Raw genomic sequence first — 56040 nt, 5'->3', positions numbered from 1 at the left:
CTGCTGCAGGCGCAGAGCTCGAAGGCGAAGATCATCGGGCTCGCCAATGCCGGCCTCGACACCACCAACTCGATCAAGCAGGCGGCCGAGTTCGGTATCGTGCGCGGCGGCCAGAAGCTTGCCGGCCTGCTGATGACGCTGTCGGAGGTGCACGGTCTCGGGCTCGAGGCGGCGCAGGGTCTCGTGCTCACCGAGGGCTTCTACTGGGATCACGACGATGCATCGCGCGCCTTCTCCGAGCGCTTCTTCAAGCGCACCAGCCGGATGCCGAGCATGATCCATGCCGGCACCTATTCGGCGACGCTGAGCTACCTCAAGGCGGTCAAGGCCGCCGGCACCAAGGACAGCGATGCGGTCGCCGCCAAGCTGAAGGAGCTCCCGGTCGATGACGCCTTCGCCAAGGGCAAGGTGCTCGCGAACGGCCGCATGGTGCACGATCTCTATCTGTTCGAGGTCAAGAAGCCCTCGGAATCGAAGAAGCCCTGGGACTATTACAAGCAGATCGCCGTGGTGCCCGGCGACAAGGCATTCTTCACCGCCAAGGAAAGCGGCTGTCCGCTGACGAAGTGATGGTGGTGTCGTCCTGGCGAAAGCCAGGACCCATTACCCCGGCTGGATGTTGTTGCATCACGCCGTGGCCATCAGATTGCCCATAACCACGCCCTGTGGTTATGGGTCCTGGCCTTCGCCAGGACGACGGCGGTGGTTGTTGCCCGATCGCGTCTTCAATGCACCAGCCGCCACACCGCGCCGCCGAGCGCGCCGGCCCACAGGATGATCGAGGCCGTCGCCTGGATCGCGAAGCCGGGGGTGCGCTTGGGCACCGCCTCGCGATAGCCGAGAAAATAGACGATGCGGCCGACGATCCAGAGCAGGCCGACGATCGCGGCCCAGGGATCGCCGACATAGACCGCGAACAGCCACAGCGACGGCAGGAAGATCACCGACCATTCCAGCGTGTTCATCTGGATGCGGTAGATGCGCTCGAAATCCGCATTGCCTGATATGGCCGGCAGCTTCACGCCGTAGCGGATGCGGGCGCGCGCGACCTGGGTGGCGAAGAAGAAGTACAATGCAACTGCAAGGCAGGTGACGATGGCCGTGTAGGGATACATGTCAGGCGTGTCCTCTGGTTTTCGTTGGCCCCATGCCATGACGGAGCAGAAGCGGCCGTTGTGACATGCCGACGATGTCCTAGTGTCCCGAATCCGAAGTTCGCATCATTTGCCGCACCTTCGGAGCGAACTTCGGATTCGATAAGGACACTAGCAAGCTTATGATTCTAGTGTGCTTTATGAATGCGAAGTTCGTGAAAGTGGCTGCCGCGAAATCGCACGAACTTCGCATTCAGCACACTAGTACCCCGTCATCTCAAGATAACCCAACCCGGCGTGGCTGCCTGTGAAGTGGATCGGGCCCTCCCAATAGGGGAAGCTGGTTCCCATCCAGGCCTTCGGATTGAGCGGCGTGGTCTCGATGGCGAGGCCGCGCGCGGGCAGGGTGATGCGCCACGATGTCGGCAGCTTGCGGCCGCCCACCTCGGCGGTTGTGACCGGCATGATGCTGTTGCTGGCGGCGGCGATCTCGGCCGAGCGGCCGTCCGGGGTGATCCAGTTCCCGAACAGGTTTTCGCGGCCGTCCTTCTGGCGCAGCCGGTACAGCATCAACTTCTCGTCGCCGGGCAGATGCAGCGAGAACCAGTCCCAGCCGGTCTGGTCGGCCGCGAGCGGCTGGCTGCTCCATTCGCGATCCATCCAGGCCATGCCGGCGACGTCGACCGGCTTGCCGTCGATTACGATGCGGCCCGCCGCCGTGTAGAACGGCTGGCTGTAATAATAGGAGGCCTGGCCGCGATCCGATTTGCGGCTGTAGCCATGGTCGCCTTGCAGCACCAATGCACGGTCGGCATCGAGGCGGAGCGCGGTTGAGAAGTCGGCGGCGGAGGCCTTGAGCTCGAGCGGCGCAACGCGCCGCGCGTCGAAGTCGTTCAGCCCGCGCATCTCCCAGGCATCGATCCAGGCGTGGAACGGCGTGACGTCGACACCGGCCTGCTCGACGCCGCCGCGCGCAAACGTCTCGCTGAAGCGATGCGTGGTGGCGCTGGTCACCGCCGCATGACCCATCCAGAGCTGCCGGTTGGCCCATCCCTCGGCCGGTCCGCCCGGCTTCATCGCCTGCCGGAACAGCGTCCATTGCGCGCCATAGGCCGCGCCGTTCGCATCGGAGAGATTCGCCGTCACGTACCACCACTCGATTCGGAACTCGGGATGCGGGCCGTGATCGGCGGGAAATGCGAACGGCTTGCCCGGCGTGACGGAGGCGAATCCCTCGGCGTTTTCGCCGAGCCCGGCAAAGCCCTGCGCAAGAGCCTTGCCGCCGAGTGCCAACGCCAGCGCGCCGCCGGCAAAGGCGCGACGCGTGATGGCGGCGCTAGCGCTCATTGACGAAGGTCCGGATCAGGGTGGCCGGCTGCATGCGGGCCAGTCTAGCAACCGGCAGCGACGCGGCACAGAGTGCTGCAGCCATCGCGACCGCAAGCAGCTCGATCAATTGCAACGGAAAGACGTGGAAGGGCAGCCGCCAGCCGAACGCCTTCACGTTCACGATCGCAAGCAGGCACCACGCCACCAGAAGGCCAAGCGGCAACGCGAACAGCGCGGTGATCAGCGCGACCGCCATGGTCTTCAGCAGTTCGAGCGCCGCGAGCCGGCGCCGCGTCAGCCCGATCGCCCATAGCGGCGCCAGTTGCGGCAGCCGCGAATTGGCGAGCGTGAGCAGGCTGGTCAGCAGCGCGATGCCGGCGACGCCGAGCGTGAAGGCGTTGAGCGCCGCCGTCACCGAGAAGGTGCGGTTGAACACCCGCCTCGATTCCCGCTTCATCGTGGCCTGGTCGGCGACGTTGCGGTCGTCGAGGCCGAACTGCTCCTGCAACGCCGTGATCAGCGGCGCGATCTGATCGGGCGCGACGCGCAGGCCAAGGCGCGTCTGCGGCGTCTGCGGGAAGCGCCGCGTCAGCGCGGCGAAATTGACCGCGATCTGGCCCTTGGGATTGCCGTAATCGGCATAGATGCCGACGATCTCGAGCGGCCAGTTGCCGCCGGGGGCGGGCACCTCGATGTGATCGCCGATCGCAAGCTTCAACCGCCGCGACAGCTGCTCGCTGACGAGGCAGGTGTCGCCCGGCCGCAGCCTGACCCAGGCATTCGCGGTGCTCTCGAGCAACGGCCAGTTGTCGCGATAGGTGGTGTGGTCGGGCAGGCCGAGCACCTCGATCGGCGCGCCGCCGAGCTGGGTGTCGGCGCGGCCGCCCGGCAGGATGGCTTGCACCTCCGGCCGGTCGCGCAGCCAGGCCTTGATCTCCGTCGCCTGCTTGTCGCTGGCGGCGCTGATATAGACGTCGGCGGCGAGGCGGCCGTCGAGCCAGACCAGGAAGGTGCGGCTGAAACTCTCCACCATGGTGCCGACGCCGACATTGACCGCGAGCGCGAGCAGCAGCGCCATCAGCGCCAGCGACAGACCGGATAGCTGCTGGCGGCTGTCGGCCCAGAACCAGATGCCGACCGGCTGCCGCGCGCTTCGCTGGCCGACTGCGAGCGCGATCTGCAGCACCATCGGCAGGATCAACGCCGCGCCGAGCATCAGCGCGGCCAGCACGGCGAAGCCCGCGATCAGGGAATCGCCGAACTGGATCAGCGCCGCGGCGACCGCAAACACCGCGACCGCCGCCGCGCTCTGGAACATCAGCCAGCGACGCTGCGCCTGCTGCCAGGCCTGCGGCTGTGCGGTTGCCAGCACCGGCATCCGGATCGCCTTGGCAAGGCTCGCGGCGGCCGCGGCGAGCGCGCCGAGAATGCTGATGGCGATGCCGGCGAACCACCAGACCGGCTTCAGCGAAAGCTGGCCGGGAATCTGCGCGCCATAGAGCCCGCGCAGCGAGGCCGCGACGTCGGGCAGCAACGCCGCCGCGATGAAATAGCCGCAGACGAGGCCGATCAGGCCGGCGACCAGCGCCAGCGACACCAGCTCGATGACAAGGACGGTGTTGAGCATCCGCGCCGACACGCCGCAGGCGCGCAGCGTCCGCAGCATCGGCAGCCGCTGCTCGAAGGCGAGGCCGATCGCGGAGTTGACGATGAACAGGCCGACGAAGAACGACAGCAAGCCGAAGGCGGTGAGGTTGAGATGGAAACTGTCAGTCAGGCGTTCGAGGTCGCTCTCCGCGCTCGGCTCGACCAGGCGGAGTTTTTCACCCGCCACGCTATCGAGCGCTGCGTGCGGAGCTTTCGATTTGCCGACCAGCAGGCGCGACACCTGGCCGGGCATTTTCAGAATGTCCTGCGCGATGCCGATATCGACCACCAGCGCGCCGGGCGCGAGCTCGGCCTGCACGCGCAGCGGCGGCAAGGTCGTGCCGTTGGCCTGCGGCCGCTCGCCTTCCTTGAGGCCGAGATCGCGCAGCGTCTCCGGCGCGACAAGCATTTCGCCGGGCGGCGTGACGAAGGCTTGCAGGCTGCCGCGTCCCACCGCCGGCGCGTTGCCGACCTCGGACGGCAGCGTCACCGGCTCGATGCCGAGCAGGCGGAAGCTGCGGCCATCGATCTGGACGCGGCCCTCCAGCATCGGCGACACCGGCCAGCCGGCGCGGCGCAGATCGACGAACAGACTTTGCGGGAAGGTCGCGCTGTCCTTGCCGACGAGGACCGCGGTGCGCGAACCGCCGAAGGTCGCGGCGGCACGGTCATAGGCGATCCGCGCCTGCTGGTTCAGCGCCTGCACGCCGCTCCACAGCGCGGTCGCCGAGATCAGCCCGATCAGCAGCGTCGCAAGCTGCATCGGATGCCGCCGCCAGTGGCTGAGCAGCACAGCGAGGATCCAGAGCGCCCTGGAGCCTCTTCCGTTCCGATTGGATCGGAACGGGGCTCCAGATTCTTGCTTTGACGCGTTTTCTTCACGCGAACCGGTATCCACTTCGCTCGAAAACGCTCCGGTCACGTAATCACCCCGGCGTGCAGGTTGACCTGTCGGTCGAGCGTCGCGGCGAGCCGCGCGCTGTGGGTGACCATCAGGAAGCCGCAGCCGGTGCGAACGACCAGATCGCGCGCGAGATGCAGCACCTCGTCGGCGGTATCCTCGTCGAGATTGCCGGTGGGCTCGTCGGCGAGCAGCAGCAGCGGCTTCGGCGCCAGCGCGCGGCCGATCGCGACGCGCTGCTGCTGGCCGCCGGACAATTGCTCGGGATAGCGCTTGAGGAAATTCTTGAGGCCGAGGCGCTCGACCAGCTCATCATGCCAGGCCGCATCGTGCCGGCCGGCAATGCGCGACTGGAAGATGAGATTGTCTGCAACCGTCAGGCTCGGGATCAGGTTGAACTGCTGGAAGACCAGGCCGAGCCGGTCGCGGCGCAGCTCGGCGCGGCCGGCATCGTTGAGCCCGGAGACGATGCTGTCGGCGAGGGCGATCTCGCCGCTGTCGGCGGCATCGAGCCCCGCGATCAGATGCAGCAGCGTGCTCTTGCCGCTGCCGGATTCGCCGGTCAGCGCCACGCTCTCGCCGGTTGCAACGGCAAGGTCGACGCCGCGCAGCACCGCGACGTCTTCACCGGCAGAGCGGTAACTCTTGGTCAGGCCGGTGACGCGAAGCACCGCGGCGGTCTGGTCAGATGAAGCGATGGCCGTGCCTCATTGCGGCTTCTGGTATTTCAGGACGAACTCGTCGATCGGCACCGGCGCCTTGAAGACGGGAATGTCCTTCGGGTCCTCCGCATGATGCAGGAAATCGCCCTCGGCGACCAGCTTGAAACCGGCGGCCTCGATCTCCTGCTTCAGGGTGCTCTCCTCGATCCGGTGCAGCGTCTTGGCGACACTGGTGCCTTCGCCTGGCTTGGCGGAATGGTCCGCGATGACGAGGTAACCGCCCGGCTTCAGCGCGGCGAACATCTTCTTGTTCATCACGGCGCGATCGACCGGCAGATACGAGATGTCGTGATAGAAAAAGAAGAAGGTGATCATGTCGAGGTCCTTGACCTCGGGCGGGATCGGGTCGTCATAGTCGCGCACCACATGGACCACGTTCTTCATCGCGGGCGCCTTGGCGCGGGTGTCGAACTTGTCCTTCACGAAGCGCTCGAGCACGGCCGCCGAATCCTGCGCGTAGACCTTGCCCGACGGGGCGACGGTGCGGGCCAACAATTCGGTGCTGTAGCCGGCGCTCGCCGCCATGTCGAGGATGGTCATGCCGGGCTTGACGTCGGCAAAGGCGAGCATCTTGGCGGGCTGGCGGCGCTGGTCGACCTGGCGATCCGCGTCGCTGCGATCGGGGGCGGCAACGATCGCGGCGTAGTCGGGGCTTGCGGTGTCGTCCGCGCGGACGGCCGTCGCAGCGAGGAGGGCGGTGGACGCGAACGCAGTGCAGGCGATCGCGCGAAGGATCAATCTGTTCATGAAATAACCCAACCTTTAGTAACCTTGGCTTTTCGTGGCTCCCGAACATAGCAGCGCCTCCATGACAGATCACCGCTTCGCGGCCACGACGACGCGATCGTGATCGGCCGTGACAGGCGCGGCGGGTCGTGCGACCCCCGGGAAAATGCGTTGTTGCGTTGCGCGGCGAGGCGTGGCTAGCATCGCCGATCGGGGCCGATTTTACGAAGCCCAAAACGAAACGACGGGGAGCCAGACATGACAACGCAGCCGACGCCCAAAGGGATGTCAACGGGGACGCCCAAAGGCGCCTGGACAATCACCTTCCTCCTGTTCCTGTTCATGGTGGTGAACTTTGCGGACAAGATCGTGGTCGGGCTCGCCGGCGTCCCGATCCGGAAGGAGATGGGTCTCACTCCGGAGCAGTTCGGCGATCTCGGCTCGTCCTTCTTCTACCTGTTTTCGATCTCTGCGATCGTGGTCGGCTTCATCGTCAACCGCGTTGATACGCGCTGGGTGCTGCTGATCCTCGCGGTGATCTGGTCGCTGGCGCAATTTCCGATGATCGGCACCGTGAGCCTCACGACGCTGATGATCTGCCGTATCATCCTCGGCGCCGGCGAGGGACCGGCCTTCTCGGTCGCCGCGCACGCGATCTACAAGTGGTTTCCGGACGAGAAGCGCACGCTGCCGACCGCGATCCTGTCGCAGGGCTCGGCGTTTGGCGTGATCCTCGCGGTGCCCGCGCTGAACTGGATCATCGTCAATCACAGCTGGCATCACGCGTTCGGCGCACTCGGCATCGTCGGCCTGCTCTGGACCGTTGCCTGGTTCGCGCTCGGCAAGGAAGGGCCGCTGGTCTCGACGACAGCCGTCGCCGCCGACGAGCCGCGGATTCCTTACCTGAAGCTGTTGACGTCGCGCACCTTCGTCGGCTGCGTGATCGCGACCTTCGGCGCCTATTGGGCGCTGTCGCTCGGGCTGACCTGGTTCACGTCCTTCATCATCGAGGGGCTCGGCTTCTCGCAGCAGCAGGCCGGCTTCGTCTCGATCCTGCCCTGGATCTTCGGCGCGACGATCGTGCTCCTCACCGGCTGGATCTCGCAGCTGATGCTGGCGCGCGGCTTCACCACCCGCGGTGCGCGTGGCGTGCTCGGCGCGGCGCCCTTGGTCCTTGGCGGCTGCATTCTCGCGACGCTGCCCTATGCGCCGCCGGGCGGGGTGATGATCGCAGCGCTGGTGATCGGCTCCGGCCTGTGCGGCTCGATCTATGTGGTGTGCCCGCCGATGCTCGGCGAGTTCACGCCGGTGTCGCAGCGCGGCGCGGTCATCGCGATCTACGGCGCGCTGTACACGATCTCCGGCATCCTGGCGCCGATGGTGATGGGCAATGTGATCCAGCATGCCGCCACGCCGATGGCAGGCTACATGACCGGCTTCACCATCAACGCCGCGATCATGGTGGGATCGGGCCTGCTCGGCCTGCTGCTGTTGTGGCCTAACACCGAGCGGGCGCGGCTGACCGGTCAGGCGCAACCGTCGGGCACGATCAAGGGCGCAATGTCGCCGACGTAAACGGGAGCGTTGCCCCTGCCCTGGGGAGGGTCGGATCACATTGCGCTTCGCTCCGTGCGCAACGACCCTCCCTCTCCAGGGGAGGGTGAAGTGGCGTCACGGTTTGTATCAATGTCGAGCGCCGGTAGCCCGGATGAAGCGGAGCGAAATCCGGGGGCACTCTGCCCGCGGATGGGGCCTATCCCGGATTGCGCTTCGCTGCATCCGGGGTACGCACCGATCGCTGCCTCTATCTCAATTCAATCCGCGCGCGCCGCGGACGAGCTTGCCCGGCCGTGCGCCGGTGGCCTTGCCGCCGCGCTGAGTCACCACGCCTGAGACGATCGTCGCGTCGTAGCCGTCGACCTGTTGCAGCAGGCGGCGGCCGCCGACGGGAAGGTCGTAATGCACCTTCGGCGGGTGCAGGTGCAGCCGGTCGTAATCGATCACGTTGACGTCGGCCTTGAAGCCCGGCGCGATCACGCCGCGATCATGCAGGCCGACCGACAGCGCGGTCTTGCGTGACTGCGCCGCGATCACGAACGGGATCGAGAGCTTGTCGCCGCGGCTGCGGTCGCGCGTCCAGTGCGTCAGGAGATAGGTCGGGAAGCTGGCGTCGCAGATGATGCCGCAATGCGCGCCGCCGTCGGACAGGCCGGGCACGGCGCTGGGCTCGCGCAGCATCTCGTGCACGGCGTCGAGATTGCCGTCGGCATAATTCAGGAACGGCACGTAGAGCATGCCGCGGCCTTCGTCGGTCAGCATCGCGTCATAGGCGAGATCTTCCGGTTGCCGGCCCTGGCGTCGCGCCTGCGGGCCGAGCGCATTCTCCGGCGGCTGTTCATAGTCCGGCGGATTGCCGAGCAGATACATCTTGTCGTAGTTCGGCCGGAAGAACAGCGGATCGTCGGTCGCGGTCGCGCTCTCGCTCAGGATCGCGGCGCGTACCTCGGGCCGGCGCAGATGCGCGAGCCGCTCGGTCAGCGGCAATTTTGCGATCTCGCGATAGCTCGGATGGGTCTGGAACGGATTGCGCGACAATTCGAGCCCGAGCAGCAGTCCGACCGGGCGAGCCGCGATCTGGGTCGTGATCGACAGGCCGCGGGCGGCGGCCTGATTGATCGTGTCCATGGTCTGCCGCCAGCGCCGTGGTGCCTTGTCGGCCTGGGCGACCGAGAACGAGATCGGACATTTTGTGTTCTCGGCGACCCGCAGCATCATCGGCAGGTCTTCGTGGACGGTGCTCTGGTCGAGCACGAATTGCAGCACGCTGCGGCCGACGCCGTGCATCGCGCCGGCGATCGCGGTCAGTTCGTCTTCGCCGGCCTTCAGGGTCGGCGTGTAGTCGCCGGTCGAGGTGCGGTGATTGAGCGTGCGCGAGGTCGAGAAACCCAACGCGCCCGCACGCACCGCGTCGCCGGCGAGCGCCGCCATCTGTTTGTTGTCCTCGGGCGTTGCCGGATCGCGGCGCGCGCCGCGCTCGCCCATCACATAGACGCGCAGCGCCGCGTGCGGCAGCTGCGCACCGATATCCATGTCGAAGCTGCGCTTCGACAGCCATTCCATGTAGTCGGGGAAGCTCTCCCACGCCCAGGGAATGCCGGCGGAGAGCACCGGCTCCGGAATGTCCTCGACGCCTTCCATCAACTGGATCAGCCTGTTGTGGTCGCTCGGCCGGCACGGCGCGAAGCCGACGCCGCAATTGCCCATGATCGCTGTGGTGACGCCGTTCTGCGAGGACGGCGTGATGTCCTGGCTCCAGGTCACCTGGCCGTCGTAATGCGTGTGGACGTCGACGAAGCCCGGCGCGACGAGCTTGCCGCGCGCGTCGATCTCTTCCTTGCCCTTTGCCGAGACTTTGCCGACTTCAGTGATCTTGCCGCCTGAGATCGCGACATCGGCTTCATAGAGGTCGCCGCCTTTGCCGTCAGCGATCGTGCCGCCGCGGATCACGAGGTCTGGGGTCGAGGTCATGGCATTTCATCCCGAGGCTGTTTTTGATTGTCCGGCATCATGGGTGACCCCTTGATGCTGTCAACCAGCGCCGATGAAGCTCTGGGATGCGCTGGCAGGTCTTCGCGCTCTGGCGTTGCCGCCCGGCGGAAATTTGTTCCACCGGGCAAGACCACCGCTGATCTATCGTGTGCCGAAGAAGGCCGTCTTCTGGGTCTCTTCGGCTTGCAGCCTGGCGCGCACGCGCATCAGATCCTTCCAGCCGATATAGCCGACCAGGCGCTGGTCCTCGCGCGAGATCACAGGCAGATGCGAGATGTTGACCTGCATCAGGCGATCGGCGAGCCGATCGAGATATTCATCGGGATAGGCGACGGTGATCTTGCTGCCCGCCAGCAATTGGCCGAGCGTCGCGGTGCGATGCTTGCCGGCGCGGCGCCAGCGCAGCACCGATGGCGGGTCGATCACGCCGAGCACGTGATGGTTGGCGTCGACGACCGGGAAGCTCGGATGACTGGTCTTCGGGTTGGTCAGGAACGCTGCCGCGCCATGCAATGTCATGGTGTCGGAGACGCTGTCGACCGCCTTGGTCATGACGTCGCGCACCCGCGTCAGCGCGAATGGATCGACGCGGTACTCGCGCACCAGATGGTGGCCGCGCCGCGCCACCTTCTCGGTCAGGATCGAGCGCCGCATCAAGAGCACCGTGACGCCATGCGCGCTGCAACAGGCTGCGATCAGCGGCAGCAGCACGTGGGTGTTGCCGGTGAGCTCGACCGCGAAGAAGGTCGCGGTCAAGGGTGACCGCATCGTGCCGCCCATCGTCGCCGCCATCGCCAGCAGCGCCCAGAAGCCGGGGCTTGCCGCCGGCAGATAACCGCTCAGCGCGGTCCCCATCGCACCGCCCATGATCAGCAGCGGCGCCAGCACGCCGCCCGAGGTGCCGGAGCCGAGCGCGACCGACCAGATCACGGCCTTCACGACGAGCAGCAGCAGCGCCGCCTTCAGCACCACGTCGCCGCGGAGCATCGACGCCAGATTGTCATAGCCGACGCCGAGCGCCTGCGGCTCGATCAAGCCGCCGAGACCCACGACCAGGCCGCCGATCAGCGGCCACCACATCCAGTGGATCGGCAATTTGAGGAAGATGTCCTCGCAGCCGTAGACGAGTTGCGTGAGCACGCCGGACAGCAATCCGGACAGGATTCCGATCAGCATCCAGGTACCGAGCTGGAGCAGCGAGATGTCGACGCTGCCGGTGAACGGAAACAGCGGCGCCGGCATGTGCAGGAAGGTGCGGCCGACGGCGGCCACCACGGCGGCGACGGTGACGGGAATGAAGCTGCGCGGCGTCCATTCGAACAGCAGCAGTTCGACCGCGAGCATGATTGCCGCAATCGGCGTTCCGAACACCGTGGTCATCCCTGCGGCGGCGCCCGCCACCAGCAGGGTCTTGCGCTCGTTGTCCGTCACCGGGAGCATCTGTGCGATCAGCGAGCCGATCGCGCCGCCCGTCATGATGATCGGGCCTTCGGCGCCGAACGGGCCGCCAGTGCCGATCGAGATCGCCGACGACAGCGGCTTCAGGATCGCGACCTTGGGGTCGAGCCGGGAGCGGCCGAGCAGAATCGCCTCGATCGCTTCCGGAATGCCGTGGCCGCGGATCTTCTCGCTGCCGAAGCGCGCCATCAGGCCGATGATCAGCGAGCCCGCGACCGGCACCAGCACGGTCCAGAGGCCGAGCGGCGAATCCTGCAGTCTTAGATCCGCGAAGCTGAATTGGCCGAAATAGGCGATGTTGGTGGCGAGCTTGATCAGCTCGAGCAATCCCGCACCGGCCAGGACGCCGGCGGCTGAGACAAACACGGCGATGGCCGAGATCACAACGACGCGCGGATCGGTCGTGAAATCGCTCAGAAGGTGGCTGGCCTTGTCGCTGATCTTGGTGCTGGTGTTGGCGGAGGCGTTCGATTTGGTGGAGATGACGCTCATTGGTGACGTAAGGCTCGGCTGAAATGGATGCCGCGTCATATCGCATTACGATATAATTACAAGCAGGCGGCCTCGAATGGCAGCGTTGAAAGCATCGAGAACGCGCGGCGCGCGTTTCTTCCCCTCTGGATGGCGGTGCAATTTCATGCAACTTCAAATCGTAAATTTGGATACAATTTGCCGCCAATGCGCGGGATTTGCCTTGTCATGGTCATGAAACCTTCATACACCCCACTCTGGGGGCGTTATCATTGGATGAGCGGCGGCCGGTCGTGACCGAGGCAAGCACTGCCATTGCAATCGGGCATGGCGATCAGGCGGAAATCGAACTCAAATTGCTGGCGCCGCAAGGTAGCCTCGAAAAACTCCGCGAGGCACCCTGCATCGTGCAGCATGCGCGCAACCGCGGCGCATTCCACCGGCTGGAGACGGTGTATTACGACACGCCGGAGCGCCTGCTGTTTCAGCATGGCATGTCGCTCCGCGTGCGGCACAGCGGCAAGCAATTCATCCAGACACTGAAACTGGCACCCAATGGCGGGCGGCCCCTGATGCGGCGCCAATGGGAGGTGCCGATCGAGGGCCTTACCCCCGATCTGACGCGATTCCCCGCCGACGAGGTCGGCGATCCCATGGCGGCGCTGAGCAACGACGCGCTGGTGCCGGTTTTCGTGACAAAGGTGCGCCGGCACGCGCGGCAGCTCGATCTGCCCGATGCGTCGGTTGAAGTTGTCTTCGACGAGGGGACGATCGAGGCCGCTGCGCGCCAGGAGGTCCTGTCGGAGATCGAGCTTGAACTGAAGAGCGGCAATGCCGGCGTTCTGTTCGATCTCGGTGCGCAATTGCTCGACGCCGCGCCGCTGCAGATTGGCACGCGCAGCAAGGCCGAACGGGGCTATGCGCTTGCGTTTGATGTCGCGCCATCGGCCGCGAAAGCCGAGTCGTCAGGGATCACCCCCGAGCTTGTGGTCGACGACGTCATCGCACTGCTGGTGGGCTCCTGCTGGCATCATCTTCTGAAAAATCACGCGGTGGCCGAACAGGGTTCGGACCCCGAAGGCGTGCACCAGATGCGGGTGGCCTTGCGGCGCTTGCGGACGATCTGCGTGCTGTTCCGGCGCGATATTCCGTCGCCGGCATTTCTGGCGCTCGACAGCGAAGCAAAATGGCTGATGCGGCAACTCGGCCAGACCCGGGATTGGGACGTGTTCGCCGAAACGACGATCGCCCGCCTGGTCAAGGCGGCTCCGGATATCGACCTGGATGGCCTGCGCCAGGCGGTCGACCAGCAGCGCAAGTCGAGCTACGGCGCCCTGCATGGCGTTCTGGCCGATCCGCGTTGCAGCCGCTTCCTGCTCTCGCTCGGGCATCTGGCGGAGCGCCGCGGCTGGCGCAACGAGATCGACAGTGAGGCGCTGGCTGTGCTGTCGCAGCCGATGCGGGTGCTCGCGGATCAGATTCTGGAACGGCTGCATCGCAAGACATTGAAGCGCGGTGCGCGCTTCCGGCGGCTCGATATCCATGCGCAGCACAATCTCAGGATCAATCTGAAGAAGTTGCGCTATGCGGCCGAGTTCTTCCTGCCGCTTTATGCCGCCCACGCACCGGCGAAGCGCTACGTGAAGCGGCTCGCCGGGCTGCAGACCAGCCTGGGGCGGGTGTGCGACATCGGGAGCACGCGCGTGCTGCTTCATTCCATCCGCCAGGACGACCAGCCGTCGCTTCATCTCGGTATCGGTGCGATGGCCGGCTGGCTGGCCCGCGATCAGATCGCGGTGGCAAAGACGCTGCGCAAGACTTGGCGGCGCTTCAAGACGACGCCGGCATTCTGGGGCCGGTGAGTCCGGCAACGGTAGTCGTCCGCCACACCTCCCATGGAGGTTGGCTCGATACGCGGCTGGCCCGCGGCGCCATCACCGCGTGGGAAGCCGGACTTGGTCGTCGGGCAAGGCTGGCTCCGTCGACGCACCGGCTCCGGCGCTGTCCAAAGCTGTTTCCTGACCAATCGGAATATGCGGCGCACTGCTTACCACGACCGGATTGTCGTCGTCGGCGTGGCTTATGAGCGTTTCAAGAAACAGGAAAAATTTCTCAGAAAGCACAATAACCTCCCCCGATTCGGAAGAGTCGAAATCAAGCTAGTGCTTCGAAGCGGCATGCGCCAGTCGTCGTGGCGCAAAACCCCGCCAATAAGCGGCGATTGCCGGCGGTTCGCGGGTCAGGGCGATCCGGGCGCGGCCGCCCTAACGGGCCTGCGCCTGGATTGCAGCTTCGGAGGCCTGCGGCTTGCGCTCGGTGACCAGCGCGAGCAGCACGGTCAGCACCATGAAGACCACCGAGGTGCCGAACACCCAGCGCGGCATGTGCTGGTCCATGATCCAGCCGAACAGCAGCGGGCTGACGATGCCGCCGAAGTTGAAGCCGGTGGAGACGATGCCGAAGGCGCGGCCGGCGGCACCGGGAGGCGCCGCGTTGCGCACCATCATGTCGCGGGACGGCGCGATCACGCCGCCGAGGAACCCGGCAAGCCCCATCGCGAGCGTCAGCGCCACCGGCGGCAGGTTCGCCATCGCAATCAGGAGCACGAGCACGGCATTGGCCGCGAAGCACCCCGCGGCGACCTGGCTGTGGCGATGGGTCCAGTCGGCGAGATAGCCGCCGGCGAGCACGCCCGCCGCGCTGGCGCCGAGGAATGCGGTCAGCGCGATGTTGGCGGTCGAGAACGACGCGCCGTAGCCGCCCATCAGCGCGACCACGCCGAAATTGTTGATGCCCGAGGTCGACAGGCTGAGCAGCGTGAAGAAGGCGGTCAGCACCATCAGCGCCGGCGTGATCACGCTGGCCTTCGGAGCGGCGTCGTCCTTGGCCTTGCCCTTGTTGGCGCCGGCGTCGGGAATGCCGAGCACGATCAGGAACAGCGCCACCAGCGGACCGATCGCGCCGGCCACGATCAGCGCGCCGAGGCCGCCGATCGATGCAACCAATGCGGCCATGATCGCCGGCGCCACCGCGCCGCCGAGGAAGCCGGCAAAGGTGTGGATCGAGAAGGCGCGGCCCATCCGCGCCTCGTCCATATGGGCCGAGAGGATCGCGTAGTCGGCCGGATGATAGACGCTGTTGGCGAGGCCGAGCAGCACGGCGCAGACGATCAGCGAGGTGTAGCTCAGATGCAGGCCGAGCCCGATCAGCGCGCAGCCGCCGACGGTCAGCCCGATCAAGAGGATCTTGCGCGCGCCGATATGGTCGGCGAGGTAGCCGATCGGCGCCTGGGTCAGGCCGGAGACCACCGCGAACACGGTCAGCGCCAGGCCGAGTTCGACATAGCCGACGCCGAGTTGCTGCTTCAGGAACGGGAACAGCATCGGCAGCACGAAGATATGGAAATGGCTGACCCAATGGGCGACCGAAATCCCCGTCAACGTGCGCAGTGCGCTGTCGGCTTTCGCTTGCTGCGGTGCAGCCAGAACGTCGACCATTCCTGAGACAACCCCGATTCCAGAAGCGTTTTCGAGCGAAGCGGGCACCGGTTCGCGTGAAGAAAACGCCCCAAATGAAAGCAACGCCCGGCAGGGCCCGCCGAAAATAGAGACTGGCCGCTAATTGTCCATGAACGCAGGCGCATGGCTGCCCCCGGCGCGGGCGTGCCGGATCGACACATGCGGCATTAAAGGCGGCGACAAAGCGTGGCGGCGCGGTGATGATCGGCCATGATCGACGCCAAAAAGCAGCTCCGGGTGCTGGTGTCGGAGGGCTCCAGCACCTCCGGCCGCGAGGCGATCACGATCCTGGGGCTGGCCGGCCATCACGTCGAAGTCTGCGATCCCTCGCGCTGGTGCCTGGCGCGCTACTCCCGCTTTGTCCGCAAGTATCACCATTGTCCGCCTTTGCGCACCGATCCGGCCGGCTTCCTCGGCTTCGTCGAGTGGCTGTTGGCGGCGCAGCATTTCGATGTGCTGCTGCCGACCCACGAACAGGGCTTCCTGTTCGCGCGCGCCGCGGCACGGCTGACGTCGCACACCGGCCTGGCGCTGCCGGATTTCGCCTCCTATCGCACGGTGCACAGCAAGGCCGGCTTCAGCCGGCTGCTCGACCAGCTCGACCTGCCGCAGCCGCCGACCCGGATCGTGCGCTCGGCCGAGGAGCTGCGCGACGGCCTGCGGTTTCCGTCGGTGGTCAAGACGTCGGTCGGCACCGCGAGCCGCGGCATCTGGTTCGTGCGCGATGCCGGCGATCTCAACCGCGCGCTGTACGATCTCGAATCCTCGGGCGATTTTGCCGGCGAGGTGCTGGCGCAGGATCTCATCACCGGCACGGTCGAGAAGGCGCAGTCGGTGTTCTGTCGCGGCACGCTCATTGGCTTCCACGCCTACCGGCAGATCGCGGCCGGTGTCGGCGGCGGCGAGGCGATCAAGGAGAGTGTGAGCCGCCCGGCGATCCGCGCCTGCCTCGAGACCATCGGCGCGCATCTCGGCTGGCATGGCGCGCTTTCGGTCGACGTCATCATGCCGTTCGACAGCGCGACGCCGCTGTTGATCGACTGCAATCCGCGGCTGGTCGAGCCCATGAACGCGTACCAGTCGAGCACCGATCTGGTCGATCTGCTGCTGCGCGTCTCGCTCGGCGAGACGCCGCCACCGGCGGCCGAGAGCCGCGCCGGGGTGCGGACGCATCTCGCGATGCAGGCGCTGCTCGGCAGTGCGTCGCGCGACGGCACGCGGCGCGACCTGATCAGGGAATGCGGCCGCATTGCCACGGGTGAAGGCCTCTATCGGGCCAGCAGCGAAGAGTTGACGCCGGTGCGGCTCGATTGGCTCAGTGCCGTGCCACTGGCGATGACGACGGTTCTGCTGCTCGCATCGCCGCAAATCGCATCATCGCTGGCGCGCGGCGGCTTTGGCGCGCATCTGCTCGATCGCGCGAGTATCAGGACGATCGAGGGTGAGGAATTCTCGCGCGATGTTTCACCACGTCGTCCTGGCGAAAGCCAGGACCCATAACCACCGCTGCAAGTTTGGTGGCACGCTGGGGCGGCACCTCGCCCGATAGCGCGCTTCAGGGGCAATGGGTCCTGGCTTTCGCCAGGACGACTTCGTGGATGGATTTCGCTTAACCCCTACAACGGCTCGTCATCATTGCCGTAGCGATCGATCTTCGGCGTGGCGATGTCGCCATCCTCGTAACAGTCGTCGTCAGCCGGCGCTGCGGGCGGCGGAGGTTTCTTCGCCTCGTCGTCGGTCTTGTCGTTGATCTTGGCGCCGCCCTTGCTCTGCTTCCCGGCCTTGGCCATGTGTTTCCCCTGCGCGGGTCAAATCCGCTCAGGGAATTCTACTCCAGTTTCCGTGCGCTCGTCATGAGGAGACGGTGCGGCGGGGTCACACCCCGCCACACCGGATCATGCTCTAGAACGTCGCGCCGGCCCTGACCATGTAGGTGCGGCCTGGCAGCGGGTAGGCGGAGAAGCGGCCATCCGTGAACGTGCTCGCGATGGCGTAGTCGTAATAGAGCGCGTTGAACAGGTTGTTGACGCTGAGCGACCAGAAGAAGCGGTCAACTTGCCCGCTCAGCTTGATGTCGGCGGTGGCGCTGCCGGGAATCCGGCTCTGGGTGTTGGCCTGGTCGTTGTCCATGATGCGCGAGCTCCAGGCGCGCACCGTGGCATCGAACACCAGATAGTTCTGCCAGATATTCCAGGTGACGCCGAGATTGCCGGTGTAGCGCGACACCAGCGGCACGTCGTTGCCGGCCCACATGCCTTCGCGGAATACGGCGCGGGTGATCGCCATGCCGCCGCGTAGGGTCACGGTGTCGCTGACCTTGAGCGAGGCGCTGGTCTCAGAGCCATAGCGGCGGGTCGGGTCGAGGTTGGTGTTGTAGAACAGCACCGGATTGAAATGGATCTCGTTCTCGAGATCCATCAGATAGACGCTGGTCTGCACCTGAAACAGGTTGGTCTTGACCCGGAAGCCGCCTTCGACGTCTTCCGAGGTCTGGGTCTTGAGCTGGAAGGTCTGCGGGATCGGCGCGAAGGTCAGCGGGTCGAACGACGGTCCCGACGCGACGCGCTCGTCGACATCGGGCGTGCGGAATGCACGCGCGGCGCGGCCGAACACCGAAAAGCTGTCGGTGAGGCGATGCTCGACGCCGACATGCAGCGCGTACTGCGTCTCGTTGCTGTCGAGCGGGGAGGCCTGCGTGTCGAACGCGAACGGCGCGTTCGGGTCGTAGCGGTCGCGCGCCGAGACGCCGGTGTTCTGAACGCGTGCGCCGTAGGAGAAGTCGGTCGTCGGCAACAGGCCCAGCGTATGTTGCCAATAGCCGGCCACGGACCGCTGCTCGATATTGTAGATATGGAAGGGATCGACGCCCTGATAGGCGCCGCGCGCCTCACGGAAGGTCGAATCGTAATAGTCGATGCCGGTCAGGATCGTCGACGGCATTCCGAGCATCACGGTCTTGACGCTGAGCCGCGGCGTCAGCGACCAGGTCTCGAGCGCGGCGTCGTTGTAGGTGGAGGAGAAGCTCGGCGTCGGCACCGTGCCGAAGAAGCCGCTCTGCGTGTCGCGCTGCCGCCAGCCTCCGTCGACGATCAGGTCGACGCCGTTCATCAATGTCTTGGTGAAACCGGCCGTGACGCTTGAGGTCTGCTGGTTGGCGTAGTCGAACGGCGTGGCGGCGCCGCGGCGGTCGGTGAGCAGCTCGTTGACGCCGATCGACGGATCGACCAGCCGTCCGCCGGGCAGGCCGAGCTTCTGGTCGCTGCCGGTGACGGTCAGGAACGCGCTGAGATCCGACGTGGTGTAGTTGATGTTGCCGATCGCGTTGCGCTGGTCGAGCGCATTGTTGACGCGGTAGCCGTCGGACTTGATGCCGTTGCCGTAGAACGAGGTGGACCACGGTCCCGAATTAAGCGCCGCGGAGACTGCGGCCGTCCGCGTGTTGAACGAGCCGGCGCCGCCCTCGGCCCTGATCGTGGCCGGCGGACCGCCGGCGCCGGTCTTGGTGACGATGTTAATTACGCCGCCCACCGCGTTGTCACCGTAGAGCACCGCACCGCTGTTGCCGCGCGTGATCTCGATGCGCTCGATCGAATCGAGCGGGATCGTGGTGAGGTCGAAGCCCGCCTTGTCCATGTCGTTGAGGCGGCGGCCGTTGAGCAGGAACAGCGTGTTGTCCGTCGCGAATGCGCCGAAGCCGCGCAGGTCGACCGAGGTCTTGGCGCCGTTCGGTCCACCATAGGGAGTTTGCAGCTGGACGCCCGGCACCTGCGCAAGGATCTCGGGCAACGAATGCACCGGCGAATGCGCGATGTCGTCGGCGGTGATCACGGCCGAGGAGGAGCCGACAATGCCGGCGAACTGGCGGCCGCCGCCGGTGCCACCAGTTCCGGTGGCCGCGCCGGTCCCCGTCGAGCTCGATCCGGCGCCGCTGACGGTGTTGCTGCTCTGCGCGGTGCCCGGTGCCGGGCGGCGCGAGGACGGCGCTTCGTCAGCGGCCGGCCTGGCGCGCGTGACGTTCTGGTCGCCCGGTTTGGTGACTTCGATCGCCGGGAGCTGATCGGGAGCGGGCGCCTGCTGCCCCCGTGCACCTGAAGCAAGGATTGCAGGCGCGATCATCGTCGACGCGAGCAGAAGCGCGCGGCGGCGATGGGGTGGGAAGGCGGACATAGGCGAGACCTCGGTAACGTCAGTGGCACGTCACCGCGAACCAGTCTCACCATCGTGCTTGCAGCATCAGGTGAAGCTCATGCCTGTACTCCCCGACCGGCATCATCGCGTGTGACCACGGCTGACGGCAGGTCTCCTGGCTCGCGGGTCGTTACCCTTCGTCGCCTTCCCAGGACCGAGATTCCCAGTGGCATCTGACGAAGGATTCACCGCATACAGTTGCGGGGGCAGCCGCGGCGTTGGGGAAGTTTCCCCGTACCGCATTCCCTTTTCATCTCATTAAAGAACCGTCATGTTCATCTAGGGTTCGGCCGGGCAGCAAAGTCAATCCGGCGGCAGCCGGGCAAATGGCCGCTCCGCCACGGTTTTTGGCGAGTGTCGCTTGTCTGCCACGGCGATCGCTGTAAGAGCATGGATTCAATGAGCGTGCAGGATTTTGCCTTGGCGGCCGAGGTCGCGGCGCGGCGCCGGTGGGGCGTCACCGCGGCGCTGCTCGCGCTCGTGGTGCTGCTGCTGGTGATCTCGCTCGGGATCGGCCCGGTGCCGCTGTCGCCGCTCGCGGTGATCGAGGCGCTGTTCGGCAGCGGCAGCGACGTGGCGCAGGTGATCGTGCGCGAGATCCGCCTGCCGCGCACCATCCTGGCGTTTGCGATCGGCGGCATTCTCGGCCTGTCCGGCGCCGCGCTGCAAGGGTTGCTGCGCAATCCGCTGGCCTCGCCGTCGCTGTTCGGTGCGCCGCAATCGGCGGCGTTCGGCGCGGTGCTGGTCATTGCGCTGGGTCTCGCCGATGTACGCTCCTATGCACTGCCGGTGGTGGCGATCATCGCCGCGTTCGGCTCGGTATTCGCGCTGCTCGCGATTGCCGGCCGCAATGCCGGGCTGTTGATCCTGATCCTCGCGGGGCTCGCGATCTCGAGCTTTGCGGGAGCGGCGACGGCGCTGGTGATGAACCTCTCCAGCAATCCGTTCGTGGTGCTGGAGATCGCGTTCTGGCTGCTCGGCTCGCTGGAGGATCGCAGCTTTCAGCACGTCGCGCTGGCGCTGCCCTTTATCATCGCTGGCGCCGCCATCCTGCTCAGCCAGGCGAGCGCGTTCCGCGCGCTGACGCTCGGCGAGGAAGCGGCGCAGAGTCTCGGCGTCGACGTCGGACGGCTGCGGCTCTACGTCATCACTGGCGTTGCGCTCGGCGTCGGCGGCGCGGTCGCCGTGACAGGCACGATCGGCTTCATCGGTCTGGTCGCGCCGCATCTGATGCGCCCGGTGATCGGTCACGATCCGGCGCGGCTCCTGGTGCCGAGCGCGCTCACCGGCTCGGCGCTGCTGCTTGCGGCCGATATCGCGGTGCGCATCATCCCCTCTACCTCGGATATCAAGGTCGGCGTGCTGACCTCGATCATCGGCGTGCCGTTCTTCCTCTATCTGATCATGCGCGAACGCCGCGCACTCGGCGGAGGCGTGGCATGACGCTGCTCTCCGCCACCGCGCTCAACGCCTCGCTCGGCAGCCGCAGGGTGCTGCACGATGTCTCGCTGGCGTTGACCGCGGGTCATCTGGTCGCGCTGGTCGGGCCGAACGGCGCCGGCAAGACCACGCTGCTGCGTGCGCTGGCCGGACTGATTCCATCCGACGGCGACATCAGGATCGGCGGCGACGCGCTGGCGTCGCTCCCGTTGCGCGAGCGCGCCAAACGCTTCGCCTATTTGCCGCAGGGCCATATGGTGCACTGGCCGCTGCCGGCGCGCGATATCGTCGCGCTCGGCCGCTATCCGCATGGCGCGACCGATCCGGCGCGGCTGTCGCAGCTGGATATGGAGGCGGTGCTGCGCGCGATGCAGGCGGTCGACGTCGAGGCGTTCAGCGATCGCCGCGTTACCGAGCTCTCCGGCGGCGAGCGCAGCCGCGTCGCGCTGGCCCGCGTGCTCGCGGTGGAAGCGCCGGTGATCCTCGCCGACGAGCCGACCGCCTCGCTCGATCCGCGCCACCAGATCGACGTGATGCAGAAGCTGCGCAACGTCGCCGACACTGGTGTGCTGGTCATCGTGGTGACGCACGATCTCGGGCTCGCGGCGCGCTTCGCCGATGATGTGCTGGTGCTTTCGGAGGGACGGCTGGCCGCGCAGGGCGCGCCGGAGCAGGCACTGTCCGAAGCAGTCCTCGCCAGTGTGTTCAGGGTCAGCGCCTATCGCGCCGAATTCCAGCGCGAGGCCGTCATTGTGCCGTGGGCGGATGTGTGATGATGCGGCGTCTCGCAGCCCTGGCAGCGGTCGCATGGATGATGTCGTGCAGCACCGCGTTCGCCGTCGGACCGCGCATCGTCTCGATGAATGTCTGCAGCGATCAGCTCGTGCTGACGCTGGCCGATCCGGACCAGATCCTCGGCCTCAGCCGCTTCTCGCGCGATGCCTGGCAATCCTGGGCCGCCGAGCAGGCGCGAAGCTATCCGCGCCTGTCCGGCGGGGCCGAGGATGTGCTGCTGCTCAAGCCCGACATCGTCGTCGTCAGCCTGTTCGACAAGCGTGCGACGCGCGATCTGCTGAAGGCCAACGGGCTGCACCTCGTCGAGTTCACGGTGCCGCGCACCCTGGACGAGGTGAGGAAGCAGATTTTGGCGATGGGCGGTGTGCTGCAGCATCCGGATCGCGCGCAGGCCGAGATCGCGCGCCTCGATGCGGCGATCGCGCGGGCGCGGGCGGTGGCGAGCACGCGTCAGTATCGCGTGCTGCCTTTGGAGCGGCGCGGCTTTGTCTCGGGCGACGGCAGCCTGGTCAGCTCGCTGCTGACGGCGACGGGCCTGACCAACGCCGCCGGCGAGCTCGGCCTCGGCGCGGGCGGGTTTGCCTCGCTCGAGGCGATCGTGAAGCTGCGGCCGGATTTCATCCTGGTGTCGGAAGCCGGCGATCGCGCCGAGGATGAGGGCCGCGCCTTCCTGCTGCATCCGGCGCTGGAGCGCTTCTATCCGGAAGGCAAGCGCATCGTGCTGCCCGAGCGGCTCACGGTGTGCGGCGGCGTGATGCTGGCGGATGCACTGGATCGGCTGACGGAAGAGTTGAAAAGGGTGACGCGTTAGGTCTCTGCGTCGTCATTGCGAGCGGAGCGAAGCAATCCATCTTTCCGCTTGCTGAGGTATGGATTGCTTCGTCGCTTCGCTCCTCGCAACGACGCTGAGGGACCTACCCCAACACCACCGGCCCGCCGGCCTTCTTCCACGCGTCGATGCCGCCTTCGATATGGGCGGTGTTGGCCAGCCCGGCCTTCTTCGCGGCGGCAACGGCCATCGCCGAGCGCTCGCCGAAGGCGCAGAAGAACACGACGCGGCGGCCGGTCGCGGCCGCGACTTCGCGCAGCATGCCGCCGGGCTGCAAGGTGGCGCAAATCCCCGGATAGGGCGCATGCAGCGCGCCGGCCAGCGTGCCGTGCTTGGCGCGCTCCGCGGTCTCGCGCAGATCGACCAAGAGGATATCGGGACGACCGAGGCTCGCGATGGCGTCGCGCGCGTTCAGCGAGAGGCCTTCCTTGGCGAGCTCGTCCTGATGCAGGCCGACATGCATGTTGGCGGGCACCACGACATCCATCAGCTTCGGATTCGGCAAATTGAGATTGTTCATCAGCTCGACATAGTCGTCGATCGATTTCACCTGCAGCCGCGGATTGTAGCGCTTCTCCTCGCCGATGGTGGAAACGGTGTCGCCCTTGTAGTCATGTGCGGGGAACACCATGGTCTCCTCCGGCAGCTTGAGCAGGCGGTTGAAGATCGAATCGTACTGCGCCCGCGCGCTGCCGTTTTGGAAATCGGTGCGGCCGGTGCCGCGGATCAACAGCGTGTCGCCGGTGAAGACACGGTCGCCCATCAAGTAGCTATATGAGTCGTCGGTGTGGCCGGGCGTGTACAGCGCCTCGAGGCAGAGGCCCTCGATCGTCACTCTATCGCCGTCGGAGACGCGCATCGACACCACGTCGGCCTTGCTCTGCTCGCCCATGATGGTGATGCACTGGGTGCGGTCGCGCAGCTCGCCGAGGCCGGTGACGTGATCGGCGTGCAGATGGGTATCGACGGCTTTCACCAAACGGAGGTCGAGTTCCTGCAGCAGCTTGCAGTAGCGGTCGGCCTTCTCCAGCACGGGATCGAGGATCAGCGCCTCGCCGCCGGCGCGGCTCGCGAGCAGATAGCTGTAGGTGCCGGACACGCTGTCGAAGAGCTGGCGAAAGATCATGACGGCTTACCTATTCTCCAGGCCGAGTCTCAGGGAGGATATTATTCCATAGATAGGGTGCATTCAAAGCAAATCCATCCCCGGGCGAATCCGGTTCTCGTCACCCCCGCGCAAAGGCTTCGCCTTTGCGCGGGGGTGACGGGGCGCGCAGCTCTATCCGCGTCATTGCGAGCGAAGCGAAGCAATCCATCGCGCGGCATACGCGGAAGCATGGATTGCTTCGTCGCTATCGCTCCTCGCAATGACGGGGTGAATAGCTTCACAAGCTCTCAGGATGACGGGTCAGGATGCATGCGAGCGATCAGGGCCGCACGTAGCTCCAGCCCCGCTGCTGCAACTTCATCGGATGCACCACGCTTGACGGTACGATGGTGGCGTCGGTGGCCGGTGTGCTGGTTGCGAAGGCGCGTTCGCGCGTCCCGTTGACTCGCAATGACGGCGGAGCCGTTACGGCCGCACCAGCGTGTAGCCGTTCTCGGTGAGAAGCAAAATCTGCGCGACGCCGACCTGCACGGGAGTGGCGGCGGCGATGTAGTCCGGCCGCTTGCCGCTGTCGCGCTCGATCGTGTCGACGGTGTTGAGGCAGATGTCGACCCGCGCGCCCTGTGCGACTAGGCTCTCGACCAGTCTGCGGTTCGGATTGTCGGGCTTGAGCAGCTCGATGCCCGGGCCGAACGCGACGATCTCGACCGCGACCTTGTCGGGATCGTAATGCTTCATCAGATTGTTGGCGACGCTGATGACGAGGCCCTGCTTCTTCGGATCGTTGTCGGAGAGCTGCAGCACGACCTTGTGCTCGGCGAACGGCTTGTCCTGCAATGGCGCGAACTGGGCGCGGGCGAGCGGCGTCGCCAGCGCGATCGCCGCAATGCAGAGCGCTGCGATGACCGCGCGCCGCGTCATCCGTGCCTCGCAATGCCCGGGTTGTCGTCGACGCCTTTCAGCGTCACGCCGGGCTCGTCGCGGTTCGGCGGCCGGCCGGAGCGCAGATGCTTGGCGACGACGTCCCAGATCGGCGCGCCGTTCTGCTGGTTGACCGAGGCCCAGCCCGCGACCTTGTAGTGCTTGCCGGCTTCGAGATGCTTGCCGTTGCCGAGCTTCAGCTCGGAAATCCGTTTGCCGACGGATTCCCCCGGCGTGCAGGTGTAGGCGAGGCCGCCGACGCGAACCATATCGCCGCCTTGCTGGTAGTAGGGATCGACGTTGAACAAATTGTCGCAGACGTCCTCCATCACGTCCTTGATCTGGCTGCCGGTCATCTTGGTGACGTAGGTCTCCGGATAGGTGATCGCGGTTTCCGACAGCACGTCTTCCATGGTCAGCGGCTGGCCGGCGAGCGTGGTGAGGCCCCAGCGGAAGCCGGGCGACAGCGCGATCTCGGCGTCGAGCTGGTTCAGCAGCGCGTCGCAGATCAGCTGGTCGACGGTGCCGGAGAAATTGCCGCGGCGGTACAGCAGGCGGTCGGCGGTGCCGAGCTTGTCGCTCCATTCGTCGGCATGCGGGTCGCGCATCTTTTCGATCAGCGCCTGCATGGCGGGATCGGGCTTCAACAGCTCGGCGAACACAGGCAGCAGCCGGTAGCGGACATTGGCGACCTTGCCCTTGGCGAGATCGAGATCGAGCACGCCGATGAACTTGCCGTTGGAGCCGGCATTGGTGACCAGCGTGACGCCGCCGGCATTGGTCACCGTGATCGGGATCGGGATCGCGTCATGGGTGTGGCCGCCGAGGATCACGTCGATGCCGGTGACGCGGCTGGCGAGCTTGAGGTCGACGTCCATGCCGTTATGCGACAGCAGGATCACCGCCTCGACCTTGTCGTTGTTGCGGTGGCCGTCGACCAGCTTTTGCAGCTCGTCGTCGCGGATGCCGAACTTCCAGTCCGGCGTGAAGCGCTTGGGGTGCGCGATCGGCACATAGGGGAAGGCCTGGCCGATGATCGCGACGCGGTGGCCGCCGATCTCCTTGATGATCGACGGCTTGAACACGCGCCCCGAGGCCGGATCGAACGCCTTGGCGTCGTTGAACGCGGCTTCCTCGGTCAGGAACACGTTCTGCGCCACGAACTCGCCCTTGAAGCGGGCGAGATTGTCGCGCAGCACCTGCTCGCCATAGGTGAATTCCCAATGCCCGGTCATCGCCTCGATGCCGAGCAGGTTGGCAGCCTCGACCATGTCGGCGCCGTTCATCGCGTTGGCGAGCCCCGACCCCTGCCAGAGGTCGCCGCCGTCGAGCAGCATCGAGCGCTTCTCGCCGACATCGGCGCGCAGCTTGTCGATCAGCGTCTTCAAATGGGCAAAGCCGCCGAGCCGGCCGAAGCGGCCGGCGGCCTTCTCGAACTCGACGCAGGTGAACGCATAGGCATCGGCGCTGTCGGGGCGGATGCCGAAGCGATCGAGGAACGCCTTGCCGACCAGATGCGGCGGCTGGCCGGCCATCGCACCGACGCCGAGATTGACGCTGGGCTCGCGGAAGAACACCGGCTTCAGCTGCGCATGGGTGTCGGTCAGGTGCAGGATGCGGGAATTGCCGAAGCGCTCGAGGTCGTAGACGCTCGCGGTATCGGCGCCGCGCGCAAAGCGCGCCGGCAGGCCGGCGGTCAGCGTTGCGGCGGCCGAAGCTCTCAGGAAATCCCGGCGGCGGATGATCATCACTCTCACGGCATTTGGTTCGAAGCCAAGCGGGCGGTGGTAGGGCTCTCTCCCCCCTTGCGGGGGAGAGTTGGAGAGAGGGGTAAGCCATGAACACCGCCCGCGCTGCTTACCCCTCTCCCTAACCCTCCCCCGCAAGGGGGGAGGGAACCCTTCCGCCCGTGCTTCCCTAACTCCTGGGGGTCAACGAATTTCCATGTCCTTCCAGCGTTCCTTTTCGCTGGTGGCCTGGAAGATCGATGCCTTTGCCAGTGCCTCGGCCTCCTTGGCCTGGACGACGGCGGTGTCGAAATCACCAGCATCACCGGCCTTTTTTGCGGCCGAAAGCGTCGAGGCGGTGGTGGTCCACTGGTTGCGCTGGGCGCCGGCTTCCTTGTTGGCGGCCTCAGCCGCGGCGTAGGCCGCCTTGTAGTCGGCTTCGGAGGCGGCAAACGCGCCCGTCGCGGTTGCGAGCAGCACGACCGCTGCCGTCAGGATTGCCGCTCTCATGGCCGCGCTCCCGGCCCTGAAATCGGCAGGCCATTGCTGACATAGGACAAATAGTATTCGAGGTTGCGGTACTCGTCGTCCTGCGGATTGAGCGGCACGCCGCGGACCTGGCTGTTACAGGTGGTGAAGCGGCGGCTGGTGGTGCCCATGCCGCTCCATTCCGAGCGGTAGATCGGCATCGCGTTGAGGATGCCGAGCGCCGGCGCCAGCACCTCTGCGCGAATCCGCTCGCCCGGGCTCTGGATGTGGCAGGTGGCGCAGGAGAAATTGAGCTGGCCGCGGCGGGTGTAGAAATACTCCTTGCCCTTCTGGTAGGCCTCCAGTGCGCGCGGATCGTTCGGGATCTTGATGTCCATCGGCTTGCCGCGCGAGGTGAAGGCCATGTAGGCGGTGAGCGCCGCCATGTCGTCCTTCACATAGGAGAACGGCGCCTCGCCGTTGGCCTCGCGGCAGCGGTTGAGCGCGAGCTCGAGCGTGACGACCTTGCCTTCCTTCTCGTCGAAGTAAGGATAGTTCTGGCGGATGCCGATGCCCTTGTTCGGGAAGCAGTCGGCGTAGGTCTTGCCGTTCTTGAACGGCGTCGAGAACATTTCCTTGCCGGCTTCGAGCGAGAACTCGTAAGGCGGAAATTGCTCCTTCTCTTCCCACTGCCTGTGCAGGTCCTCATTCATCGAATAGGGACCGTTGACGAAATCCTCGAGCTTCAGCTTGGGGAATTTGGTGGTGAAGAATTTCTGGAACGCGGCCTTGTCGGCCGCGGGATCGACGCTGTCGGCCGCACGCACCGCCGGCGCGAGCGCCAGCATGCCGAGCGCAAACGCTGCAAATGCTGCGCGAATTGCGAGGCGCCGCGTCATTGAATCTTCGCCGTGGTGGTGTCGGTCGCGCCCTTGTTGTCGACCCAGCTGACCTTCAGATCGTCGCCCTTCTTGCCGCCCTTGAAGGCGAACTTGACGTAGGGGTCCTTGGAGACGCCGCCGCCCCAGTCGGCGACGAACACCGGCTTGCCATCATACTCGAAGGTGAGTTGCTGGATGAAATGCGGCGGGATGATCTCGCCCTTGGCGTCCTTGACGAAGCCGGAATCCATCGGATGCTGGATCAGCGCCTGCACCTCGGTGGTGTCGCCGTTCGAGGTGGCGCGCACGCGAATGCTCGATGCCATCTGGTTTGTCCCTATTGTTTGCGCATGATCTTGTCGGAAAACCGGTTCCCACTTTTCCGGATCATGCGTATTCAGCCGCCGCAGCCGCCGACGGTGACCTTGATTTCCTTTTTGGCGCTGTAGAGCTTGCCGCCGGCCTCTACGATCACGATGACGTTGCTGCTCTTGGCCATCTTGATGCGGTTGGCGACGCTCGGCAGCGTGCCGGCAGGAATCTTGTACGATGCGACCAGCGAGATCGGGTTCTCGCTGACCAAAAACGAGATCGAAGTGACGTCGGCCAGCGTCGTGGTGGCGGAGATCGGCACCACAGCGCCGTTCTCGGCGATTTCAGGCGCGTCCATCTTGACCTTGTCCGAGGGCTCGGCGGTTTTGCCGTAGAGCGCCTTGATCGCGTCGGCCTCGTTCTTCTGCTTGAACGCCTCATCCGGATATTTGTCGTTGGCGGCGGCGAGCGCCTGCGGCACGTCGAGCAGAATGACGCCGAGGCCGATCAGTGCGGCGACGCCGGCGCCCTTCAGCACCAGGCGGCGTGCCCCGGAAAATTCGCTGGTCGTGATGTTCATCTAATAAAACTCCTCAAGCGGCGGTCGCGGCGTCACAGTGTTTGCAGGAAGTCCACCACCGCGCTGATTTCCTTCTCGCTCAAAATCCGGTTTCGGCCGAACGGTGGCATCACGGTCTGCGGGTTGCGCTTGGTCTCGTCCGTCACGATCGCGATCAGCTCGTCGCGGCTGTATTTCGCCTTCAGCCCGGTCAGCTCGGGGCCGATCGTGCCGGGCAGGTCGCCGCCCTTGATGACATGGCAGGTCAGGCAATTGCCCTTGCCGCGGTCGAAGGCGAGCTTCTGTCCCTCGGCGGCGGATTGGGCCTGCGCGGGCGCGGCCATGGCGGTACCCGCCAGCAGCGCCAGAATGAAGGCTGGCTTGGAGAAAGTGGCGATCAAGGAACGTTTCCCGGGCTTCAATCTCGATGATCCCATCGCAATATAAAGAGTGGAAAGCACAAAGGCCATCGGCTGGCAACTCGGAGAATAGGCGCGTTGCGACGGGGTTAATGTCTTTGCGGACAAGATCAACTCCGTCACCCTGAGGAGGCCGCAACGCGGGCGTCTCGAAGGGTCGACGGCCCGACTGTGGCCGTGCGTCCTTCGAGACGCGCTACGCGCTCCTCAGAGGGTGTGAATCTTTGTTCGGGATGAGGGTTGAGTTTTCCTACGCGGAGTGATTCCTGCAGCTGTACTATCCGAGAGGTGCAGCGATGCCTGGCGACGAACTGTTTGCCGATCTTCCGGTACAGAAAGCTGAGCGGGAGAGCGATCCGGGGCAGCCGCGGATGCGGGAACCGGTACGCGATCAGATCGAGCTTCGGGCAGTCGATCTGGAGGCGCTGGTAGCCGCCGATCATCCAGTCCGGGTGATCTGGGCTTACGTCGAGAAGCTTGATCTGGGCGAGCTTGAAGAGGCGATTAGAGCTCGAACCCACACGGCGGGACAGGCCCCGGCGAGCCCGCGGCTTTTACTGGCACTGTGGCTTTATGCGACGAGCGAGGGGGTTGGCAGCGCGCGAGCGCTGGCCAGGCTGTGTGAGAGCCACGACGTCTATCGGTGGCTCTGCGGCGGGGTGAGTGTGAACTATCACGGCCTTGCCGACTTCCGCACGGCGCATCCGGAGCTTCTGGATCGGCTGTTGAGCGAAAACATCGCCAGCCTGTCGGTGGCCGAGATCATCGACCTCGATGAGGTGGCGCAGGACGGAGTGCGGGTACGTGCCTCGGCTGGGAGCAAGTCGTTCCGCCGCCGCAGGAAGCTTCACAAGGAGTTGCGCAAGGCGCAACGATTGATCCGACAGCTGAAGGACGAAGCAGCCGACGATCCGCAAGCCAGCAGCCGGCGGATCGCTGCGGCCAACGAACGGGCCCTGCGTGAACGCGAGCAGCGCGTGGCGGCAGCGCTGAAAAAGCTGGCCGAGATCGAGGCGGAACGCGAACGGCGCAGCAAGACCAACAAGAAGGAGGTCGAGAAGCAGAAGGAGCCGCGCGCCTCCACCACCGACCCCGATGCCCGCGTCATGAAAATGGCCGATGGCGGCTTCCGCCCCGCCTACAATTGCCAGCTCTCGACCGTCGCCGGTGGCCAGATCGTGATCATCCCGGACGTCAAAACCGTCGGCTCCGACCGCGGCTTGGCCCGGCCGATGCTGGAGGAGATCAACCGCCGCCATGGCCGATGGCCGAAGCGGTTGCTGATCGACGGCGGCTTCAACAAGAATGAGGATACCGAGTGGGCGGCTGACCGCGGCATCAAGGTCTACGGGCCGCCTTCACGCAGCAAGCACCAGCGCGACCCATATGAGCCACGCGACAACGATGGGCCCGGCGTCGCCGCCTGGCGAGCCCGCATGAAGAGCCCACGTGGCAAGTCGATCTACAAGCGTCGAGCCCAGGCGGAGTGTATCAACGCTCGCTTCCGCAACTGGGGCCTGCAGCAGTTCACCGTACGCGGCCTCAAAAAGGTCCAGACGGTCCTGCGCTGGTTCGCACTCACCAACAACATCCTGGCCGGCCACCGCCTGCTCCAGGCTGCAGCTTGAAGCCTGGCCATCAAATCGTCACAGCCCAATCCCGCTTTTGCCGCAGCTGCTAACTTCAAATAGGGTCACAGCCTCTCAGGATGACGGATCTGGCAGTGCTGACGCTCCGTCGGTTCCGCATTTGCCGGGTGCAGCTGCGCTGTCTACATTCGGCTAACACAGGAGAAGCGTGGTGGCGGAGTTCGTGGTGGAGTTCGGCAAGGACGGCAGCCCGGTCGAGGCGGACGGACGGCTCGACGCGGCGGCGTTCCACCGCAATCACCAGCCGATCTGGGCGGTGCTGAAGGATTATCTCGCTGGCCAGTCCGGCGATGTGCTGGAAGCCGGCAGCGGCACCGGCCAGCATGTCGTCTGTTTCGCCGGCGAGACGCCTGACATCATCTGGTGGCCGAGCGACCTTCATGCGGCGCATCTGCGCAGCATCGAGGCCTGGAGCGCGCATGCCGCCCTTGCCAACATCCGGCCGCCGCAGCCGATCGATCTGTCCGACCCGGCCTGGTCGCCGGCGCCGCCGGATGGCAAAGGTCCGGACGAACTGCTCGCGATCTTCTGCGCCAATGTGATCCACATCGCGCCGTGGCGCGTCGCCGAGGGCCTGTTCGCCGGCGCCTCCAGGCATTTGCGCGCCGACGGCCGGCTGTTCCTCTATGGCCCGTTCAAGCGCGGCGGCAAGCACACCTCGCTCAGCAACGCGGTGTTCGACACCTCGTTGCGCGAACGCGACGCCGAATGGGGCGTGCGCGACATCGCCGATGTCGAGGCGCTTGCGGACAGCGTCGGGCTGAAGCTGGCTGGTACTTTCGAGATGCCGGCCAACAACATGATCCTGATGTTTGAGCGGAAGGATGCCGCCTAGTCGTAAGCCAGGCACCATCCGTCGCCGCGCAGCCAGCAACGATCGTCGGGAATCCCGGCATCGCGGGTGAGCCGCGTCACCTTCTGCCAGCCGCCGCGGGCGAAGGCTTCGGCCAGCGCCTTTTCGGACGCCGCGTCGCGACCGCCGTCGCAGGGAATGATCGCAACCGCTGAGATCCAGTCGGCTTGATACTCCGCACCGTTGCGCCGGATCCGGAAGACGGCGCCGGAGCGCGCCACCTGGTCCGGCGTGCCGCCCCTGAATCCCTCGTCCGACGTCAGCGGCAGGATCAGGCGGCCGCCATCGGCGAGGCCGTCGAGCCATCGCGCGGCCGGCCGGGTGCAGCCGGCATTGACATAGATCACGTCGGCGGAGGCGAACGCGACCTGTGTGCCGTCGCCCTGGACGATCTCGACATTTGCGTAATCTGCGAGGTTGGCGCGGGCGTCTGCCGCAAGGGCTGGATCGTATTCGATGCCGGTCACGCGGCCGGACGGTCCGACCAGGTGCGCGAGGATCGCCGTGTAGTAGCCGGTGCCTGTTCCAATATGCACGACGTGCTCGCCGACAGCGGGCGCGGCCTGGTGCATCAGATGCGCATGCAGCGACGGCTGGCCGTTGTTGAGACGCCGCTCGGGCCGCAACGCGACCAGATCGTTGGTGTAGAGATAGACCGGATCGGCATCGGGGGTCGGCATGTAGTCGCGAGCCCACCATCGCAGCATCAGCCACGGTCCGGGGCCGACGAAATCCTCGCGCGGGATCGCGGCAAATGCCTCCGTCAGCCGCGCGTCGACGACATTGGCGGCGGCCAGGATCTGCTTGGCATAGGCCGCGCGGACGATGCGGAGTTCGGCTTGCGGGTCCATTGCCGCGCACTCCTGTCTGTTGTGTGATTTGACACACCTGAGTGTGTGAAATAGCATATCCGAACGACGGAGGCCAGAATGAAGAGACGGCTTTATCCGGCCGTGCTGGAGCGCGGTCCGCGCGGCGCGTTCGGGGCGTGGTTTCCGGACTTTCCCGGCTGCGTCGCCGCGGGGCGATCGCAGGAAGACGCGATCGAGCGCGCCGAGCACACGCTGGCGCAGACCGTCGATGGCTGGGTCGAGCAGGGCAGGCCACTGCCGGAGCCGACCCCGATCGAGCGCATCGTGGCGCCGAAGGGCTCGGACGTCGCCGCCTTCTTCATGGTCGGCGTCGATCCGCCCGACCCATCCGAGCGCGTCAACGTTTATCTGCCGAAGAGCCTCATCGCACGGATCGACAAGCATGCCGCCGGCCTCGGCATGAGCCGGTCGAGCTTCTTCGGTTTCGCCGCGACGCTTGCGCTTGAATGGCGGGTTCACAAGCCGCACCTCGTGGGGCCGCGCTCCAAGGTGCACAAGACCGGCGCGCTGCGCGCCGAGAAGCGTCCGGCCAAGAAGCCTGTGCGGTAGTGACGTGCGATGGAATACTCGTGGCGTCGTCCTGGCGAAAGCCAGGACGACGCCGGAGTGTGAGTATTCGACGAGGCCCACCATCGTGCGCCTCCCGCATGGCCTTCGTCCGTTTGCGCCGGTTGATCGGCCTGCACCCGCTCTCCATAGTGCCGACGATTGGAGGCTCCCGCCGGGGCTTCAGGCGGGAAGGCCGATGATCGACGTGACAGCTGGAGACGAAACGAGCGGCGACGCGCGGGCGCGCAGCAATGTGTGGCGGCTTGCGGCGGCGCAGGCGCTGACCGGCGCCAATTCGGCCGTCATCTTCGCCACCGGCTCGATCGTCGGCGCGACGCTGGCGCCCGACATCTCGCTCGCGACGGTGCCGCTCTCGATGTATGTGCTCGGGCTTGCCGCCGGCACGCTGCCGACCGGCGCGATCTCGCGCGCCTATGGAAGGCGCACAGCCTTCATCGTCGGCACCTTCTGCGGCACGCTGACCGGCGCGCTCGGCGCCTGGGCGATCCTGCATTCGTCGTTCTGGCTGTTCTGCGGCGCGACCTTCCTCGGCGGGCTCTACGGCGCCGTCGCGCAGTCCTATCGCTTCGCGGCGGCCGATGGCGCCAGCGTCGCGTTCCGGCCCAAGGCGGTGTCCTGGGTGATGGCCGGCGGCGTGTTCGCCGGCGTGCTCGGGCCGCAGCTCGTGCAATGGACCATGGACATCTGGCCGCCCTATCTGTTCGCGTTCTCCTTCGTGATGCAGGCGCTGGTCGCGCTGGTGGCGATGGCCGTGCTGTCGGGCGTCGACGCGCCAAAACCTGCGGCGGCGGACCTGCATGGCGGCCGCCCCTTGCTCGAGATCGCAAAACAGCCGCGCTTCATCGCCGCCGCGCTGTGCGGCGTGATCGCCTATCCGATGATGAACCTGGTGATGACCTCGGCGCCGCTCGCGATGAAGATGTGCGGGCTGTCGGTCAGCGATTCCAATTTCGGCATCCAGTGGCACATCGTGGCGATGTACGGCCCGAGCTTCTTCACCGGCTCGCTGATCGCGCGGTTCGGCGCGCCCGTGATCGTTGCGCTCGGGCTGGCGCTGGAGGCGGTGGCGGCGCTGATCGGCCTGTCGGGGATCACGGCGCCGCACTTCTGGGCGACGCTGTTCGTGCTCGGGGTGGGCTGGAATTTTGCCTTCGTCGGCGCCTCCGCGTTGGTGCTGGAAACGCACCGGCCGCAGGAACGCAACAAGGTGCAGGCGTTCAACGATTTCCTGGTGTTCGGCATGATGGCGATCGGCTCGTTCTCGTCGGGCCAGCTGCTCGCGCATTACGGCTGGAATGCCGTCAACATGGTGGTGTTCCCGCCGGTGCTGCTCGGGCTTGCCGTGCTCTCGTTCGCGTCATTCGCCAAGCGGCGCGTGAAATTGCGCGCGGTGGAAGAAATCCCGGATCCCAGCATCTAAGCTTTGTCTTAAGCATGATCTTTTCGGAAGACCGCTTCGCACTTTTCCGGATCATGTTGCTGCTGCCATGTGCTGACACTTCGATCCGTTTCGAAATGATCGGCTTGCACGGCTTCCCACATCATGAGAACGGATTAAGCCCGGTCATGACGATGTCGGAAGCAAGAGCAAGAAATGGACGCATCCTCACCCACGCTGCTTGACGAATCCTCGCTTGGTTACGAGGGCTGGCGCATCGTCGTCGTCTGCTTCCTGCTTGCGACCTTCGGCTGGGGGCTGGGCTTCTACGGACAGAGCGTCTATGTCGCCGAGTTGCAGCGCCTGCACGGCTGGCCGGCATCGCTGATCTCGTCGGGTACGACCTTCTTCTATCTGTTCGGCGCCGCGCTGGTCGCCTTCGTCAGCGAGGCGATCAAGGCGTTCGGTGCGCGCCTCTGCCTGATCGCAGGCTGCTTCGCGATGGCGGTCGCGGCGGTTGCGATCGGCGAGGTGCGCGAGCCGTGGCAGCTCTATCTTGCCGACGCGCTGCTGGCGTTCGGCTGGGCCGGCACCAGCCTCGGCATCATCACCAACACGCTCGGCCTGTGGTTCGACAAGAAGCGCGGCATGGCGATCAGCCTGGCGCTGAACGGCGCGAGCTTTGGCGGCATCGTCGGCGTGCCGCTATTGGTGGCGGGGATCGGCACCTTCGGCTTCTCCGGCGCGATGATCGCCGCCGCTATCCTGCTTGTCGTGGTGATGGTGCCGGTGATCCTGATCTTCGTCGGGCGGCCGCCGGCGCATCTGCACGCGGTCACTTCAGCGGCGGCCGACGCGCCGTCGGCCACCCAGGTGCGCGCCCGCGCGCTGCGCGACATCCGCTTCCTCTCGGTGTCGATTGCGTTCGCGCTGGTGCTGTTCGCCCAGGTCGGCTTCATCGTGCATCTGATCGCCTATCTCGACCAGGTGATCGGCCGCGAGCGCGCCACGGTGGCGATGGCGCTGCTGACCGCGATGGCCGTGGTCGGCCGCGTCTCCTTCTCCTTCGTGATCGACCAGCTCAACCAGCGCCTGGCATCGGCGCTGTCCTTTGTCAGCCAGGCGATCGCGCTCGCCCTCATCATCAATGTGCACAATGACGTGGTGCAGATCGCGGCCTGCGCGCTGTTCGGTTTCTCGGTCGGCAATCTGATTACGCTGCCGGCGCTGATCGTGCAGCGCGAATTCGAGCCGCGCGCGTTCGGCGTGCTGGTCAGCCTGATCACCGCGATCAACCAGATTACCTACGCGTTCGGTCCGGGCGTGATCGGGCTGCTGCACGATCTCTCCGGCAGCTACACGCTGCCGTTCTACGGCTGCATTGGCCTCGAACTGATCGCAGCGGTGGCGATCATGACCCGCGGCCGCGCCGCCGGCACCTCATCCTGAGGAGCGCCAACGGGTCCGCGCGAAGCGCGGCCCGATGACAGGCTCCGCGCGTCTCGAAGAATGAGGCCACCAGCGGGGCCACATGGTTCGAGACGGCGCTTTCGCACCTCCTCACCATGAGGGTTGAGCTATGTGCTCTTGCGCCGTGATTTCTTCGCCTTCTTCGGCGTCTCCATCTTTCCGGCCGCCGCGACCCGCAGCAGGCGACGAAAGGTCGGACATTCCATGTGGCTCGGCGCCGGGCAGACGGCGGCATGGCGCAGGCCGTCGCGCATCGCGTTGAGCCTGCGGATGGTGCGGTCCAGTTCGTCGGCCTTGGCCGAGAGCATCTTCCGGTCGATGCGCGGCCGTCCATCGGGCGCGAACATTCGTGCGATCTCGTCGAGCGAGAAGCCGGAGGCACGCCCAAGCGCGATCAGCGCCAGCCGGTCCAGCACGGCCGGATCGAACAGGCGACGCAGCCCGCGCCTGCCATGCGAGGCGATCAGCCCCTTCTCCTCGTAGAAGCGCAAGGTCGAGGCGCGCACGCCCGACAGTTCCGCCACCTCAGCGATATCGATGTCCCGCATGGCCCTTGACCTCAAGTTCACTTGAACTGGCAGTGTGCCGCCAGCGGCTTGCGCAAGGCAAGCATCAAGGCAACCGACCAGGCAACAAGGACGAGATCATGGGCATCGCATCGCAGGCCGAGGACGAGCAGGCCAAACTCTGGAACGGCGCCGCCGGGCGCGCCTGGGTCGACACGCGCGACGTGCTGGAAGGAATGTTCAAGCCGCTCGAGGAGCTGCTGGTTCAGGCCGTGTCCGATGCCGCGGCGAGCCGCGTGCTCGATATCGGTTGCGGCACGGGCGCCACGACGTTCGCGGCGGCCCGAGTGCTCGGCCCGGAAGGGCATTGCACCGGCATCGACATCTCCGGGCCGATGATCGCGGCGGCGCGCGCCTGCGCGCTGCGGGTGGGGCGGTCGGCGAACTTCATCTGCGCCGACGCGCAGGCCCATGTCTTTGCGCCGGCGAGCTTCGACATGATCATTTCGCGCCTCGGCGTGATGTTCTTTGCCGATCCGGTGCAGGCCTTCGCCAATCTGCGCCGTGCCGCCCGGCCGGGTGCTCCGGTGCGCTTGATCGTATGGCGCGGTGCTGCCGAGAATCCCTTCATGACGGCGGCGGAGCAGGCGGCGAAGCCGCTGCTGCCGGATCTCCCGGCGAGACGTCCCGATGCGCCCGGGCAGTTCGGCTTCGCGGACCGGACGCGGGTCGAAAGCATCCTGGAGGCCAGCGGCTGGGGCGCGATCGCGATCGAGCCGATCGATCTCGCCTTGCGTTTTCCGGCAACAGAGCTGACCCGTCACGTCAGCCGGCTCGGGCCGGTCGGCGTGATGTTGCAGGGAATGGAGGAGCCGCGCCGCACCCAGGTGATCGACACCGTGCGCGGTGCGTTCGCTCGCTACATCCACGGAACCGAAATTCGCTTCACCGCTGCCTGCTGGATGGTCGCCGCACGGGCGCCGGCTGAAGCCGGGCATGGCTGACGCCGTGGAGTTTGTGGTGAGCGCGGTGCTGATCGGGACCGGCGCGACCATCGTGATGGACATCTGGGGGATCATCCGCGCGCACCTGCTCGGCATCCCGTCGCTGGACTATGCCCTGGTCGGCCGCTGGCTCGGCCATCTCGCATCCGGCCGACTGCGCCACGACCGCGTTGCCGCGTCGCCGCAGGTCGCCGGCGAACGGATCATCGGGTGGGTCGCCCATTACCTGATCGGCATCGGCATTGCCGGCGTGCTGCTTGCGATCTTCGGCCTCGATTGGGCGCGGCAGCCGGCGATCGGCCCGGCTCTGCTGGTCGGGACAGGCAGCGTGGCCGCGCCGTTCCTGGTGATGCAGCCGGCGATGGGTGCCGGCATTGCCGCGAGCCGGACGCTGCATCCATGGGCCGCACGGCTGCACAGCGTCGTGACGCATACGGTGTTTGGCGTTGGGCTCTACGCGGCGGGTCTGTTCGTCAGCTTGTTTAGGCCGTGACGCGTAGCCCGGATGGAGCGGAGCGTAATCCGGGACTTTGATCCAACACGAGCAGCTCCCCGGATTTCGCTTCGCTCCATCCGGGCTACGGAATTATCGGGCTATGGAATTACGCTGCCCGCTGCTTCAACAGATCGTCGAGGTCCAGCCGCCGCGTGAACATCGCAAGCTTGCCGTCCGCGCTGCGCGGCCATTCGGCTTGGGGCCGGTCCCAGTAGAGCTCGACGCCGTTCTCGTCGGGATCGCGCAGATAGAGCGCCTGGCTGACGCCGTGGTCGCTGGCGCCGTCGAGCCGGATGCCGGCCGACAGCACACGGTGCAGCGCGTCCGCGAGTGCCGGGCGGGTCGGATAAAGGATGGCGGTGTGGAACAGGCCGGTGGTGCCTGATGGCGGCGGGTGGCCGCCCTTGCTCTCCCAGGTGTTGAGGCCGATGTGGTGGTGATAGCCGCCGGCCGAGATGAAGGCCGCGTCCGCGCCCATCCGTTGCTGCAGCTCGAAGCCGAGCACGCCGCAATAGAAGCCGAGCGCGCGCTCGAGATCGGCGACCTTGAGATGGACATGCCCGATCCGCGTGCCCGCGATGATGGGAGGATTTTGCGGCATAGTCCGGCTCCGTTCGGGTCAGCGCCCTGCGTCGGGCAAGGCTTCTGCCGTTGATATAGTCCGGATTTGCCGGGGCCGGAGCGATCCATCCGGAAACGCAGCGTTTCCGGATGACGCCACGGCCGGCGGGTCTAGCAGAGCTCCGACAGCTCGCCGCCGGGCAGCTGGAACTCGAACGTGTTCAGCGTCATCGACACCATCGTGTAATAGCCGCAGAGGCCGATCACCTCGACCAGGCCGCGTTGGCTCAGCACCTCGACCGCCTCGTCATAGAGCCCCTTCGGCAGGCCGTGACCTTCGTGCAGTGCCTTGGCGACGTCGTAGATCACCCTCGCCTTGGGATCGTCGAAGCTCGGCGTCCGGCGCACGCGAATGTCCTCGATGATCTTCGGGTCGAGGCCGCCCTTCAGCGCGAGGCGCTTGTGGGCATACCATTCGTAATGCGCGGTCCAGTGCCGCGCGGTGACGAGGATCGCGATCTCCGACAGTTTTGGCGGAAAGATCGTGTCGAAGCGCAGCACCTCGCCGAGCCGGGTGGCGTGCCGCGCCATCTCCGGGCTGTTCAGCCAGGCCATCATCGGCGCCGGTGGCGCGCCGCGCTTGCCGGCGATCGACTCGTCGTAGGTTTCTTTCTGGGCGGCGTTCATTTCGCTAGGCGAAAGCAGCTTCAGCCGCATGTCCGTTTCCTCTTGTTTTTCAATCGTTACCCCATCTCGGCGATACACCCGATCGCGCAACGTGAGTAGCGACGCCAGAGCATGGCGCGGCCGCGAGGCATATTGAATTCGGCGGCTGCGTAGGTCTAAGGTCGAATCCAATTGATTGATTTTGACTGGAAACGCACCATGGCTGACCTTGAGAAATTCCGCGCAGAGACCCGCGCCTGGCTGGAGCAGAACTGCCCGGCGGAGATGCGTAAGCCGATGACCTCGGATGGCGACACCTTCTGGGGTGGCCGCAACACGAAATTCTCCTCCGAAGCGCAGCGCGTCTGGTTCGAGCGCATGCGCGACAAGGGCTGGACCGTGCCGCATTGGCCGAAGGAATATGGCGGCGGGGGCCTCGACGGCGAGGAAGCCAAGATCGTGCGCCAGGAGATGGCTGCCATCGGCGCGCGGGCGCCGCTGACCTCGTTCGGCATCTCGATGCTCGGACCGGCGCTGTTGAAATACGGCACCGAGGAGCAGAAGAAGGAGCACCTGCCGAAGATCACCGCGGGCCTGATCCGCTGGTGCCAGGGCTATTCCGAGCCGAACGCCGGCTCCGACCTCGCCTCGCTGCAGACCCGCGCGGTCGGCGACGGCGACGACTACATCATCAACGGCCAGAAAATCTGGACCTCCTACGCCAACTATGCCGACTGGATCTTCTGCCTGGTGCGCACTGATCCCGCGGCCAAGAAGCACGACGGCATCAGCTTCATTCTCTTCGACATGACGTCGAAGGGTGTGTCGACAAAACCGATTCTGCTGATCTCCGGCTATTCGCCGTTCTGTGAGACCTTCTTCGACAATGTCCGCGTGCCGAAGTCGCATGTCGTCGGCACCGTCAATCGCGGCTGGGATGTCGCGAAATACCTGCTGCAGCACGAGCGCGCGATGATCTCGGGCATGGGCGAGCGCGGCGTCGGCCGTCCGCTCGGCCAGATCGCGGCCGACTCGATCGGGGCGGATCCGCAGGGCAAGCTCGACGACGCGCAGCTGCGCAGCCAGATCGCGAGCTTCGAGGTCGACGAGGCCGCGCTTGCCGCGGCCGCGGAGCGCGCGGTCGATCTCGCCAAGGCCGGGCAGTCGCATCCGGCGTTCTCGTCGGCGATGAAATATTACGGCACCGAGCTCAACAAGCGCCGCTACGAGATCCTGATGTCGGCCGGCGGCATCGACGCGCTGGAATGGGAGAGCGACCGCTCCCGGGGCGGCGCGCGCCCGCGTGCCTGGCTGCGCACCAAGGCCAACTCGATCGAGGGCGGCACCTCGGAGGTGATGCTCGGCATCGTCGCCAAGCGCATCCTCGATCTGCCGGGGGCGTGATTGTAATCCCTCATCCTGAGGAGCGCGGAACGCGCGTCTCGAAGGATGAGGCCACGACATCGGCCCCATGGTTCGAGACGGCGCTGGCACGCCTCCTCACCATGAGGGTCAAAAGTTAACTCGATGAGATAATGTAACGGAATCCATCCATGGCCCTCGTCCTCACCGAAGAACAATCCATGCTGCGCGACAGTGCGCGCGGTCTCATCAGCGACAAGGCGCCGGTGGCGCATCTGCGCGGCCTGCGCGATGCCAAGGACACCACCGGCTTCTCGCGCGAGCTGTGGAAGACCTTTGCCGAGATGGGCTTCTCCGGCCTGCTGGTGCCGGACCAGTTCGGCGGCAGCGGGCTCGGCTGCGTCGAGGCCGGCATCGTCATGGAGGAGATCGGCCGCACCTTGATGCCGTCGCCATTCCTCGCGACCTCGGTGCTTGCGGCCTCGGCGCTTTCGCGCGGCGGCAGCGAGGCGCAGAAGGCGCAGCATCTGCCGAAGATTGCCGACGGCTCGCTGCTGGCAGCGCTGGCGATCGACGAGGGCGCGAAGCATCGCCCGCTGCAGACCAAACTGCAGGCGACGCGCGCAGGCAACGGCTTCAGGCTGTCGGGCGACAAGGCCTTCGTGGTCGACGGCCACACCGCCGACCTGCTGATCGTCGCGGCGCGCACGGCCGGCAGCGCCGGCGACAAGAACGGGCTGACGCTGTTCCTGGTCGATCCCAAGGCGAAGGGGCTCGCGGTCGAGCGTACCGCGATGGTCGATTCGCACAACGCGGCGCGCATCGTGTTCGACAATGTCGAGGTCAATGCCGACAGCGTGCTCGGCGAGGTCGATCAGGGTTTTGCGCTGCTCGAGGGCGTGCTCAATATCGGCCGCGGCGCGGTCGCGTCCGAAATGGTCGGCCTCTCCGACGAGGTGTTCGGCCGCACCCTGACCTACCTGAAGGAGCGCAAGCAGTTCGGCAAGGCGATCGGTGAATTCCAGGCGCTGCAGCACCGCGCCGCGCAGCTCTACATCGATATCGAGATCACCCGCGCCGCGGTGTTGAAGGCGTTGCAGGCGCTCGATGCCGACATCGAGAAGGCCGCCACCGCGGTCGCGGTGGCCAAGGCGCGCGCCGGCACCACGGCGACGCTGGCCGTGCAGGAGGGCGTGCAGATGCACGGCGGCATGGGCATGACCGACCAGTTCGACATCGGCTTCTTCATGAAGCGCGCCCGCGTCTGCCAGGAACTGCTCGGCGACAGCAATTACCACACCGACCAGCTGGCGAGCGGCAAGGGCTACTGAGCCGGCCATCATCGTCGCCACGTCTGTTGTCGCTACGCAAAACCGTCATCGCCCGCTCGAACGGGCGATCCAGTATTCCAGAGACAGTGGTGCTTGAGCCGAGAAGCCGCGGCGTACTGGATCGCCCGCTTTCGCGGGTGATGACAGCCGAGGATGTGGTGGCTTGAGTAGTCCGTCATTTGCGAGCGAAGCGAAGCAATCCATCTCGCCGCTCGTGGCAGCATGGATTGCTTCGTCGCTAGCGCTCCTCGCAATGACGCCGGAGAAAGATCACCGGATCGGCGGTGCGTATTGCACGCCGCCGGCGTTCCAGAGCTGGTTCATGCCGCGCGGGATCTTCAGCTTGGAATCGGCGCCGACGTTGCGGTCATAGACCTCGCCGTAATTGCCGACGTGGCGGATGATGCGCGCCGCCCAGTCCTTGGTCAGGCCGAGATCCTCGCCGTAGGAGCCCTCGGTGCCGACCAGCCGCATCACTTCCGGCTTCTTCGACTTCAGCGCCTCGTCGATGTTCTTCGAGGTGATGCCGAGTTCTTCCGCGTTGATCATGGCGTAGAGCGTCCACTTCACGATCATCATCCAGTCGTCGTCGCGCTGCCGCACCACCGGCGCCAGCGGCTCCTTGGAGATGATGTCGGCCAGGATGATGTTGTCGTTCGGCTTGGAGAGGTTGAGCCGCAGCGCGTAGAGCTGCGAGGCGTCCGAGGTCAGCGTGTCGCACTGGCCGGTGTCATAGGCCTTCACGACATCGTCGAGCTTGTCGAACTTCATCTCCGTGTACTTCATGTTGTTGGCACGGAAATAGTCGGCGAGGTTGAGCTGCGTCGTGGTGTTGGCCTGCACGCAGACCTTGCTGCCGTTCAGATCGAGCGCGGAATCGATGTTGCGCGAGCGCGGGATCATGAACCCCTGGCCGTCATAATAGGCGACCGCCGGGAAATAGAGATCGTAATTGACCTCGCGCGACATGCTCCAGGTGGAGTTGCGCGAGAGGATGTCGACCTTGCGGTTCTGCAGCTCCTTGAAGCGCTCGCTGGCGTCGAGCGGAACGAACTTCGCCTTCGACGGATCGTCGAAGATCGCCGAGGCCACGGCGCGGCAGAAATCGACGTCGAAGCCGGTCCAGTTGCCCTTGTCGTCCGGGATCGAGAAGCCCGGCAGGCCCTTGTTGACGCCGCACAGCACGTCGCCGCGGCGGACGGTGCGCTTCAGCGTGCGGGTGTCGTAACGCTCATAGGTGATGGCGGCGGCCGCAACCAGCGCGGCGACCGCGAGCCCGATCGTCAGGCCGCCTCGAAATGTACGCATGGGTTCTCTCTCGCGAAGGATCGGGGGAAATCAGGATGGATATCGAAGGCGGGTCGAGCGTAGAGATCAGAGTTCGGGCTTCTGCCGGATGATCACCTTGGTGCCGACGGGAACGCGGCTGTAGAGATCGGCGACGTCGGCATTGACCAGTCGGAAGCAGCCGGACGAGATCGCGGTGCCGATGGTGTCGGGCCGGTTGGTGCCGTGGATGCGGTAGACGGTGGTGCCCAAATACATCGCGCGCGCGCCGAGCGGATTGCCGGGGCCGCCGGCCATGAAGCGCGGCAGATAGGGCTGGCGGGCGATCATTTCCGGCGGCGGTACCCAATCCGGCCACTCGGCCTTGCGGGTGATGGTCACCAGGCCCTGCCACTGAAAGCCGTCGCGGCCGACGCCGATGCCGTAGCGGAGCGCGCGGCCGTTGCCTTGCACGAGGTAGAGATGGCGTTCGGCGGTGGAGACGATGATGGTGCCCGGCGCCTCATTGGTCCGGTAGTACACCACCTGCTTCTGCCATTCCGGGTCGAGCTGGTAGCCGTCGTCGGCGATCAGGCCGGGCTCGTCGGCGTCCGGGCGGCTCTGGGCGAAGCCTTGCGATGTCGACAGCACGAGAGCGCCCGTGGCGACCAACGTCCAGACCAGGTGACGAAGTTTCGTCATACAAAGCTCTCCTTGTTGGCGCGGGGCCAATTGGTTGCTCCACCCAAATCACGGTGACCATCAAATCTCAGCGGCAGGTTGATGGCAAGTTTAGGGCGGGCGTCACACTATATCACTGTAATGCTTCTGTTTTTTGTCATTGAGGGCGGAGGCGCGCCAAGCTGCCGGCCTTATTTCGGCGCGATCCAGAGTCGCAAGGCGAACGAGATCAGCGCCACCGTGCCGACGCCGCCAAGCCAGAGCACTACAAACCACAGCAGGCGCTGCCCAAGCGGCCGCTGATTCGGATGGGGTCGCATCAGTGGTATCCGTGGCCGGGGCGCACCTTGCCGCGGAACACCCAATAGGCCCAGGCGGTGTAGCCGAGGATCAGCGGCACCAGGATCGAGACCCCGACCAGCATGAAGATCTGGCTGTTGGCAGGCGCCGCCGCCTGCCAGATCGTGATGCTCTGCGGCACGATGTAGGGGTACATGCTGATGCCGAGCCCGGCATAGGACAGGGCGAATAGCGCCAGCGTCAGGAAGAACGGCTGGTGGTCGTACCGGTTGCTGAGCGCGCGCAGCAGCAGCGCGGTGACGGCGGCGACCGCGATCGGCACCGGCGCGGTGAGGATGATGTTGGGCCAGGCGAACCAGCGCTCTGTGTACTGCACGCTCAGGAACGGCGTCGCGATGCTGACGGCGCCGATCGCGCACAGCATCGCGACCAGCAAGATCCAGCTCAGATGATAGGCGCGGTCGCGCAACTCGCCCTCGGTCTTCATCACCAGCCAGGTCGCGCCCAGCAGCGCGTAGCCGATCACCAGCGCGATGCCGGTCAGCACGCTGAACGGTGTCAGCCAATCCCACCAGCCGCCGGCATAGTGACGTCCCTCGACATGGATGCCCTGCAGGATGGCGCCGAGCGCGACCCCCTGCGCCAGCGAGGCGACCAGCGAGCCGCCGGTGAAGGCGAGATCCCATTTGTTGCGCGCCTTCTGGGTCCGCCAGCGGAATTCGAAGGCGACGCCGCGGAACACGAGGCCGAGCAGCATCGCGATGACAGGCGTGTAGAGCGCCGGCATCAGCACCGCATAGGCCAGCGGGAACGCCGCCATCATGCCGCCGCCGCCGAGCACCAGCCAGGTCTCGTTGCCGTCCCACACCGGCGCCACCGTGTTCATGATGACGTCGCGGTCGGCCTTCTGCGGAAACAGCGGAAACAGGATGCCGAGGCCGAGATCGAAGCCGTCCATCACGACATAGACGAACACCGCAAAGGCGATGATGAAGGCCCAGATGATGGCGAGATCGATCATCGCACGGCCTCCACGGCAGCAGAACCTGCGGCCGGCGTGATGCCGGCGGCTCGGGCGGGAAGGTCCTTGGTCGGGCCCAGCTCGCCGGGATGCGGCGGCTGCGCCATCAGCCGCAGGATATAGATCACGCCCGCGGTGAACACGGCGAAATAGACGATGATGAAGGCGATCAGCGACGAGCCGACCGCCGGCGCCGCCAGCGGCGACGCTGAATCCGCCGTGCGCAACAGGCCATAGACGGTGAACGGTTGCCGCCCGGTCTCCGTGGTGATCCAGCCGGCGAGCACCGCGATGAAGCCGGCCGGGCCCATCAGCACCGCGAATCTGTGCAGTAGCTGCGACTGGTACAGCTTTCCGCGCCAGCGCATCAGCAGGCTGAACAGGCCGAGCCCCAGGATCAGGAAGCCGAGCCCGACCATGATGCGGAACGCCCAGAAGGTGATCGGCACCGGCGGCCAGTTCTCGCGCGGCACGGTGTCGAGGCCGGCGAGCGGTGCGTCGAGCGAATGCTTCAGGATCAGCGACGACAGCTTCGGCACCTCGATCGCGTATTTCACCTTGGCATCACGCACGTCGGGCCAACCGAACAGGATCAGCGGCGCGCCGTCCTTGTGGCTCTGGAAGTGGCCTTCCATCGCCATCACCTTGGCGGGCTGGTGCTCCAGCGTGTTGAGGCCGTGCTGGTCGCCAGCAAGGATCTGGATCGGCGCCACCAGCGTCGCCATCCACATCGCCATCGAGAACATCACGCGCGCGCCGGCGAGATGCTGGTCGCGCAACAGATGCCAGGCGCCGACCGCGCCGACTACGAGCGAGGTGGTGAGATAGGCCGCCAGCACCATGTGCACGAGGCGATAGGGGAACGACGGATTGAAGATCACCTTGAGCCAGTCGGCGGCGACGAACTGGCCGTCGGCATTGACGGCATGGCCGGTCGGCGTCTGCATCCAGGAATTGGCCGACAGGATCCAGAACGCCGAGATCAGCGTGCCGATCGCGACCATCAGGGTCGCCACGAAATGCAGTCTGGGGCCGACGCGCGACAGTCCGAACAGCATCACGCCGAGGAAGCCGGCCTCGAGGAAGAATGCGGTCAGGACCTCATAGGCCATCATCGGGCCGATCACCGGCCCGGTCTTGTCGGCAAAGGACGACCAGTTGGTGCCGAACTGGTAGGACATCACGATGCCCGACACCACGCCCATGCCGAACGCGACCGCGAAGATCTTCAGCCAGTAATTGAACAGGTTGATGAAGACTTCGCGCTTGGTGATGAGCCACAGCGCTTCCAGCACCGCAAGATAGCTCGCAAGCCCGATCGAGAATGCGGGAAACACGATGTGGAACGACATCGTGAAAGCGAATTGCGCGCGGGCGAGTACGACCGCATCCCAACCTTCGAACATCACGCACCATCCATTGCCAGTGCTCTGGGGCGCGATCCGGTGACAGCGTGCGCTCTCGGGATCGCGTCGTCCCCGGCGATGAGCCTATCACGGCGGGGATGACGGCAATACAGGGCGGATTGTCTACATCATGCGGTCCGATGCAACCGCATGATGCCGTGCTTTAGCTGTTGGCGTTGAGCAATCGCGCGACGGTGCGGTCGATCTCGTCATAGCGACCCTCGCCGGCATGCTGGAAGACGATCTTGCCGTTCTGGTCGATGATGTACTGCGCCGGCCAATACTGGTTGCCGTAGGCGTTCCAGGTCTGCGAATTGTTGTCCTGCGCCACCGGATAGACGATGCCGTGCCGCTTCAGTGCGGCCTGCACGTTGGTGGCCGAATGCTCGAACGGGAATTCCGGCGTGTGGACCCCGATCACGACGAGGCCGCGATCCCGGTACTTTGAATAAAGTTCGGTGACGTGCGGCAGCGTGTTGACGCAGTTGACGCAGCCATAGGTCCAGAAATCCACCAGCACGACCTTGCCGCGCAGGTCGGCGAGCTTCAGCGGCTGCGAGTTGAACCAGTTGCTGATGCCGACGAATTCGGGCGCGGTCTGGCTCTGCTCGGCGGTCATGGCGATCGCTCTCGGCACCGGTTGGGCCGGCGCGTCGGATTCGGTGCAGAGGCCGGGGATGACGGCGCCGCCGAGGCCAAGGCCTGCCACCAGAGCGGAAACGGCAATCAAGCGCAGGAACATCGATATCTCCTTATGGCTCACAGGCCGATCTGGCCGTTGGGATAGAACTGGGTCAGCCACGCCACGATCAGCGTGTCGTATTGCAGGTAGGACAGCGCGGCGAAGCCGATGATCACGACGCCGAAGCCCTGCTGGAGGCGCGGCGCGATCTGCGCCAGGCTGCGCACGCGGGTGGTGGCGGCCTGCCCGCCATAGGCAATGGCCAGCATCGGGATTGCGGCGCCGACCGCGTAGGTGACGAGTTGCAGGCTCGCCCACGCTGTGTCCTTCGAGGTCGCGACGACGGTCAGGATCGAGCCGAGCACCGGACCGGCGCAGGGTGTCCACACCAGTCCGAGCGTGGAGCCGAGCACGAAGCCGCCGAACAGGCTCTGCGACGGCGCGGCCTGGCCGATGCTGCCTTCTTGTTTGGACGCGTTTTCTCCACGCGAACCGGCATCCACTTCGCTCGAAAACGCTCTGGTAGCGCCGTTCAGCCGGATCGCCAGCCATTCGAACGGCGCCGGCCAGATCATCAGGAGGCCGAAGCCCGCGAGCAGGACCGCCGCGCCGGTCCGCAGCACATTGGGGTCGAAATCGAAGGCGCGCGTGATCGCGCTCAGCAGCAATGCCACCGCAGAGAATGACATCACGAAGCCAAGCGCGATCATCGCGGGCCGCGCCTTGCCGGTCTGGCCTATCGATACCCCGAGCAGGATCGGCAGCATCGGCAGGGTGCAAGGGGCGGCGACGGTGGCGACACCGGCAAGCAGGGCAAGCGCAAGGCTGAGCATCGTCATCCGTCCATCGGAAGTCCCGGCGCGCCAGAGGGCCGTGCCGGGTACGCCTGATGTTCTTCGTGATGACGGTCTGGCCGTTACTTTGGCGCGATCGCAGGCGCCGTCACGTCTGTGTGAGACGAGGCGTGTCGGCTTCACGGCGCCGCGCCAAAAACAGAGCGACCCGGCTGGGGGGCATCCCGGCCGGGTCGTTGGAGGTTACTTGGGAGGGTAGAACTTGGGAGGTTAGAACTCGGGTATCAAAACTTGGGTTGGGGGTTGCGTCGTTGGTTATGGGTATAGGGATCGCGTTTTTCCGGGTGATGTCGTCGATTATTTCAATTGTTTCGTCGCCTGACTTTTTCGGCTTCGTGGATAATTGCCCTAATCGATCGATATCAACGTAAATAATTGAGTTCGCAGTATTTTATGCCGCGACGCTGTCGACGCCGGCGCCCCGGAGGAGGTCGGCAAGCTGCTTGCGGGCATAGAACATGCGGGTCTTCACCGTGCTCTGCGGAATCCCGATGATCTGCCCGGCCTCCTCGACCGACTTCTCATGGTAGTAGACCAGATTGATGATCTCGCGGTGCGCCGGCGACAGCTTGGCCACGCAGGCGCGCAGGATCTCGCTGGTGGTGGCGCGATCGAGCGAGGTTTCCGGCGTATCGGCGCCGTCGGGGATCTCCAGCACGTCATCCTGGTCGATGTCCTCGTGCTTGCGCTGGCGCAGTGCGGTCAGCGCCTTGAAGCGGGCGATCGACAGCAGCCAGGTCGAGACCTGCGAGCGGCCCTCGAACTGGGCCGCGGTGCGCCAGACGTCCAGGAACACCTGGCTGACCAGGTCCTCGGCCATGGTGGTGTCGCGCACCATGCGGAGCACGAAGCGGTAGACCCGGACGTTGTGGCGGGCATAGAGCGTGTGCATCGAGGTGCGGTTATTCTTGGCGATACGCGCGAGCAGCATTTCATCCGAGGTCGCGCGAGTAGCATCGATATGCTCCGTGGCTGCAGAGTTGATGGCGATGACGTTCGGCATGACAGGCTCCCAGTTCGCCGTTGGGCGGCGGTTCGTTGGGAGAAAGCTAGTTACTGCCCGTTTCCGGATGTCTGCGCGAAAAGCGGAAAATGGTTTCGTGACCGGGAGAATTGTTTCGTTGCCGGCGGGACGACGAAACATTCGGGACCAAAAAACCAGTAATTTCAACGGGTGGAAAACTCAAATAGCCGGAATCACGCCTGTTGGAACGAATCCGCGCCATGACTTTTGGCACTATTCGGCCGCCTGCAAAGCGGTCGCTGCCTTTTTCGGGGCAATCCAGAACGCGTCGGGCCGTTCGAACAGGAAATTGGCCCGCGCCGCCAGCGTCAGCCGCCAGATCAGCAGCGAGCCGGCAACGCCGGCCGCGGTCACGATCAGCGAGACCATGCCGATGTCGGGGATGATGTCGAACCGCAGCAGAACCGTGCGTGTCGCGGCCATCGGCAGGAAGAAGGCCAGATAGATCACGATCGAGTGCTCGCCACAGAAGCGCAGGAAGCCGAGCCATTGCGCTCGCGCCAGCAGCGTGCCGGTCACGATGATCGCGCAGGCGCCGGCAAAGCCGAGCGCCAGCGACACGACCGGCCATTCGCTGACCCCGATCGCAACCAGGCCGCCATTGACCAGCGCCCACAGCCCGAGCCCGAGCAGGGCCAGCGCCGGCCGCGCCCGTGCGCGGTCCGACAGGCCGAACACGTAATCGGCCAGGACATAGCCGGTGTAGAAGTAGACGAAGCGGGAGCAGAACTCGTCGACGACGGTCCAGCCGGTCGCGACATGCGCGCTCTCCAGCACGGCCGCGACCAGCCAGATGACGAGCGGGTGGACATTGCGCGTGAGCTTGGTGACGACGAAGAAGATCGGCAGCAGATAGATGAACCACAGCGTGCCGAACGGCTCGATGAAGGATTCGAGATATTGTAGCCCGGTCTGGGCCCAGCCGTTCTCTGCGGCCAGCGACGGCGCCTTGAAGCCGAACTGGATCGTCACCCACAGCACGTAGAAATAGGCGAAGTGCATCACCTTGCGGTCGAGATAGGTGCGCCAGTCGCGGTCGATCACCACCGAGAGGAACAGTCCCGAGATCAGGAAGAAGTCCGGCATCCGGAACGGCTTGGCGAACATCACGACATAATGCATGAAGCCGGTCTGGTCGGCGGCCTTCTCGACCCCCAGCACCGAATGCATCATCACCACCATGATGATGCAGATGCCCTTGGCATAGTCGACCCAATCGACACGCGGGCCCGCGTTCCCGGCGGAACGATCTGTCGCGACTGCTGTGCCGTTTGTGGTCATCCCTGTCCTGTTTCGGCGTAATCGGGTCCATCATCGGCCCGATCGGTTGCTTTCTCCTTTATCAGTACAAGTGCTGTGCCATCGGACCCGGACCTTTCCACGGTTTCCTGTCACCGGCGAATGGTCTAAGAGGCCAAAGAATCCGAGAGGTTCGTTAACCATAGGACGCAGGTCGGCCGAGCGCCGTGGCCTGCGATAAGTTTCCTTGCCGCACCAATTCGATAGCCCGCTGCCGATCGACGCCGTGCTCGACGAACTCGACCGCACGCTCGATCGCCACAATGCCGCAGTGCTGGTCGCGCCGCCCGGCGCCGGCAAGACCACGCGCGTGCCGCTGGCGTTGCTCGATGCGCCCTGGGCTCGGGCTAAGAAGATCATCGTGCTGGAGCCGCGCCGGATCGCCGCACGCGCCAGTGCCGAGCGGATGGCGAAGACGCTTGGTGAGCGTCCCGGGGAGACCGTCGGCTATCGCGTGCGCTTCGGCTCGAAGGTGTCGCGCGCGACCCGGATCGAGGTCGTCACCGAGGGCATCTTCTCGCGCCAGATCCTCGACGATCCCGAGCTCGACGGCGTCGCCGCGGTGCTATTCGACGAATTCCACGAGCGCTCGCTCGATGCCGATCTCGGGCTCGCGCTGGCGCGCGATGCGCAAACCGGGCTGCGCGAGGATCTGCGCATCCTCGTGATGTCGGCCACGCTCGACGGCGCGCGCGTGGCAAGGCTGCTCGGCGATGCACCTGTGGTCGAGAGCGAGGGGCGCGCCTTTCCGGTCGAGACCCGTTATGTCGGCCGCAAGGTCGATGCGTCGGTGGAGCGGCAGATGGCCGAGACGATCGCGACGGCGCTGCGCGCCGATGCCGGCTCGGTGCTCGCCTTCCTGCCCGGCGCGGCCGAGATCCGCCGCACGCAAACCTTCCTCGCCGAGCGCGTGCACGACGCTTCGGTCGAGATCGTGCCGCTGTTCGGCGCGCTCGATGCCGGCGTGCAGGATCGCGCCATCGCGCCGGCGCCGAAGGGCACCCGCAAGGTGGTGCTGGCGACCTCGATCGCCGAGACCTCGCTGACCATCGAGGGCGTGCGCATCGTGGTCGATTCAGGCCTCGCACGGGTGCCGCGCTACGAGCCGGACATTGCGCTGACCCGGCTCGAGACCGTGCGCGCCTCGCGCGCCGCCGTCGATCAGCGGCGCGGCCGCGCCGGCCGCATCGAGCCCGGCGTCTGCTATCGTCTGTGGGACGAGCCGCAGACCGCATCGCTGCCGGCCTACACCGCGCCCGAAATCCTCTCCGCCGATCTGTCCTCGCTGGTGCTCGATCTCGCGCAATGGGGCGTCAGCGATCCCGGTAGCCTTGCCTTCCTCGATCCGCCGCCGGGGCCGGCGCTGAAGGAAGCGAAATCACTGCTGGGCGAACTCGGCGCGCTCGACGCGGACGGCCGCATCACCGAGGAGGGCAAGAGCCTGCGCGCGCTGGCGCTGCCGCCGCGGCTGGCGCGCATGATCGTGGATTCCGCCCGCTTCGGTGCGGGCGAGGAGGCGGCCGAGATCGCCGCCGTGCTGACCGAGCGCGGGCTCGGCGGCGACAGCGTCGATCTCGACGTCAGGCTCGACCAGTTCCGCCGCGACCGCTCGCAGCGTGCATCGAGCGCGCGCAGCATGGCCGCGCGCTGGGCTTCGCAGGTGGAGAGGCCTGAGAGATTTTCTTCTCCCTCCCCCCTTGTGGGGGAGGGCCGGGGAGGGGGGCCCGCAAAGGTGGTGTCTGCCGATGTCGGCGATCTCTCCACCGGCGTGATGCTGGCCTTCGCGTTTCCGGATCGCGTCGCCAGGAACCGCGGCAATGGCAGCTTCGTGCTGGCCAATGGCCGCGGTGCTGCGGTCGAGCAGACCGCGGCGCTGGCGCGGCTGCCCTATATCGCGGTCGCCGAACTGACCGGCACGGCGGCGAGCGGTCGCATCCTGCTGGCGGCGCCGATCACCCAGGAGGAGATCGAGCAGCGCTTTGCCGGCCAGATCGAGAACGTTGAGGAGGTGACGTTCGACCGCGGCGCGATGGCGCTGCGCGCCCGCCGCCGCCGTTCGCTACATGCGATCACGCTGTCGGAAGCGCCGATGCCGCTACAGCCGTCGGCCGAGACCGCGCGCGTGTTCGCCGACGGCCTGATCGCGGCCGGGCTCGACCGGCTGCCGTGGTCGAAGCATTCGAAGCAGTGGCGCGACCGCGTCATGTTCCTGCGCAGGGCCGAGGACGAGAGCTGGCCCGATCTGTCGGACGCGGCACTCGCCGCGCGCGCCGACGACTGGCTGGTACCCGCGCTCTACGACAAGACCGCGCTGAAGGATCTGTCCGCCGGTGACCTGTCGGACGCGCTGATGACGCTGCTGCCGTGGGAATTGCGCGCGCGGCTCGATCGCGAGGCGCCGACGCATTTCGAGGCGCCGACCGGAACGCAGCTTGCGATCGACTACGAGGCGGAGCAGGGCCCGACCATCGCGGTCCGGCTGCAGGAACTGTTCGGGCTCAACACCCATCCCTCGATCGCCAAGGGCGCGGTGCCGCTGGTGCTGGAACTGCTGTCGCCGGCGCAGCGCCCGGTGCAGGTGACGCGCGATCTGCCCGGCTTCTGGCGCGGCAGCTACGCCGCCGTCCGCTCCGACCTGCGCGGCCGCTATCCGCGCCATCCCTGGCCGGAAGATCCCGCCAGCGCGATGCCGACGCGACGCGTGAAACCGCGCGGCACCTGACGGGTCACGAATTTCATGCCGCCCCGTCATTGCGAGGAGCGATAGCGACGAAGCAATCCATGGCTCCGCGGGCGCGGAGGGATGGATTGCTTCGCGGAGCCTGTCATCGGGCGCGCGTTCGCGCGACCCGTTGGCTCGCAATGACGGGGCATAGATTCGCACCATCCGCGCCGGAGCGCTGGCAAGTGTCCGCCAACAGTGGTTAGATTTGCGCGCCGGGATCACGGGCTCGCAATCTGGGGAGACCGAGGTGGAGATCAAGAATCTGGAGATCAAGAACCCATCGCCGTCGCTGTATAATGAAGACCTGGCGCCGGCCAGGGAACGCAACTGGGGCGCCTTCAGCATCTTCAACGTCTGGACTTCGGACGTGCATAGCCTCTGGGGCTATTATCTCGCCGCCAGCCTGTTCCTGCTCTGCGGCAGCTTCGTCAATTTCATCCTCGCGATCGGCGTCGGCTCGCTGGTGATTTTTGTGCTGATGAGCCTGATCGGCAATGCCGGCGTGAAGACCGGCGTGCCCTATCCGGTGCTGGCGCGCGCCTCGTTCGGGGTCTGGGGCGCCAACATTCCGGCGCTGGTGCGGGCCATCGTCGCCTGCTTCTGGTACGGCGCGCAGACCGCGGCGGCCTCGGGCGCGATCGTCGCGCTGCTGACGCGTATCGACAGCTTCAAGGCGTTCCACCAGTCGAGCCACATGCTCGGCCACTCGACGCTCGAGGTGATCTGTTTCGTGGTGATCTGGGCGCTGCAGCTCCTGATCATTCAGCGCGGCATGGAGACGGTGCGGCGCTTCCAGGATTGGGCAGGGCCGGCGGTATGGCTGATGATGCTGATCCTTGCGATCTATCTCTGCATCGCGGCCGGCGGCATCTCGCTCACCGCGCCGATCCCGCAGGATGTGCTGCTGGAGAAGACCAAGGATGCCGGCGTGCCCGGCGAACCCGGCACGTTCGCTGCGCTGTGCGCCGTCGCCGCGACCTGGATCACCTATTTCGCCGCGCTTTATCTCAACTTCTGCGACTTCTCGCGCTATGCGCCCGACGCGAAGGCGCTGCGCAAGGGCAATATCTGGGGCCTGCCGGTCAATCTGATCCTGTTCTCGCTGGTCGCCGGCGTCACCACGATCGCAGCGTTCAACGTCTATCACGAGGTGCTGCTGCATCCCGACCAGATATCGGCGAAGTTCGACAGCTGGTTCCTGGCGCTGCTCGCGGCGGTCACTTTTGCGGTGGCAACGCTCGGCATCAACGTCGTCGCCAATTTCGTCTCGCCGGCATTCGATTTCTCGAACGTGTTTCCGCGGCATATCGACTTCAAAAAGGGCGGCTACATCGCGGCGCTGATCGCGCTGGCGCTGTATCCGTTCGCGCCCTGGGAGGGCAGCGCCGCCTCGTTCGTCGGGCTGATCGGTGCCACCATGGGGCCGATCTTCGGGATCATGATGGTCGACTATTTTCTGATCGCCAAAGGCCGCGTGAACGTGCCGGCGCTGTATCAGGAGGACGGCGAATATCGCTTCCAGAACGGCTGGAACGTCAGCGCGCTGATCGCGGCCGCGATCGGCGCCCTGTTCTCGTCGGTGCTGCCGAATTTCACCTCGCTCCTGCCGGCTTGGTGGGCGGTCTATGGCTGGTTCTTCGGTGTCGGGATCGCCGGCGCGGTCTATTATGCGCTGCGCGTGGCGAAGCCGAGCCCGGTCGCCAAGACGGCCTGAAACACCGCCTGAAAGCCCGCAAATTCCGGCCCTTGCGGGCGGCTGATGGCATTCGGCCGCCTCGGCGGGCTGATCTTAACTCTTCGCTCATCCTTTTCGCCAAAATGGCAGCCTCGTGCCGGCGCCCTCGCTCGCGGCGGGGCGTGCGGCGTGGTGAAATTGCGTGTTCGGTTTTCCGAGTATGGTGTCATGCGTAACTTGATGATTTTCGCGGCCATCCTGATCGGGCTGGGCACTTTCATGGCCCAGATGGCCAGCAAGATGTCGCCCGCCGCCGCGACCACCGCAAAGCAGACCATGGCTCCCGCCGTCACGGTGGCGCAGGCCAGCGCCCGCACGCTCAGCATCGCGCCCGACCCGCGCGGTCATTTCGCGACCGACGGCCGGATCGATGGCCAGCGCGTCAACTTCATGGTCGACACCGGCGCCTCCGTGGTCGCCCTGAACGAGACCTCGGCGGCGCGCTTCGGCCTGCGTCCGGTGCCGGGCGATTACACCTCGCGCGTCACCACCGCCAACGGCACCATCAAGGCCGCGCGCGCCCATATCGCCATGATCGAGATCGGCGGCCTTACCGTGCGCGACGTCGACGCCCTGGTGCTGCCGGACGAGGCGCTGTCGGAAAACCTGCTCGGCCTGTCCTTCCTGTCGAAGCTGAAGCGCTTCGAATACGCCAACGGCAAATTGTTGCTGGAGCAGTAGGGCCGATTGGCATCAAAGCCCTATCGAAGTCTTCCGCTGGATGTCTTCCTTCGTGATGCCGATCATCTCCTCGGAACGGCAGAAAATTCCGCCGAAACGGAGGAGGGTGGACACCCAAATAGCCTCGAGGGAGTTCAGAGCGCTGCTGCTTGTTCAAATTTTGGGAATGAGAGGGCATCAAGTTGATCTTCGCGACGGCGCGGCATTTGCGCCAGACGTTCGCGGACAACATTCAGACCTGCGCTTTCGCAGAGTGTCGAGCCGGTCTCCCGGCGTGCTCACCGCAAATCCCTGCTGCACTCTCTAATATAGTCGGGCGGATCGTCGAGATTCGGGCATCGCACGACCTGATCGCAAAAGACTTCGTCACCATGTTTGAATATCAAGACTTTTAAACTCTCGGCTCTCTCCGTCGGTTTCCCAATAATAGCTATGCCTAGACCGCGATCGTCACCTGATAGCGACACCTCATCTACGCCAAAAGCAAAAACGGATAGACACTCTTGCGGCACATCGGTCCATTGTCCATTGTGTTCAATGCGCATCGACCGTTCCAGGCCTATCCCAAACCCTTTTTTTTCCGGGT

Annotated in this window: 52 protein-coding genes, 1 pseudogene and 1 riboswitch (2 of these 54 only partly in view); of the genes and pseudogenes, 20 read left to right on the top strand and 33 right to left on the bottom strand. The window is 65.7% G+C overall.

The genetic code is table 11. From position 1 onward, the window contains the following. Positions 1-570, top strand: partial view of an ABC transporter substrate-binding protein gene (locus ACVILL_RS10275; protein ID WP_074125695.1) — the 3' portion only. Its footprint begins 621 nt before the window's first position; 570 of the gene's 1191 nt are visible here — the last part of the coding sequence; its start codon lies beyond the left edge, outside the window; its stop codon occupies positions 568-570. Positions 571-725: 155 nt separating this feature from the next. On the opposite strand, the gene ACVILL_RS10270 is transcribed toward ACVILL_RS10275, so the two are convergent. The 5 genes from ACVILL_RS10270 to ACVILL_RS10250 form a co-directional block, all read right to left on the bottom strand. Next, the gene (locus tag ACVILL_RS10270; protein WP_456728946.1) at positions 726-1115 is read right to left on the bottom strand and encodes an MAPEG family protein; all 390 of its coding nucleotides are present in this window, start codon (positions 1113-1115) and stop codon (positions 726-728) included. A 240-nt stretch (positions 1116-1355) separates the two neighbouring features. Continuing rightward, entirely contained in the window at positions 1356-2441 is a 1086-nt protein-coding gene (locus tag ACVILL_RS10265; protein WP_456728945.1) for a lipocalin-like domain-containing protein, read from the bottom strand. After that, positions 2431-4833 carry an FtsX-like permease family protein gene (locus ACVILL_RS10260; protein ID WP_456734230.1) on the bottom strand — a complete coding sequence of 801 codons (2403 nt, stop codon included), beginning with the start codon at positions 4831-4833 and terminating at the stop codon, positions 2431-2433. Before ACVILL_RS10260 ends, ACVILL_RS10265 begins: the two co-directional genes overlap by 11 nt. A gap of 155 nt (positions 4834-4988) precedes the next feature. After that, positions 4989-5642 (bottom strand): ABC transporter ATP-binding protein, encoded by a 654-nt coding sequence (locus ACVILL_RS10255; RefSeq protein ID WP_456728944.1) that lies wholly within the window; start codon positions 5640-5642, stop codon positions 4989-4991. 36 nt (positions 5643-5678) lie between these two features. Beyond that, complete coding sequence (locus tag ACVILL_RS10250) at positions 5679-6440, bottom strand: class I SAM-dependent methyltransferase (RefSeq protein WP_456728943.1); 762 nt, start codon at positions 6438-6440, stop codon at positions 5679-5681. A 237-nt stretch (positions 6441-6677) separates the two neighbouring features. Here ACVILL_RS10250 and ACVILL_RS10245 point away from each other — a divergent pair, with 237 nt between their 5' ends. After that, positions 6678-7994, top strand: coding sequence for an MFS transporter (locus tag ACVILL_RS10245; RefSeq protein WP_456728942.1), 1317 nt, complete (start codon positions 6678-6680; stop codon positions 7992-7994). Positions 7995-8228: 234 nt separating this feature from the next. On the opposite strand, the gene ACVILL_RS10240 is transcribed toward ACVILL_RS10245, so the two are convergent. Then, the gene (locus ACVILL_RS10240) at positions 8229-9947 is read right to left on the bottom strand and encodes an N-acyl-D-amino-acid deacylase family protein (RefSeq protein ID WP_456728941.1); all 1719 of its coding nucleotides are present in this window, start codon (positions 9945-9947) and stop codon (positions 8229-8231) included. 162 nt (positions 9948-10109) lie between these two features. Next, complete coding sequence (locus ACVILL_RS10235; RefSeq protein WP_456728940.1) at positions 10110-11918, bottom strand: chloride channel protein; 1809 nt, start codon at positions 11916-11918, stop codon at positions 10110-10112. A 272-nt stretch (positions 11919-12190) separates the two neighbouring features. Between ACVILL_RS10235 and ACVILL_RS10230 the strand changes: the two are divergent. Then, positions 12191-12757: pseudogene (locus tag ACVILL_RS10230) on the top strand (CYTH domain-containing protein); the annotation flags it as partial. A 3-nt stretch (positions 12758-12760) separates the two neighbouring features. After that, on the top strand, positions 12761-13759 hold the full coding sequence (locus ACVILL_RS10225; protein ID WP_456734229.1) for a CHAD domain-containing protein: 999 nt from the start codon (positions 12761-12763) through the stop codon (positions 13757-13759). Positions 13760-13831: 72 nt separating this feature from the next. Here the strand turns inward: ACVILL_RS10225 and ACVILL_RS10220 are convergent, their stop codons facing one another. Both ACVILL_RS10220 and ACVILL_RS10215 read right to left on the bottom strand, forming a co-directional pair. Continuing rightward, a complete protein-coding gene (locus tag ACVILL_RS10220) occupies positions 13832-14020 on the bottom strand; it encodes a hypothetical protein (RefSeq protein WP_456728939.1) in 189 nt (62 codons plus the stop codon). A gap of 141 nt (positions 14021-14161) precedes the next feature. Beyond that, entirely contained in the window at positions 14162-15394 is a 1233-nt protein-coding gene (locus ACVILL_RS10215) for an MFS transporter (protein ID WP_456728938.1), read from the bottom strand. 231 nt (positions 15395-15625) lie between these two features. On the opposite strand from ACVILL_RS10215, the gene ACVILL_RS10210 reads away from it, so the two are divergent. Continuing rightward, entirely contained in the window at positions 15626-16915 is a 1290-nt protein-coding gene (locus tag ACVILL_RS10210) for a hypothetical protein (RefSeq protein WP_456728937.1), read from the top strand. Positions 16916-17031: 116 nt separating this feature from the next. Here ACVILL_RS10210 and ACVILL_RS10205 read toward each other — a convergent pair whose 3' ends face one another. Next, positions 17032-17205, bottom strand: coding sequence for a hypothetical protein (locus ACVILL_RS10205; protein WP_456728936.1), 174 nt, complete (start codon positions 17203-17205; stop codon positions 17032-17034). Between the two features lie 112 nt (positions 17206-17317). Next, positions 17318-19531 (bottom strand): TonB-dependent receptor, encoded by a 2214-nt coding sequence (locus tag ACVILL_RS10200; protein WP_456728935.1) that lies wholly within the window; start codon positions 19529-19531, stop codon positions 17318-17320. A gap of 160 nt (positions 19532-19691) precedes the next feature. Further along, positions 19692-19889: riboswitch (cobalamin riboswitch) on the bottom strand. Between the two features lie 113 nt (positions 19890-20002). Between ACVILL_RS10200 and ACVILL_RS10195 the strand changes: the two genes are divergently transcribed. The 3 genes from ACVILL_RS10195 to ACVILL_RS10185 are packed head-to-tail and all read left to right on the top strand — an operon-like array spanning position 20003 to position 22649. Then, positions 20003-21046 carry a FecCD family ABC transporter permease gene (locus tag ACVILL_RS10195; protein ID WP_456728934.1) on the top strand — a complete coding sequence of 348 codons (1044 nt, stop codon included), beginning with the start codon at positions 20003-20005 and terminating at the stop codon, positions 21044-21046. After that, positions 21043-21816 carry an ABC transporter ATP-binding protein gene (locus tag ACVILL_RS10190; protein ID WP_456728933.1) on the top strand — a complete coding sequence of 258 codons (774 nt, stop codon included), beginning with the start codon at positions 21043-21045 and terminating at the stop codon, positions 21814-21816. Before ACVILL_RS10195 ends, ACVILL_RS10190 begins: the two co-directional genes overlap by 4 nt. 2 nt (positions 21817-21818) lie before the next feature. Beyond that, the gene (locus tag ACVILL_RS10185) at positions 21819-22649 is read left to right on the top strand and encodes an ABC transporter substrate-binding protein (protein WP_456734228.1); all 831 of its coding nucleotides are present in this window, start codon (positions 21819-21821) and stop codon (positions 22647-22649) included. Between the two features lie 103 nt (positions 22650-22752). Here the strand turns inward: ACVILL_RS10185 and ACVILL_RS10180 are convergent, their stop codons facing one another. From ACVILL_RS10180 to soxX, 8 genes are all read right to left on the bottom strand, one after another. Further along, positions 22753-23793, bottom strand: coding sequence for an MBL fold metallo-hydrolase (locus ACVILL_RS10180; RefSeq protein ID WP_456728932.1), 1041 nt, complete (start codon positions 23791-23793; stop codon positions 22753-22755). Between the two features lie 447 nt (positions 23794-24240). Next, complete coding sequence (locus ACVILL_RS10175; protein WP_456728931.1) at positions 24241-24696, bottom strand: DsrE family protein; 456 nt, start codon at positions 24694-24696, stop codon at positions 24241-24243. Beyond that, positions 24693-26444: a thiosulfohydrolase SoxB gene (gene soxB, locus ACVILL_RS10170; protein ID WP_456734227.1), complete on the bottom strand. Its 1752-nt coding sequence runs from the start codon at positions 26442-26444 to the stop codon at positions 24693-24695. The genes ACVILL_RS10175 and soxB overlap by 4 nt, the downstream gene beginning before the upstream one ends. A gap of 183 nt (positions 26445-26627) precedes the next feature. After that, on the bottom strand, positions 26628-26933 hold the full coding sequence (locus ACVILL_RS10165) for a hypothetical protein (RefSeq protein WP_456728930.1): 306 nt from the start codon (positions 26931-26933) through the stop codon (positions 26628-26630). Further along, entirely contained in the window at positions 26930-27790 is an 861-nt protein-coding gene (gene soxA, locus ACVILL_RS10160; RefSeq protein ID WP_456728929.1) for a sulfur oxidation c-type cytochrome SoxA, read from the bottom strand. The genes ACVILL_RS10165 and soxA overlap by 4 nt, the downstream gene beginning before the upstream one ends. Continuing rightward, the gene (gene soxZ / locus ACVILL_RS10155) at positions 27787-28098 is read right to left on the bottom strand and encodes a thiosulfate oxidation carrier complex protein SoxZ (RefSeq protein ID WP_016848045.1); all 312 of its coding nucleotides are present in this window, start codon (positions 28096-28098) and stop codon (positions 27787-27789) included. Before soxZ ends, soxA begins: the two co-directional genes overlap by 4 nt. Before the next feature lie 71 nt (positions 28099-28169). After that, a complete protein-coding gene (gene soxY, locus ACVILL_RS10150) occupies positions 28170-28664 on the bottom strand; it encodes a thiosulfate oxidation carrier protein SoxY (protein ID WP_456728928.1) in 495 nt (164 codons plus the stop codon). A 32-nt stretch (positions 28665-28696) separates the two neighbouring features. After that, positions 28697-28987: a sulfur oxidation c-type cytochrome SoxX gene (gene soxX / locus ACVILL_RS10145; protein WP_456734226.1), complete on the bottom strand. Its 291-nt coding sequence runs from the start codon at positions 28985-28987 to the stop codon at positions 28697-28699. A gap of 371 nt (positions 28988-29358) precedes the next feature. Here soxX and ACVILL_RS10140 point away from each other — a divergent pair, with 371 nt between their 5' ends. After that, complete coding sequence (locus ACVILL_RS10140) at positions 29359-30690, top strand: IS1182 family transposase (protein WP_456728556.1); 1332 nt, start codon at positions 29359-29361, stop codon at positions 30688-30690. Positions 30691-30862: 172 nt separating this feature from the next. After that, the gene (locus ACVILL_RS10135) at positions 30863-31546 is read left to right on the top strand and encodes a DUF938 domain-containing protein (protein WP_456728927.1); all 684 of its coding nucleotides are present in this window, start codon (positions 30863-30865) and stop codon (positions 31544-31546) included. Here the strand turns inward: ACVILL_RS10135 and ACVILL_RS10130 are convergent. Continuing rightward, a complete protein-coding gene (locus tag ACVILL_RS10130) occupies positions 31543-32415 on the bottom strand; it encodes a protein-L-isoaspartate O-methyltransferase family protein (protein WP_456728926.1) in 873 nt (290 codons plus the stop codon). The two genes, ACVILL_RS10135 and ACVILL_RS10130, sit on opposite strands and share 4 nt — an antisense overlap. 78 nt (positions 32416-32493) lie before the next feature. Between ACVILL_RS10130 and ACVILL_RS10125 the strand changes: the two genes are divergently transcribed. From ACVILL_RS10125 to ACVILL_RS10115, 3 genes are all read left to right on the top strand, one after another. After that, positions 32494-32985, top strand: coding sequence for a type II toxin-antitoxin system HicB family antitoxin (locus ACVILL_RS10125; protein ID WP_456728925.1), 492 nt, complete (start codon positions 32494-32496; stop codon positions 32983-32985). A gap of 196 nt (positions 32986-33181) precedes the next feature. Then, positions 33182-34426, top strand: a complete 1245-nt coding sequence (locus tag ACVILL_RS10120; RefSeq protein ID WP_456728924.1) for an MFS transporter — start codon at positions 33182-33184, stop codon at positions 34424-34426. A 174-nt stretch (positions 34427-34600) separates the two neighbouring features. Continuing rightward, positions 34601-35833: an MFS transporter gene (locus tag ACVILL_RS10115; RefSeq protein ID WP_456728923.1), complete on the top strand. Its 1233-nt coding sequence runs from the start codon at positions 34601-34603 to the stop codon at positions 35831-35833. A gap of 128 nt (positions 35834-35961) precedes the next feature. Here the strand turns inward: ACVILL_RS10115 and ACVILL_RS10110 are convergent, their stop codons facing one another. Next, positions 35962-36402: a helix-turn-helix domain-containing protein gene (locus ACVILL_RS10110; RefSeq protein WP_456728922.1), complete on the bottom strand. Its 441-nt coding sequence runs from the start codon at positions 36400-36402 to the stop codon at positions 35962-35964. Between the two features lie 98 nt (positions 36403-36500). On the opposite strand from ACVILL_RS10110, the gene ACVILL_RS10105 reads away from it, so the two are divergent. Beyond that, a complete protein-coding gene (locus ACVILL_RS10105) occupies positions 36501-37364 on the top strand; it encodes a class I SAM-dependent methyltransferase (protein WP_456728921.1) in 864 nt (287 codons plus the stop codon). Then, positions 37357-37857: a DUF2938 domain-containing protein gene (locus ACVILL_RS10100; RefSeq protein WP_456728920.1), complete on the top strand. Its 501-nt coding sequence runs from the start codon at positions 37357-37359 to the stop codon at positions 37855-37857. Before ACVILL_RS10105 ends, ACVILL_RS10100 begins: the two co-directional genes overlap by 8 nt. Before the next feature lie 109 nt (positions 37858-37966). Here the strand turns inward: ACVILL_RS10100 and ACVILL_RS10095 are convergent, their stop codons facing one another. Together ACVILL_RS10095 and ACVILL_RS10090 are read right to left on the bottom strand one after the other, a co-directional pair. Then, positions 37967-38461 (bottom strand): VOC family protein, encoded by a 495-nt coding sequence (locus ACVILL_RS10095; RefSeq protein WP_456728919.1) that lies wholly within the window; start codon positions 38459-38461, stop codon positions 37967-37969. A 131-nt stretch (positions 38462-38592) separates the two neighbouring features. Next, on the bottom strand, positions 38593-39138 hold the full coding sequence (locus tag ACVILL_RS10090; RefSeq protein ID WP_194457984.1) for a carboxymuconolactone decarboxylase family protein: 546 nt from the start codon (positions 39136-39138) through the stop codon (positions 38593-38595). Between the two features lie 168 nt (positions 39139-39306). On the opposite strand from ACVILL_RS10090, the gene ACVILL_RS10085 reads away from it, so the two are divergent. Further along, positions 39307-40491 (top strand): acyl-CoA dehydrogenase family protein, encoded by a 1185-nt coding sequence (locus tag ACVILL_RS10085; protein ID WP_456728918.1) that lies wholly within the window; start codon positions 39307-39309, stop codon positions 40489-40491. Between the two features lie 149 nt (positions 40492-40640). Then, positions 40641-41780 carry an acyl-CoA dehydrogenase family protein gene (locus tag ACVILL_RS10080; RefSeq protein WP_456728917.1) on the top strand — a complete coding sequence of 380 codons (1140 nt, stop codon included), beginning with the start codon at positions 40641-40643 and terminating at the stop codon, positions 41778-41780. Between the two features lie 270 nt (positions 41781-42050). Here ACVILL_RS10080 and ACVILL_RS10075 read toward each other — a convergent pair whose 3' ends face one another. From ACVILL_RS10075 to ACVILL_RS10035, 9 genes are all read right to left on the bottom strand, one after another. Beyond that, a complete protein-coding gene (locus ACVILL_RS10075; RefSeq protein ID WP_456728916.1) occupies positions 42051-43088 on the bottom strand; it encodes an amino acid ABC transporter substrate-binding protein in 1038 nt (345 codons plus the stop codon). Positions 43089-43154: 66 nt separating this feature from the next. Next, positions 43155-43748 (bottom strand): L,D-transpeptidase, encoded by a 594-nt coding sequence (locus ACVILL_RS10070; RefSeq protein ID WP_456728915.1) that lies wholly within the window; start codon positions 43746-43748, stop codon positions 43155-43157. A 170-nt stretch (positions 43749-43918) separates the two neighbouring features. Beyond that, positions 43919-44047, bottom strand: a complete 129-nt coding sequence (locus ACVILL_RS10065) for a DUF2474 domain-containing protein (RefSeq protein ID WP_456728914.1) — start codon at positions 44045-44047, stop codon at positions 43919-43921. After that, positions 44047-45048, bottom strand: coding sequence for a cytochrome d ubiquinol oxidase subunit II (gene cydB, locus ACVILL_RS10060; protein ID WP_456728913.1), 1002 nt, complete (start codon positions 45046-45048; stop codon positions 44047-44049). Before cydB ends, ACVILL_RS10065 begins: the two co-directional genes overlap by 1 nt. Next, the gene (locus tag ACVILL_RS10055) at positions 45045-46454 is read right to left on the bottom strand and encodes a cytochrome ubiquinol oxidase subunit I (protein ID WP_456728912.1); all 1410 of its coding nucleotides are present in this window, start codon (positions 46452-46454) and stop codon (positions 45045-45047) included. The genes cydB and ACVILL_RS10055 overlap by 4 nt, the downstream gene beginning before the upstream one ends. Positions 46455-46617: 163 nt before the next feature. Further along, positions 46618-47196: a redoxin domain-containing protein gene (locus tag ACVILL_RS10050; protein ID WP_456728911.1), complete on the bottom strand. Its 579-nt coding sequence runs from the start codon at positions 47194-47196 to the stop codon at positions 46618-46620. Between the two features lie 17 nt (positions 47197-47213). Beyond that, complete coding sequence (locus ACVILL_RS10045; protein WP_456734225.1) at positions 47214-47969, bottom strand: cytochrome c biogenesis CcdA family protein; 756 nt, start codon at positions 47967-47969, stop codon at positions 47214-47216. 412 nt (positions 47970-48381) lie between these two features. After that, entirely contained in the window at positions 48382-48993 is a 612-nt protein-coding gene (locus tag ACVILL_RS10040; protein WP_456728910.1) for a sigma-70 family RNA polymerase sigma factor, read from the bottom strand. Between the two features lie 234 nt (positions 48994-49227). Continuing rightward, positions 49228-50295, bottom strand: a complete 1068-nt coding sequence (locus ACVILL_RS10035; RefSeq protein ID WP_456728909.1) for an acyltransferase family protein — start codon at positions 50293-50295, stop codon at positions 49228-49230. 205 nt (positions 50296-50500) lie between these two features. On the opposite strand from ACVILL_RS10035, the gene hrpB reads away from it, so the two are divergent. The 3 genes from hrpB (at position 50501) to ACVILL_RS10020 (ending at position 55454) form a co-directional block, all read left to right on the top strand. Continuing rightward, positions 50501-53035, top strand: coding sequence for an ATP-dependent helicase HrpB (hrpB, locus tag ACVILL_RS10030; protein ID WP_456728908.1), 2535 nt, complete (start codon positions 50501-50503; stop codon positions 53033-53035). 265 nt (positions 53036-53300) lie between these two features. Further along, the gene (locus tag ACVILL_RS10025) at positions 53301-54752 is read left to right on the top strand and encodes an NCS1 family nucleobase:cation symporter-1 (RefSeq protein WP_456734224.1); all 1452 of its coding nucleotides are present in this window, start codon (positions 53301-53303) and stop codon (positions 54750-54752) included. Positions 54753-54941: 189 nt separating this feature from the next. After that, complete coding sequence (locus ACVILL_RS10020) at positions 54942-55454, top strand: TIGR02281 family clan AA aspartic protease (protein ID WP_456728907.1); 513 nt, start codon at positions 54942-54944, stop codon at positions 55452-55454. A gap of 278 nt (positions 55455-55732) precedes the next feature. On the opposite strand, the gene ACVILL_RS10015 is transcribed toward ACVILL_RS10020, so the two are convergent. After that, positions 55733-56040, bottom strand: partial view of a hypothetical protein gene (locus ACVILL_RS10015; protein WP_456728906.1) — the 3' portion only. The gene runs 178 nt beyond the window's last position; the window shows 308 of its 486 coding nt (coding positions 179-486); the start codon falls outside the window, past its right edge — the gene reads right to left on this strand; its stop codon occupies positions 55733-55735.

This window comes from Bradyrhizobium sp. USDA 3364 (assembly GCF_054056355.1).
Note: the sequence above shows the minus strand (reverse complement) of the source record. Positions and strands in the feature narration are given on the sequence as shown.

Bases quoted from the DNA above. Each gene is read 5' to 3' on its own strand.
- ACVILL_RS10270 (WP_456728946.1), bottom strand. From the start codon at position 1,115: ATGTATCCCTACACGGCCATCGTCACCTGCCTTGCAGTTGCATTGTAC.
- ACVILL_RS10265 (WP_456728945.1), bottom strand. From the start codon at position 2,441: ATGAGCGCTAGCGCCGCCATCACGCGTCGCGCCTTTGCCGGCGGCGCG.
- ACVILL_RS10260 (WP_456734230.1), bottom strand. From the start codon at position 4,833: ATGCAGCTTGCGACGCTGCTGATCGGGCTGATCTCGGCGACCGCGCTG.
- ACVILL_RS10250 (WP_456728943.1), bottom strand. From the start codon at position 6,440: ATGAACAGATTGATCCTTCGCGCGATCGCCTGCACTGCGTTCGCGTCC.
- ACVILL_RS10245 (WP_456728942.1), top strand. From the start codon at position 6,678: ATGACAACGCAGCCGACGCCCAAAGGGATGTCAACGGGGACGCCCAAA.
- ACVILL_RS10240 (WP_456728941.1), bottom strand. From the start codon at position 9,947: ATGACCTCGACCCCAGACCTCGTGATCCGCGGCGGCACGATCGCTGAC.
- ACVILL_RS10235 (WP_456728940.1), bottom strand. From the start codon at position 11,918: ATGAGCGTCATCTCCACCAAATCGAACGCCTCCGCCAACACCAGCACC.
- ACVILL_RS10215 (WP_456728938.1), bottom strand. From the start codon at position 15,394: ATGGTCGACGTTCTGGCTGCACCGCAGCAAGCGAAAGCCGACAGCGCA.
- ACVILL_RS10210 (WP_456728937.1), top strand. From the start codon at position 15,626: ATGATCGACGCCAAAAAGCAGCTCCGGGTGCTGGTGTCGGAGGGCTCC.
- ACVILL_RS10205 (WP_456728936.1), bottom strand. From the start codon at position 17,205: ATGGCCAAGGCCGGGAAGCAGAGCAAGGGCGGCGCCAAGATCAACGAC.
- ACVILL_RS10200 (WP_456728935.1), bottom strand. From the start codon at position 19,531: ATGATCGCGCCTGCAATCCTTGCTTCAGGTGCACGGGGGCAGCAGGCG.
- ACVILL_RS10195 (WP_456728934.1), top strand. From the start codon at position 20,003: ATGAGCGTGCAGGATTTTGCCTTGGCGGCCGAGGTCGCGGCGCGGCGC.
- ACVILL_RS10190 (WP_456728933.1), top strand. From the start codon at position 21,043: ATGACGCTGCTCTCCGCCACCGCGCTCAACGCCTCGCTCGGCAGCCGC.
- ACVILL_RS10185 (WP_456734228.1), top strand. From the start codon at position 21,819: ATGCGGCGTCTCGCAGCCCTGGCAGCGGTCGCATGGATGATGTCGTGC.
- ACVILL_RS10180 (WP_456728932.1), bottom strand. From the start codon at position 23,793: ATGATCTTTCGCCAGCTCTTCGACAGCGTGTCCGGCACCTACAGCTAT.
- ACVILL_RS10175 (WP_456728931.1), bottom strand. From the start codon at position 24,696: ATGACGCGGCGCGCGGTCATCGCAGCGCTCTGCATTGCGGCGATCGCG.
- soxB (WP_456734227.1), bottom strand. From the start codon at position 26,444: ATGATCATCCGCCGCCGGGATTTCCTGAGAGCTTCGGCCGCCGCAACG.
- ACVILL_RS10165 (WP_456728930.1), bottom strand. From the start codon at position 26,933: ATGAGAGCGGCAATCCTGACGGCAGCGGTCGTGCTGCTCGCAACCGCG.
- soxA (WP_456728929.1), bottom strand. From the start codon at position 27,790: ATGACGCGGCGCCTCGCAATTCGCGCAGCATTTGCAGCGTTTGCGCTC.
- soxZ (WP_016848045.1), bottom strand. From the start codon at position 28,098: ATGGCATCGAGCATTCGCGTGCGCGCCACCTCGAACGGCGACACCACC.
- soxY (WP_456728928.1), bottom strand. From the start codon at position 28,664: ATGAACATCACGACCAGCGAATTTTCCGGGGCACGCCGCCTGGTGCTG.
- soxX (WP_456734226.1), bottom strand. From the start codon at position 28,987: ATGGCCGCGCCCGCGCAGGCCCAATCCGCCGCCGAGGGACAGAAGCTC.
- ACVILL_RS10140 (WP_456728556.1), top strand. From the start codon at position 29,359: ATGCCTGGCGACGAACTGTTTGCCGATCTTCCGGTACAGAAAGCTGAG.
- ACVILL_RS10130 (WP_456728926.1), bottom strand. From the start codon at position 32,415: ATGGACCCGCAAGCCGAACTCCGCATCGTCCGCGCGGCCTATGCCAAG.
- ACVILL_RS10125 (WP_456728925.1), top strand. From the start codon at position 32,494: ATGAAGAGACGGCTTTATCCGGCCGTGCTGGAGCGCGGTCCGCGCGGC.
- ACVILL_RS10120 (WP_456728924.1), top strand. From the start codon at position 33,182: ATGATCGACGTGACAGCTGGAGACGAAACGAGCGGCGACGCGCGGGCG.
- ACVILL_RS10115 (WP_456728923.1), top strand. From the start codon at position 34,601: ATGGACGCATCCTCACCCACGCTGCTTGACGAATCCTCGCTTGGTTAC.
- ACVILL_RS10110 (WP_456728922.1), bottom strand. From the start codon at position 36,402: ATGCGGGACATCGATATCGCTGAGGTGGCGGAACTGTCGGGCGTGCGC.
- ACVILL_RS10105 (WP_456728921.1), top strand. From the start codon at position 36,501: ATGGGCATCGCATCGCAGGCCGAGGACGAGCAGGCCAAACTCTGGAAC.
- ACVILL_RS10100 (WP_456728920.1), top strand. From the start codon at position 37,357: ATGGCTGACGCCGTGGAGTTTGTGGTGAGCGCGGTGCTGATCGGGACC.
- ACVILL_RS10095 (WP_456728919.1), bottom strand. From the start codon at position 38,461: ATGCCGCAAAATCCTCCCATCATCGCGGGCACGCGGATCGGGCATGTC.
- ACVILL_RS10090 (WP_194457984.1), bottom strand. From the start codon at position 39,138: ATGCGGCTGAAGCTGCTTTCGCCTAGCGAAATGAACGCCGCCCAGAAA.
- ACVILL_RS10085 (WP_456728918.1), top strand. From the start codon at position 39,307: ATGGCTGACCTTGAGAAATTCCGCGCAGAGACCCGCGCCTGGCTGGAG.
- ACVILL_RS10080 (WP_456728917.1), top strand. From the start codon at position 40,641: ATGGCCCTCGTCCTCACCGAAGAACAATCCATGCTGCGCGACAGTGCG.
- ACVILL_RS10075 (WP_456728916.1), bottom strand. From the start codon at position 43,088: ATGCGTACATTTCGAGGCGGCCTGACGATCGGGCTCGCGGTCGCCGCG.
- ACVILL_RS10070 (WP_456728915.1), bottom strand. From the start codon at position 43,748: ATGACGAAACTTCGTCACCTGGTCTGGACGTTGGTCGCCACGGGCGCT.
- ACVILL_RS10065 (WP_456728914.1), bottom strand. From the start codon at position 44,047: ATGCGACCCCATCCGAATCAGCGGCCGCTTGGGCAGCGCCTGCTGTGG.
- cydB (WP_456728913.1), bottom strand. From the start codon at position 45,048: ATGATCGATCTCGCCATCATCTGGGCCTTCATCATCGCCTTTGCGGTG.
- ACVILL_RS10055 (WP_456728912.1), bottom strand. From the start codon at position 46,454: ATGTTCGAAGGTTGGGATGCGGTCGTACTCGCCCGCGCGCAATTCGCT.
- ACVILL_RS10050 (WP_456728911.1), bottom strand. From the start codon at position 47,196: ATGTTCCTGCGCTTGATTGCCGTTTCCGCTCTGGTGGCAGGCCTTGGC.
- ACVILL_RS10045 (WP_456734225.1), bottom strand. From the start codon at position 47,969: ATGCTCAGCCTTGCGCTTGCCCTGCTTGCCGGTGTCGCCACCGTCGCC.
- ACVILL_RS10040 (WP_456728910.1), bottom strand. From the start codon at position 48,993: ATGCCGAACGTCATCGCCATCAACTCTGCAGCCACGGAGCATATCGAT.
- ACVILL_RS10035 (WP_456728909.1), bottom strand. From the start codon at position 50,295: ATGACCACAAACGGCACAGCAGTCGCGACAGATCGTTCCGCCGGGAAC.
- ACVILL_RS10020 (WP_456728907.1), top strand. From the start codon at position 54,942: ATGCGTAACTTGATGATTTTCGCGGCCATCCTGATCGGGCTGGGCACT.